Here is a 45,969-nt window from a genome sequence, read left to right as displayed (position 1 = left end):
CTGAACGAAAGACGTTCCAAAGTGAGAAGGTCCTTCGCTGCGCGGACGCCAGATGAAGATGACACGCGCTATAAATGCATTACAGGGGCTGCTCGTGGTTCACGGGCAGGTCGGTGCTCACCGGCAACTCGGCCTGTTGCTGCTGCAACTCGAGCAGGCGCCGCTCGTGGCGCTCGTCGCGGCGCAGGCCGTTGGCGCCGCTTTGCTGGGCCTGGCGCACCATTTCGTCGTTGTCATACTTGTCGTAGGCCTCCACGATTTCCTTCACCAGGCGGTGGCGCACCACGTCTTCCGACGTCATCTCGACGTAGCCGATGCCGGGCACGTTTTTCAGGATGTCGAGCGCCTGCATCAGGCCCGACTTCTGCCGAGTAGGCAAGTCAATCTGGCTGCGGTCGCCGTTCACCATCACGCGGGCCGTGGGGCCCATGCGGGTCAGGAACATCTTCAGCTGCGAGGGCGTGGTGTTCTGGGCTTCGTCGAGCAGCACGAAGGCGTTGTTCAGCGTCCGGCCCCGCATGTAAGCCAGCGGGGCTATTTCGATGATTTTGTTTTCCTGGTAGAATTTCAGCTTTTCAGCCGGAATCATGTCTTCCAAGGCGTCGTAAATCGGGCGCAGGTAGGGGTCCACCTTCTCCTTCATGTCGCCGGGCAGGAAACCCAGGCTTTCGCCGGCCTCCACTACGGGACGCGAGATGATAATTTTCTTGACCTCCTTATTCTTCAGGGCCCGCACGGCCAGCGCCACCGAAATGTAGGTTTTGCCGGTGCCAGCCGGGCCCAGGGTGAAGGTGAGGTCGTGCGACATCACGGTATCGACCAGCCGTTGTTGGTTGGGGGTTTTGGCTTTGATGACGCCGCCTTTGGCCCCGAAAAGGAGCACGTCGGGCGAAGCAGCCAGTACGCGGCCTTCAGCCTCCTCGCTGGTAGCGGAGAGGTATTGGTTCACGGTTTTGTCCGTGATTTGGCCGTACTGGTGGTAGTGCTCGATGAGCGAGGAGAGCAAATCGTTGATGCGGGCAATGACTTCCGTCTGGCCCTGGATTTTTATTTCGTTGCCGCGGCTGATGATTTTGGAGCCAGGAAAAGCCGCGGCTAACTGGCGGATATTCTGGTTGTCGGGGCCGAGGAAATCGACCAAAGACATGTTTTCGAGGGTGATGATTTTTTCGACCAAGTGGGAAGAGAGGGGGAATAAAGGCGAAAGAAATGCCAAAAGAAACGGTCCTTTCCGCCCAAACCGGCTACTTTTGCCCCGGTTCGAGCGGACTAACAATACTACGAAAAACTACCGAACGCGGGCATGGCCTTGATAACGTTGCTAACCGATTTTGGCTACCGCGACCATTACGTGGCGGCGCTGAAAGCGCGGCTTCTGCAACTGGCCCCGGCGACGCCGGTCGTAGACATTAGCCACGGCGTCGAGCCCTTTAACATCGCGCACGCCGTTCACGTTCTCCAAGCTGTATTTCGGGATTTCCCGCCCGGCACGGTGCACCTCGTCGGCGTCGACGACCACGGCGCAGGCCCCGAGCCCGGCTGGCACGCCGCCCGCTTCGAGGGGCATTATTTTGTGGCCGGCGACAACGGCATCCTGGCCCTGCTCTGCAACGGCGAACCAGAGGAGCTGGTGGCCTTGCCGGCCGCCATCACGCCCTCGCCCAGCCGCGACGTGCTGCTGCCGGCCGCCGTGGCCCTGGCCCAGGGCGAACCCCTGACCAGCCTCGGCCCCGTCATCACCGAATTTCACCGGCTCAACAACCGCCAGGTGCGGCTGCAGGACCACCGCATCACGGGGCACGTGGCCCACGTGGACCACTACGGCAACCTGATAACCAACATTTCGCGCACAGCTGTCGACGCCGTGGGCCACGGCCGGGGCTTTGCTGTGCACTTTGGCCGTGAAGTGGTGCGCGAGCTTCACCCCCACTTCTCTGCTGCGCCTCCCGGCGAGGCCGTGGTGGTCTTCAACAGCCAGGGTTGCCTGTGCGTGGGCATTTGCCAAGGCAATGCATCGGAGCTGCTGGGCCTTAACTTCGATTCGCAGATTGACGTGCGTTTCCCGACGGAATAACAAAAAGCCCCTCCTAAATCAGGAGGGGCTTTTTGTTACGATTTAAATAAGTGCTTTGGTAGCTACTTACTGAGGTGCCGTGCCGGTGCTGTCGGCAGCCGGGGCAGTGGTGGCGGCGCTATCCGACGTTTCGGTCATGTCGCTCGACACCACGGTGGCGGTTTTATCGGTTTCGGTAGCGGTAGGCTGGCTGTTGCAGCTGCTCAGCAGCAGGCCACAGGCGAGGGCCGGAGCCAACAACCAAGCTTTGGTGGTAGGCTGGAAAGGAAGGAATTTCATTGGAAAGAAGCTTTGGTAAAGTGTGAAGACAGGAAGGAGTATCGGTAGTGCTTACGACCAGTCCAGCGTCGAGGTTGGCTTTATGTTGCTTATTCTCAGCAATACCCATCCAAGCAACTCCAGCCTGAACCGCTCCAAGTCCGCCCGCGCGCTTCGTTTTTCCCCCAAAACAAAAAAGCTTCCTGCCCTACTACTAGGCGGAAGCTTCTTGGGTAGCGTCACCGTGCCAAACGCTGTTTAAGCGCGCCTTTTAGGTCATCGGCAGCCACGGTTTGGGCTTCCTGTGCTTGAGGAACCACGGCGGCCATGCCGAATAATTCGTGCGTGGTGCCGTCGTACTTCTTGTAATTGACTTTTATGCCGGGTGCTTCCAGCTTGTCAGCCAGCGCTTTCTTGTCAGCCAGCGCTTTGCCTTCGCTGGTGAGCGGGTCATACCCGGCGGCGATGACGGTGGTGGGCGGCAGGCCTTTCAAGTTGGCCGCCAGCAGGTTGACGCGCCGGTCTTGCCCATCGGCCGGGGTGCGCAGGTAGTTCTTGAAAAACCACTCCATTCCGGCCTTGTTCAGCGGCATGGTTTCGGTGTTGGCTTGGTAGGAAGGCGTGGTGGTGGCAGACCTTTACGTCCGGCTTAAGTCAACAATTTGGAATAGTACATTTTTCAATTAGAATAGTTTACACCTTACTCCCTTTCTCCCATGCTCATTCGCGTAGTTCGCATGTCTTTCCGGCCCGCCGAAGTGCCGGCTTTTCTTGAACTGTTTCACGCCACCAAAAACCGAATTCGCCAGCAGCCGGGCTGCCAGCACTTGGAACTTTGGCAAGACGCCGACCTCCCCGACACGTACTGCACCTACAGCCACTGGGCCGATGTGGCCGCCCTCAACGCCTACCGAAAATCTGCCCTCTTCGGCGAAGTGTGGCCGGCCACCAAGCGGCTGTTTGCGGCACCGCCCGTGGCCTTTTCGGTAAATCCGGTGTTGTAGCCGTATAGTCCTTTTTGAACTTGCTTCTGCTTATGTCACCCGATTATTTCGCCTTCTACGGCCTCCCCGAGTCTTTCTTGCCCGACGAGGCCGCTCTCAAGCGGCTCTACTACGCCAAAAGCCGCGAAACCCACCCCGACTTCCACGCCACCTCGGCGCCCGAAAACCAGGCCGAGATGCTGCGCCAGGCCACCCTCAACACCGACGCCTACCGCACCCTCTCCGACCCCGACCTGCGCATGGCCTACCTCCTGCGCCAGCACGGCTTGCTGGAAGAAGGCAAACAAGAACAGCTGCCGCCCGATTTTTTAATGGACATGATGGACCTCAACGAGCAGTTGATGGACCTGGAAACCTCGCCCGACGCCGCCGTGCAAGCCCAAGTAGCCGCCGAAGCCCAGGCCATTGCCGACACGCTCGACGCTGGCATTCAGCCGGTATTGGCTGGCTATGAGCAACTCCCCGCCGACCACCGGCCGGCCGCGCTGCAACAAATCCGCACCTACTATCTAAAAAAGCGGTATTTGTTGCGCATCCAGCAGCAAGTTGCTACCTTTGCAGCCCGCTCCTGATACCGGCAGAGCGGAATTGTTCTGAATGAAGTTCATCCTGCCCGGATGGCGGAACCGGTAGACGCGTTGGTCTCAAACACCAATACCGCAAGGTGTGCCGGTTCGACTCCGGCTCCGGGTACTTTTTTACAGCAAACGCCAGAAATGAGCCATACAACCCCCGGGTTGGGCCTCGTTTCTGGCGTTTTTGCTTACAAATGTTTACAAACTGCTTACAAATGCCGCATGGGCAACTCAGCTAAGATTCGGGTGCGGCCCCCTGCGCGGGCCGACGGCACCACCCAGGTGCGCATGCAGGTGGTCCTCGACCGGGAGGTAATTCCTATTGCATTGGGCATCACGTGGCCGGCCGCGCTGGTCGACGAGGAGAACGGCGAGTGCTTAACGAAGCGCCCGAAAGCCGACCAGGGCCCGGAATATGCCGCGGCGCTGGTCGCGGTGCGAAAAGTTTTTGGCGCCGAATGGGAAAAGCAGGCCGTGGCCTACACCTTGCTCATCGGCCAGGCCCTGGGCCGCGCGAACAAGGTCTTCACCGACGGGCACCTAGCCGGCGTCACGCTCGACAAAGACAAGTTTCTACTCGAATACAAGACCGGTGGCAGCAAGGTGGACTTCCTCACCTACCTGAGCAGCCGCATCAACGCGCGCTACGAAACCGGCGAAATCACCAAAACCACGTGGAAGAACCACCGCTCGACGTTTAACAAGCTGGCCGAATTCCGCAAGAAGATTCCGTTCAATTCCCTCACTGACCGGTTTGGCGAGGAGTTCGAGGCCTGGCTAAAGCGGAAAGGCTACGGCGACGTGAACACCCGCTGGAGCCGACACAAGGATGTGAAAACGTACCTAGCCCTGGCGAAGCGCGAGAAGATTCCCTTCGTGGACCCCTACGAACACTTCTCGGTGCGCGAGGGCGAAAGCAGCTGGAAGCCGCTGCAGCCGGCCGAATTCGACAAGCTGGAGGCTTATTATAAACTGTGCGCGCCCGGGCACGCCCACCGGCGCATTCTGCAGAAGTTTCTCTTTAGCTGTACCAGCTCGCTGCGATTGGGCGACCTCAACGCCATCGGCCAGGCCAAGCTGCAGGACCGGCAAATGCGCATCAAAACGCAGAAGGGCCGGCACTCGGTGGGCAAGGAGTTGCTGCTGCCGCTTACCCGCAAGGCCTTGCGCTACTTGCAAGAAGCCCAGGACGAAAACGGCACCGAGGGATTTTTCAATTACTCGGACCAATACACCAACCGGCAACTACAGGAAATGGCCGCGGTGCTCGGCATCCAGACGCACCTGCACTACCCGTGGGCTGGGAAACCTTCGCCACCAACTTCATCCGGTTCGGGGGCAACGTGGCCGTGCTGCAAAAGCTGATGGGCCACTCCAAGCTGAGCACCACCATGAAATACGTGCACGTGGACGAGAGCATGAAGCAGGCCGAAATTGACCGAATGGATGCCCTTGATGTATAGTGCTTTGTTTGAATTAATCGTTTTATGAGTAGACCTAAAATTCCTGAACGCATTCAAAAAGCGGTAAAGGCAAAGCATTTTCTCGAATGCGCCTGGGACGGCACTCGACTTACCGACCAGCACCATATCGAACATTGGTATTTAGGGGGCCAACATACCGCGGAAAATCTGATTCTTCTTTGCCCCAACTGCCACCGCCAGGTACATCAGGGCAGCATAACCGACGCTGAACTTCGAGCCCGCCAAGCAACCCACCAGAAAGGAGACAGGCAAAGCTTTTCCTTCCCTTTCGGAGCCCGGGTACCCGCTGTACGGTTGGGAGGCAACACTTTCGTTGAGACGCCAATTCTCATTCAGGTGGGAGATGATTCCATCCTCTCCTATAAGGTTGCGTCCGACGGGGAAGTGCTTTTTTCTGCCCGATTATATGACGAAGATGGAAATCTGTTTCTGTGGATGTCCGACAACCGCATATGCACGCCCGCCGGATTCAGGCTCATTTCTGATGACGGAAGGATTGACATTGTGGACAAAAGTGACCCCAACCATTCCTTTAGTATTTGGCAGGAGGACGGCATACTAAATGTTTTGAGCAGAAGCTACTTGGCTGGCCGGGAATTGTTAATCCATCCAGCACTTCTTTCCTGGGGTGGCATGAAAATTCGCACCACAACTGTTTCGCGCTGTGAGGTAGGATTTCACATTCCCCTTCCGAAGCTCCCGCCCACTCTGCCTGATTGCAGCATTACCGTTCAAGGACTCACGAAAGGAGGGTGGCCTCACGAAAAGCCCCGGCTGCTTCAGCGTTTTCATGCGCCGGAAGAGGAACGGGAAATTACGGTATGGACAACTCCTGAAGGTCAGCTCAGTGTTCAGGTTCAAATCCGCGGCACACGGTGGCGATTTATGTCCCAACGCTTGAACATTGCCCCTGCCTCCCGTTATTTTTTATTCATTGAAACATTTTCAATAGGTGGCATCAAAGCGGCATTAAATGGATACATACTAGAAGTAGATAATTCCTTTCCTCCTACCCGGCCTGTTCACTCGGTCAGTTCGCTAACGGCCGAAGAGGTTCACCCATTCTTGTGGTTCCGCCACTGGTTACGGCAATACGCCTTTTACCACATTGATGATTGGAAAGGCCTCGCAGAATATCCGTTATAAGTGAAAAGCCCCGCTTCACATTTGAAACAGGGCTTTTCTAAAGGATAGTTTTTATAAGCCACTAGGCTAACACAATCCAGCGGCTTTTGCCATACTTCACGCGGCGCGGCCGGGCCGAATCGCTGAAGTGGCGACCGCCGCCGAAACTCATGGCATTGACCTGTGCCCGGGCCTGGCTGTTGCGGCTAGTGGCCTGGGGCGAGTCCTGCTTTGGAGTGCGTGAGGTTGAGTCGGCCGACTGGGCGGTTTGCTCGCTGCTCACTGGGGCCGTGGTGGCCGCGGATTGGGTAGCACCGCCGGCCAGCAATAAGGCCGAAGCCATGCCGAGGATGCTGTAAAGGGTCTTCTTCATAAAAAGAGGGGGAATGAGTTGGGCACTGAGCCATTTGAATCAGGCCCCGAAACTCACTTCCCTCCTGCTCGATGCGAAGGACAGAAAAACTACCCGGCTGCCGGCAGCTTGTACTTGCCCACCACGCCTTTGCTAATGCCCAGCTGGTCGGCAATCTTCCGCTCACTCTGGCCGGCTTGGCTGAGCAGCTCAATCTGCTCGATGATTTTGGGGTCGACGGCTTTGCGGCCGAGGACGGTGCCCTTCGCCTTGGTGCGGGCCAGCCCGGCTTTGGGCCCGCGGTGCATCGCCTCGACGCCGCGCGCCTCTTTCGCTTGGTGTTGGAACGCGGGGTGGCGGGCTCCCGGTATCACGGCAGCGCCGAGGAAGGCGTGCCGGTTCGCGATATTGCCGAGGTCATTGGCCGGCACCTGAACCTGCCGGTCGTGTCGGTAGCGCCCGAGCAAGCTGCCGGGCATTTCGGTTGGCTGGCCTATTTCCTCGGCCTCAACAGCCCGGCTTCCAGTGTGCTCACGCAGCAGCAGCTTGGCTGGCACCCTGCTCAGCCCACCCTGCTAGCCGACCTCAACCAAGGAAGTTACTTCAATGGCTAAGAAGCAGTTTGAGTTAGCTCGCACGAGGTAGAGACGCAACATCTTGCGTCTCGTCGTCTGCGCCGGTAGCATGTAGTTAGAACGTCATCGTTCAACGACGAGACGCAACATGTTGCGTCTCTACCGCAAAAAGCGTAGTTGTTGCTAATGCAAACAGCTGCTAAGTTGTTGGTGGCCGCAACCAAACGAACAGGCGGTTTTATTCAAGCCAGTCCGTCTTCAATGGGCCTTATGTAATCGGTATTTCTACAACATTGGTTTAAAGCCGCACCCAATTGCCTCTGAACTTGATTTCGGCTACGGAATCGGATTCAGAGGCTTTTTGCTTGTTTGGCCCTATCAATCCCTGGAATTTTGCACCTTTGGGGCTCATCCTTTACTGAAAAGATTGATGGCCCACGCTGCCCCCTGCCGCCTATTGCTGCCTGCCTGCGGAATAGGTTTGGTTTTAATCACCTTGTTGACCAGTTGCACCCGTCCCGTGAGTAGTCAAAAAGAGCGAGATTCTTTGGTGTATGTCGGCACCAACGTGGGCGGCGACGCCCAGGAAAGCACCATCTTTCTGTACCGGCTTTCGGCCGCTACCGGCGCCCTGACGCGCGTCAGCGCCCAACGCGGGGGGCCGAACCCGACGTATTTGGCCATGCCGGCGAGCCGGCGCTTCCTGTACGCGGTAAACGAGACCCAGACTTTTCAGGGCGCTGCCAGCGGGGGCGTTAGCGCGTTTGCGGTGGACCCACGCACCGGCGATTTGAAACTCCTGAACCAGCAACCTTCGACGGGCGCTTCGCCTTGCTACATCAGCCTCGACCGGGCTGGGAAAGCGGCAATGGTTGCCAATTACATGGGCGGCAACGTGGCCCTGCTGCCCGTGGCGGCCGATGGCAAGCTGGCGCCGCCCAGCGCCACCAACCAACACCAGGGCACGGGCCCGCACAAAAACCAAAACGGCCCGCACGCCCACTGCCTCCTCCCCGACCCGGCCAACAAATATGCCTTTGCCGTGGACCTCGGTACGGACAAGGTGTACGGCTACCAGCTGGCCGCCGGCCAAGGCCAACTCAAGGCCATGGCCGAGCCAGCCTTTGTGACGAAGCCGGGCGCTGGGCCCCGCCACCTCACTTTTCACCCCAACGGCCGGGTGGCTTATCTGATTAATGAGCTCAACTCGACCGTGACGGCGCTGGCGTATGACGCCGCGGCCGGTCGGTTTAAGGAGCTGCAAACGGTGTCGGCCCTGCCCACCGGGTTCGAGGGCGCCAACTCGTGCGCCGACATCCACGTGTCGCCCGACGGCTTGTTTCTCTACGCCTCCAACCGGGGACACAACAGCATTGCGGTGTACGCCATTGACACGTCCAATGGCACGCTGGCGCCCCTGCAGCACATGAGCACGCAGGGAAACACGCCCCGCAATTTTGCCCTTACGCCTTCGGGCAAACTGCTCTTGGTGGCCAATCAGAATTCCAACAACGTGGTGGTGTTTCGGGTAGACCAGCAAACGGGCTTGCTTACGGCGGCCCAGCAAACCACGGAAGTGCCGTCGCCCATGTTCTTACAGGTGGTGGACGACTTTACCAAGTAGCCCAGCCGATACTCAAGCCACAGCAGCCACAGCAATCGCAGCTACTTTGGGTCGCTGAATAGGTCCCGCACCACCACCACGGCTTCGTCGGCGCTGGCGGCCCAGGCGTCGGCGCCGGTGCGCTCCCACAAGTCGGCGTCGTAGACGAAAGGCCGCCCGCCCACCACCACCCGCACGTGCTTGGTGGCCGGGTCGCGGCGAAGGGCGGCCACCAGTTCGCGCAGCAGCGGGACGTGGTGGGGCATGGAAGCCGCCGTCAGCAGCAATTCGACGCCGTGGTCGGCTATCATGCGGCGGATGCTGTCGAGGGGCGTGCTGGCGCCGAGGTAGCTCACGTCCCAGCCCTCGTACTCCAGAAAGTCGGCCACCATTTGCAGGCCGATGGTGTGGAGGTCGCCGGCCACGCAGGCGGCCAGCAAGCGCCGCCCGTTGCGCGGCGTGCGCTGGAAATACGGCTGCAGTTGGGCCATGACGCCCGCCGTGGCCGCGGTGCAATAATGCTCTTCGGCCACGCTGATTTCGCCGTTGTGCCAGCGGTTGCCCACTTCGCGCTGGGCGGGCTGCAGCACGTGCAGGTAGAGGTCGCGCACGTCGGTGCCGGCTTCGGCTTCGGCCAGCAGTAGGCGCTGGGCCGCGGTGCGGTCGGAAGCCAACAGCAACTCCAGGTATTCGGTGAACAGGGCCGCAAACCGCTCGGCTTCGGGCGACGCGGCCTCTGCCGCCGGAATGGCGGAGGCCGGCACCGGGGCTGCTAGGGCGTTGATGCCGGAGCTGATGATGCTGCCCGTCACGACGTACTCCCCCACGCTCATTCGCAGCAGCAGCGCCTGGCGCAAGGCCCCCAGCTGCTCGAGGGCGCTCTCGGAGCCAATCTGCTGGCTCTGCTGCAGGGCGTAGGCCTCGAACAGGGCCGGGCTGTTCATGAGCACGGCATTGGACAGGGCCAGCAGGTGCTGTTGAAGGTGGTCGATTGGGTCGAATGGCGGGCCGTCATCGACTGGCACGCCCAAGGTTGAGCTTAGTTGCTTGGCTGCGGCCTCCGACAAAGCTCCCAAATCCTGGTAGAGCCGTTGGGCAATCTGCTCGCGCAGCGTATTCGTAATGGACAAAGCAAAAGGTGCGGCCGCGGAACAGCCGCCAATTATGTGTTACCGCCCCATAACGGGGAATGAACCGGGTTTGATTCGTTGCCAGACCCGGTCAACACAAAAAATCCTTTGCCTAATTATACAACGCCGCTCACGCGGGCGGCTAAGCCGGGGCCGTTTGCTGCTTACTTACCGGGCCACGGCCTTATCTGACGGCGACTTGCAACAGCCAGGCCGCCGCTTCCTCAAGGTCAGCAAACCGCTTGAAGACGAACGCGGCGGGCGCCACCGAAACGATGGATTGAGTGGAAAGGCGATGCAAGGGATTGGCCCCTTCCACAATGGCGCAGTGATGGGTCCGGGCTTTCGCCATGGCCCGCGGAATCCAGTTTTCGGTGAGCCATTGCTGCGCCGGCCCCGACAGGGGGGCGCGTTGGCCGTGCTCCGACAATATTTTACGAGAGCCCGAATTGAGCAGCAGGGCCAGCACCTGCTCGTAAAACGCCTGAATGGTTTCGAGCGGGAGTCGCTCGGCGCTCCAGGCCAGGCGCACGTAGCCGGCCGGATGGTGGTAGAGCTTGCCAGCGGCGCTCTGAAAATAGAGCGTTTCCTGGGGACGGGGCAGCGAATTCATGGAGAAACGAGAAATGCAGAACGACTGCCGCACACAAAATTACGCGCCACTCCCGCACGTTGGTGCCAAAGGCCGCGCTGTTTCGGACTGCGCAACCGGCCAACCTGGCCCGTGGCTCGCGAGCACCGCTTGAGGGCAAGCGGCATTGGCGCCCAGCGCTGTCTTACGTTGTTAGTACCACTTTTTATTGGGTTACTTCGGCAACCACGGCCGTACTGCCCCCCGCGTCGTCGTCGGTGACGAGCAGCAGCTCCCAGTGCCCCGCGCTCAGGGTGCGGCGCACGGCCAGGCCCTCCACTTTGCCGTGGTACGCCCGGCCATCGGCCCAGGCCAGCCGGGCAAACGTGGCGGTTTGGGCGGCCAGGTTCACCAGCCCGACGTAGGAGCCCAGCACCGCGCCGTCGAGCACGGCATCGGCCGTGTCCTCCACCGAAGCCGTGACAAACAATTGCCCTTCGACGAACGCAGCCCCCGAAAAGCCCGCCGGCCGCCCTTCCAGCTGGGGAAGTGAAAACGGCTGGGCCTTGGGCGACGTTGGCGCCGCGCCGCGACCGGTCAGGAACTGCAGCGTCGCCACCAGGGGCAGCCGGAACAGCACGGCCCCGTTCGCAACCCCCACCGTGCGCTGAAAGAGCAGCAGCTCCGTGGCGGTGGTGGCCGCCGCCTCGACGTTGAATCCGGCCCCCTGCGGCAGCAAAGGGCGCAGCAGCGCGTACAGCGGCCCCAGCGCTACCTCCTGCGGCGCCCCACCCGAGATGGGCAAAAACCACCCCCGCTCCCGAGCCGGCGTGCTCCCCGACCCCAGCGCCAGCACCCCCGCCTGGCCGGTTGGCCAGGTAAGGGCCGTGAGGGCTTCGATGTCGGGCTTGGAGGTTTTGGGAATGCGGCCGGTTCCGAACTCGGCGGTTTCGAACAGCCGCACCTGCGCCAGGGCCGCCAGCGTGGTGGCGTCGAGCAGGTACACAAACGGCGCGTCGTCGCTGATGACGTAGGCCACCGGCCCGATTATTTCAATTCCCGACGCCGAGGGCAGGGCCGGCAACGCGGTTTCCGAGCGGATGGTAGCAATCATATGAAGTAAGGCGCGCGAAGGCAACTGGTGGCGGCTGCAGCCCGGCCGCAAAGGTCGATACGAATGATTACACCGGTCGGCGGTCGTCCGTGAGCCTTTACGAGCATTCTTCGCCTGAAGCGGAGCGGCGGACTTTCACGCTACACTACACCATTCAAGTCATAGTTATTAGAGTAGAGGTCGGAGGCTCCCCATCGGGTCCTGCAACGGAAAGGGCCGTGGCCGCCTCGCGCATTGCGAAGCCACCACGGCCCTTTCGGTTGGGAATCATCCCGGGAGCGTTACGGCACGTTGTTGCCGGAGAGCTGGAACGGTTTGCCGGACACTTTGTACACCCCGCCGCACTCGAACTCGGCCCGGCCATCGGCACCCATATCGTAGCGAGCGCCTCCGTTGGTGTGGAAAATGATGGGCCCGTAGCGGTAGTTTATAACTTGCTTGCCCGCGTAGTCCGACACGGTCACGATGGAAGCCTCGGTGCCGTGGGCGTCGTTGTCCTCAATCCACACTGGGTCGACCATGCGAGAATCGCGCAGGGTTTTGAACACGCTGGCCGAGTTTCCTCGCAGCTGCACCCACTTCACGGCGCGCTCGCCCCGCACAGCCACCATCAACTGGTTGCCGATGGTGCTGGGATTGCCCCAGCTTTTGTCTTTCACGTAGGCAATGCTGGTAGGGTTGTTGCCCACGTTCACGCTGCCTACCTCGGCAATGGCCGAAGGCGTACCGCCGGCAGCGGTGCCGTAACCGCCCACGCTAAACAAGCGCAGCGTGCCGTCTTCGGTGGCCACATAGGCTTGGTTGACTCCTTGCTCCAAGCTGGTGCGCACGGCCGTAGGGGCGTCGTTCAAGGTAACGGTTTTGGCTACTACCGGCGCCGCGTTCGGCGTCACAGAGAAGGCGAAGGGCCACTGGCCGGGCTGCTGGCCCAGGTTCTGGGTTTGGTCGAAGTTGCTGCGCGTAGTGAAATACATAGTGCGCACCTGGTCGAACAAGGGTTTCAGGTCCAGGAACACCGCCTTCTTTTCGGCTTTGCTGATGATGACAGCAAAGCCTGACTTGGAATACCGGTCTTTGTTGGAGCCGTTAACGAAGCTTTGGCGGTTGGTTTCGTTGGTCAGCACCAACTGTTCTTTGGTGTAACGACCGTTGCGGCCGTCCGGCGACATCATCCAGCCCTGGAAGGCATCCATGGAGGCGGAGAAGTCGGTAGAAGCCGAAATCTCGGTGGGCTGGGTTACGCCGGGCAGGTCTACGTAGCCCAGCAACTTCATGAAGGTGAACAGGCCATAGTTGCGCAAGCCGGGATACACCGCCGACCAGTCGCCCCAGAAGCGGTTGCCGGTACCGAGCGCAATCACGGCCACCTGGCCTTTGAGCGCGTCGGTGTCCCACACCGTCACCAACGCAAATTCGTTGTTGCTCGTAACGGCCACAGCGGTTGGCACTTTGTTGGAGGGCAATTTCAGCGACACGTCGCCCATGCTGGTGTTGGTGCCGAAAGCCGCAATCAGGCCGTTTTGGAACGCCACCAAGTCATTGGAAGCCCACTGGAAATAACCGTAGCCGCGGCCAATGGCCGTGGGCTGCTTCAGGGGGCCACCGTTTGCCAAGGCGTGCCGGGGCGCGTCCACGTCGGGGCTGCCGCCACCGTAGTACACCCAGGGCAGTTGCGGGCTTTCGCTGTAGGTTCCCTCGCCCATCAATACCTGCTGAATTACGTCAACACCTACCCCGCCAACGTTGTCGGCCACGTACAGCACCTGCGCCTGGTTGGTGGCATAGTCGTTTTTCGTGCGGTCTTGCGTGCCAAGCTGATAATCCCAGCCATTGCCGTTGCCATGGTTGTCGAAACGGCGGCTCGGCGGCATGTATTGGGTCGGTATACCGCCGTTGCCCGCCGTGCTCGGATTGCCGTAGCGGTAGGTCATGCCGGGAGCCAGCGAATAGTTCTGGGCCAACTGGCGGTAAGCCGCCAGGTCCAACGTAGGGGCCGGAGTTGGGGCCGGGGCGGGAGCCGGCGTGGGCGCAGGAGCAGGAGCAGGAGTTGGCGCGGGAGCAGGAGCAGGAGTTGGCGCTGGAGTCGGAGCGGGTACTGGCGCCGGCGCGGGGGCCGGGGCCGCTCCTACTTCCTCAATTCGCCAGCCTTGCGAGCAAGCGTCAGCAACGGTTGCCGACGCTGAAACGGTCTTGGGAGTGACCGCGCTGCCCAGGGCAGACGTGGTGGGGGCGCCGGTGGCCGTGCCCTCGCGAGAAACCAGCATACGCTGGCGGAGTTGCTTGGCGCCCTGGCCCACGGCCACGGTGTAGGTGCCAGCGGGCAGCTTTTTTACGTCCAAGCGGCCGGCTGCATCGAGGGGCTGATGGGGCACTACGCGGCCCAAGCCGTCGTACAGTACCACCGCTTCGGTGGGGCGAGTGCCGTTGGGCAGCAGCACGGTGACGTAATCACTGGCCGGGTTGGGGTAGGTGGTCAACCGCGCAACTTCGGGCGCTGCGGTGCCTTGGCTGGCAGCCATGCGGGCTGCACTGGAAGCCTGGGCACTGGAGGCTTGAGCCGTGCTGGCGCAGGCCTGAGGAAAGCCCTGCTGTACTAGGGCACCGTTGGCCGTTGAGCCATTGGCTACCTGCAGCAGCAACCCGCTGTGCTTGGCCGCGATGGTGTAGCCGCCGCCGGGCAACGCTTTGATGAGCCAACGCTGGTTATCGCCGCCGTGGCTGGGCCACTGCAGTACCTGCGCGTTGTTTTGGGTGGAGGCACCGCCCACGTCCAGCAACTGGCCGCTGTGGCGTGCGGCGAGGGTAACGTACCCGTTGCCCGCGTCTACAATTCGCCACTGCTGGTTCGTCTGACCAAAATAATCCCATTGCAACGCCACCTCTCCGGCTTGGGTCGAAGCACCATTGATGTCAAGACATTTACCGCTTGATTGGGAAACTATGCGGTAATACGCATTAGGATTAAACTGTCCCCATACCGGTCCAGAGGCCAGTAGCATTCCCGCAGCGGCAAAACGCCCGGCATGTGTGAATAGGTTTATCATAATATTGAAAAAAATTGTATTCTTGAAGACGTGTCAACTGACGAGTTTTTTGTGTTTTATCGTCCAGCCTTCTTTCACAAACTTAGCGACGACCTTTGATATTTCACAATCACCCCAAAAATTAATTAACGGGGCATTGTGGGCCACCTGGCAGAATAACCTCTAAAAACGCGCTCAAAACGGTTTAAAACGCGTTTAAAAGGTTGCGTTTTGAGAAAAATTAATTTTCGCTAATGACAAAATTTTACACATCATAAAAATAATCATACTTCTGCAATCGTTTTAGAAATAGTTTATTCCATTACCATAATATGTGTATTACCGGAACAACGTTCCCATTACCCGTTTTTTTTATTGTACTTTTCCAATTCATCTCCCGCTCATCTTCTTCCCAACATAACTGCCTCGCATTGCCAAAATCTCCCCTGACAGGCCCATAGTCCAGTTTTTGGAACACAACTCGCCTATTCACGTTATTTCCTTTTATTGAGATGACATTTTGCCACATAATCACAGTAGAATAGCACCGCTTGGCGGGCCGGTAAACCGTCAGACCGGCGTAGTCTATCAAAAATGTGGATTTAACCCATTAGAATATACATAATTCTATAACTTAATATTAAATGATATTAATTTTTGTCTTCACGGCCACTCTTAGCGGCGCTGTTATTAGCCGTTACTCATAGGTCCCGTGCCACTTTGAGCGTGTGACTTTCGGCTAGCGTTCAATGGTGCACAGCTTGGCGGACCATAGAAGCTGTGCGCGCGCCAACAGCCCCCGCTTAGAGACGCAGTAAACACTGCCTCGCGGGCTCGGTCAAAAGGAACGGAGCCCATACTCGCACGCAAGTTGCCGCTACCAACCCTCCTGGAAATCCTGGTAAAACTATCGGGGCGTACGAAGCCGCCGGTTGGCGACTGCCGGGACCTACTTCACAATTACTAGCTCAACCCGGCGGTTCAGGCGGCGCGTTTCCTCGCGCTCGTTGGAGAACTTGGGTTTGGAACCGCCAAAGCCCACCGTGGTGATGCGGTTTTCGTTGACGCCGCGCCCCACGAGGTAACGCTTCACTTCGGCTACCCGGTCTTCGGAGAGTTGTTGGTTTTTGTCGGCGGGGCCCACGTTGTCGGTGTGGCCTTCGAGGCGGATTTCCGTGCTCGGGCTGGCTTGTAGGGCAATGGCCAGGCGGTTGAGCTCGGTGTAGGACGACCCCAGCAGGCCAGCTTTGCCCTGCGCGAAGATGATGGTGGGCAGGTCGAGCTTGGCGCCAACCGCGGCGGGCAGCAGCAGCAGGTCGCGGCGGGGCGAGCCGGCCGCCACCAGGGTATCCCCTATCGTGAGAAAGCCGCCGCCGTTTGCCGTGAGGTAGTATTTGCCGGGCAGCAGCGACAGTTGGTAGCCGCCGGTATTGTCGGCCTTGCTGGTGGCGTTGAACTGCACGCCCGCGGCGTTAGCCAGCAGGTTGGCTTTTACGATGGCACCGGGCACGGGCTGCTTGGTGCGGGCGTCGAGCACGCGCCCGCTCACAAAAGCCCGCACCGAAGGGTCGAAGGCGGCTACTGCCGGCGCGGGGAGCGAGTCGGCGGGCACAGCGCGACCCGTGCGGTACAGGTCTTTGGTGCCGTTGGGCGTGGACGAAGACGAGAAATAGGCCGTTTTGCCGTCCGGCGCCAACGAAAGAAATGCGTTAAAGCCGGGCCCATTCAGGGCCGGGCCCAGGTTGCGCGGCACGCTCCACCGGGTCCAACTCTCGTCGAGGCGCTGGCTCACGAAGATGTCGGCCGAACCATAGCCCATGTGGCCGTAGGAAGCAAAATACAGCGTTTTGCCATCTGCAGCGAGCCAGGGAGAAAAGTCGAAGCCGGGCGAGTTCAGCACCGGGCCCAGGCTTTTGGGCTCGGTGAAGCCGCCGCTGCCGTCGGGGCGGCTCAGGTAAATGTCGTTGCCACCCTCGGCGTCGCCGCGTTCCAGGGAGAGCAGCAGGATTTTGCCGTCGTTGCTTAGGAAATAACCGGCGCCCGGCACGGCGGTATAGAAGTTGCTCACGCGCACCGGCTCGGGCTTCACTCCTTTGACCGAGCCGCTGGTACCGGCCGCCTGCGTGACTCGGCTGATGCTCTCGTCGCGGAAGCCTTGTGCATCGTAGGTGCCGCGTATATATAAGGTACCGCCGTCTTGGCCCACGGCTGCTATCACTTCGTTGTTCTGGCCCGTGTTGATGGCATCGAGGCGCGTGGGGGGACCCCAGGTCTGGCCTTTGTCGGCGCTCCGGCTTATCCACGCGTCGCCCGACTCGGTGTTGCCCTCGGTGTTGCCCGCAAATTTGGTGCGTGCGAAGTACAGGGAGTTGCCGTCGGGGCTGATGAGGGGATGCAATTCATTGCCGGCAGTATTGACAGAGCCGCCCAGCACCTGCGGCGGGCCGAAGGGCGACGGGCCTTCCAGCACGTTCAGCCGCAACGGGAACAGGCGCCACTGCTGGCTGGCGCGGCCGTTGTTTTTCTGGGCCAGCACGGGCGTACCGTTGAATTTGTCGGCGCTGGCCAGGGCGGCGCAACGGGCTTCGCTTTTGTTTTCGAGCTGGTAGCTGCCGAGCGGGCCGGCCGGCACGAGCTTCCACTGCTGCTCGGCACCGCCCTGGAAGGGGCGCTGCACCAAGGCCATGTTCTCACCGGCTTTGCTCACGGTGAGGCACTGCCCGCTGTGGCGCGCCTCGATGCGGTAGTACTCGCTGCCGGCGCGCAGCGGCACAAAGCGCCACTGCTGGCTATTGGCGTGGGTGAACTCCCACTGCACGGCCGGCGCGCCGCTGGCCGTGCTGGCACCGGCCACGTCGAGGCAGCGCCCACTGCCGCGGTCTATCAATCCATAATAGGCGCGCTCATCCGGCACGAACGGTGATTGTGCCAAGGAAAACAGCGGAAGCAGTACTAGCAGCAGTAATCGAAACATTAGCGGGGGCGCGCCGCCAAGCGGCGCGCATGGGTGAACGACGCAAAAGAACGGCGGGAAACACAAAGTGGGTTTACTGCCCGGCCCGGCGCAAAGCCAAGCCACCGGGCTTATTGGGCCGGCGGCCCTGACACTCAGCCCAATGGTTGCCCGGCCTCGGCCTTCGCCCCTACGACCTGCCTACAGGCCATATTTGCCGCGGAATTTTTTCTCCAGATAGGTCTGCTTGCTTTCCAGCGAAATGCTGCGGCCATCAATGAAGGCCCGCGACACGGCGTTGGTGCGCATGTCGAGCAAGTCGCCTTTGCTGAGCACCAGCGTGGCGCTCTTGCCGGCTTCCAGGGTGCCATAGTCTTTGTCGATGCCCATAATTTGGGCTGTGGTAAGCGTCACGGCGGTCAGGGCTTGCTCCTTGGTGAGGCCAAAGGCCACCGCCGTACCGGCTACAAAGGCGAGGTTGCGCGAGCCCGCCGTTTCCTGGTCACCTTGGTAATCCAAGCAGAAGCGGACGCCGGCGGCCTGCAGCTGCGCGGGCAGCTTGTAGGGCTGGTCGTAGTCGTCGGCGTCGCGCCGGGGCAGGGCGTGAATGCGGGACACCACCACGCTCACGTCGTTTTGCTTCAGGAAATCCAGCGCCATCCAGGCGTCTCGGGCACCCACCACGGCCAGCTTTTGCACACCCATGCGGCGGGCAAAGCGCACGGCTTCGATGATTTCCTTGCCGTAGTCGGCGTGCAGGTACAACGTTTTGCTGCCGTCGAAAATGCCGGCCAGGGAAGTCAGGCGCAGGTTTTCGCTGCGGCCTGCGGGCAGCTTGCGGTAGGCGCTGGCTTCGCCGAATAGCTGCTCCAGGTCGCGCAGTTGGGCTTCGCGGGCTTTTTGGCGACGGTCGAGGGCCGCGGCGTCTTCGTTGGGGTTCACCCGAAACACCATTGGGGGCCAGGTGAGGTGCTGGCCTTCGTCGGCGCGCACCACGGCGTCCTGCCAGTTCCAGGCGTCGAGCTGCACCACGCTGCTTTGGCCCGACAGCAAGCCGCCGCGCGGCGTGGGTTGGGCCAGCAGCACGCCGTTGGTGCGCACGGTGGGCAAGATGTCGGAGTCGGTATTGTAGGCAATGAGGGCGCGCACGTTGGGGTTCAGCGGGCCCACCTCCTGCTCGTCCACCGTGGCCCGAATGGACTCTACTTCGGTGAGGCCCAGGGTAGTGTTGGGCACTATCAGGCCGGGGTACAGGTGCTGCCCCGCGGCATCGATGGCCTCAAAACCGGCGCGGTCCTGCGTGAAACCGGACGCGGGGCCGGCGTAGGTCAGCCGGCCTTTGTCGAAAGCAACGGTGGCATTGGGCACTACCGTGCCGTTGCCCACGTGCAGCGTGGCGCCGGTAATGAGCACCGGTTTAGCTTGGGCCGGGGCCGGCGTGGGCACCTGGGCCAGGGCGGCGCAGGGCAACAGGCCAACTAATAAAAGGAATTTAAAGCTCATGGTGCTGGTCGGTGTATTGCTACGGTGCAGCGCGACCTTTCAGTCCGCGCGTGGGTGGGTGGCTCGCGGACTAAAAGTCCGCGCTACTCGGCTAGTTCTTTTTCTTGGCCAAGGGTGTCGCAGTGCCACAAGCCTTGTGGCTTGCTGGGGGCCGACTGCGTGGGCGCGCCGCCTTTTTTGGCCAGCAGCATGGCTTGCACCAGCCGCTGCCGCTCCTTCTGGATGTCGGCCCGCAACTTGGCGTCGGCGGCGAGGCTGAACATCTCGCGGCCGTCCACGAAGGTGTACTCCGGCTTGGCATAGATGCTGAGCGGGTTGTCGTTCCAGAGCACCACGTCGGCGTCCTTACCTTCTTTAATGGAACCCATGCGCGCGTCGAGGTGCAGCATCTTGGCCGGGTTGATGGTGATTAGGCGCATGGCTTCTTCCTCGGTCAGGCCGCCGTACTTCACGGTTTTGGCTGCTTCTTGGTTGAGGCGGCGGCTCATTTCGGCATCGTCGGAGTTGATGGCTACGTTCAAGCCGGCCCGCGTCATGATGGCGGCATTATAAGGTATCGCGTCGCGCACCTCATTCTTGTAGGCCCACCAGTCCGAGAACGTGCTGGCGTTGGCGCCGTGGGCTTTCATCTTGTCCGACACCTTGTAGCCTTCCAGAATGTGGGTGAAGGTGTTCACCTTGAAGCCCAGCCGGTCGGCCACGTTCAGCAGCATGTTGATTTCGCTTTGCACGTAGCTGTGGCAGGTGATGTAGCGCTGGCGGTTCAGGATTTCGACCAAGGCATCCAGCTCCAGGTCGCGGCGCGGGCCTTCAGTTTTGCTCCGTTTGCCTTTGCCGAGCTTGTTGTAGCCTGCCATCTGCTTTTCATATTCCTTGGCGCGGGTGAAAGCATCCACAAACACTTGCTCGGTGCCCATGCGCGTCTGCGGAAAACGCAGCACGTTCAACTCGCCCCAGTTGCTCTGCTTCACGTTTTCGCCTAGCGCAAACTTGATAAAGCCCGGCGCGCCCGCAATTTGCATGGCCTCGGGCGTGGCGCCCCAGCGCATTTTTATCAGCGCCGACTGCCCCCCGATGGGGTTGGCCGAGCCGTGCAGCAGCTGCGCGGCCACCACCCCACCGGCCAGGTCCCGGTAAATGCCCACGTCTTCGTTGTCCACCACGTCGCCCACGCGCACCTCGCTGGTCACGGCCTGGGTGCCTTCGTTCACGCCCCCCGCCACGGCAATGTGCGAATGCTCGTCAATGATGCCCGGCGACAGGTGCTTGCCCGTCCCGTCGATGGTGCGGCCGCCCTTTGGCTGGGCCAAGTTCTTGCCAATTTTCGAAATTTTTCCGTTTACCAGCAGCACGTCGGTGTTCTCGAGCTTGCCGGCGGCTTCGCTGGTCCACACGGTGGTATTTTTGATAAGGGTGGGCAGTTGGTCCGGCATAGCTGCTCGGCCATAGGCTGCAAACGGGAACGTCACGGCGCCCAGCACCGGCGGTGGCGTGGCTTTGGCTGAGTCGCGCTTGGCGGCCTGTGTGGCCTGCTCCTGACGCGCCGCGCGCCATTTCACCGGCGTGCCATCGGCCAGCAGTCCATCGCCTTGAAACACGCGGCCTTCTTGGGTATAGTAGCCGCTCAAGCGAACCGAGCCATCGGGGCCGGTAGCGGGCTGGCCAGCGCTGGCCGCGTTTTTGCCGCGCGACTTCTGCTTGTCTTTGGGGTTGAAAATGAGTGTGGCCAGGTCGCTCGACACCGTCACGTTGCCGCGGATGGTGTCGCCGGGCGTGGGCACAATTTTCAGCTCCGGGGCCTCGGGCTTGCCCTGAATGAGCAGGCTGCCCTCCGGCTGCTGGCCCAGTTTGAAGCTGTACACGCCACGGTAGTCGGCCGGAACGGTGCTGAGTTGGTACCGCTCGCCCTGCACCCAGTTGTCGAGTAGCACGTTGTCTTCGGCCAGAAAGCGGGCCGAGCACACGATGAAATTGGCCTCCATGCCCGGCCGTAACGCCCCTACCCGGTCTTGGGCGCGCAGCATGCGGGCGGGCGTTTCGGTGAGGGCGCGCAGGGCGGCGGTTTCGCTCAGGCCGTATTGCATGGCCTTGCGCAGGTTGGGCACAAACTTCTTTTTGTCCTTCAAGTCGGCCGCCGTGAGGGCAAACGGCACGCCGGCTTGGCTCAGCTTGGCGGGGTTGGCCGGGGCCAGTTCCCAATGCTTCAGGTCTTCGATGGGGATGCGCAGGGCGTCGTACACGTCCTCCACATCATAGGCATCGGGGTAGTTGAGGGGCAGCACAAACGTAGCGCCCGTCTTTTTCAGGTCGTCGAGGCGCTGGTATTCGTCGCCGCGCCCCTTGATGATGTACTGCTGCCCAGCCTCGTCGCCTAGCTTGTCAGCCCGCAGCGCTGAGAGCTTGTCGCTGACCTGGAAGATGGCGGGCAGGGCCTTTTGCTGGGTTAGGGCCTGCAGCGAGAGGTTGCGCTCGCGGCGCGGGTTGCGCTGGCTCCACTGCGCGTCGAGGTAGGTTTGGCGCAGCAGCGCAATGCTGCCCATCAGCGAGCCGGGATAATCCTGCGTGCTGGTGCCTTTGTCGAAGGAGAGGCCCGTGGCCGCTTGCTCGAGCAGCACCACCTCGCTTTCGCGCCGGTTGGTGTTGAGGCTGACCAGGGCCGCCGTGCCGCGCATGATGCCATCGGCCTGCTGCGTGAGCACCGCCCCGAAGCCGAGGGCCCGGTAGGCCGTGGCTTGGTCGTTGTTGATTTTGAACTGCTCGGCCGCGTTCACTTCGGGGTGAATGGCCTGGTTCCAGTTGTAAGCGCCGGTTTTCTGGCTTTCGAACTGCGGTGGCACGCGGCGAAACTGGCGCTCGGCCGCCTTGGTTTCGGGCACGCCGTAGCTGGTGTACACGTCCACAAAACCGGGGTAGATGAACTTGCCGCGCACGTCCTGCACCACCGCGCCGGCCGGGATTTTTACGGCAGACGCCGGCCCCGCGGCCACCACTTTCCCGTCCCGAATCAGCAGCGTGCCGTCGTTGATTTGGGTTTTATAATCGGTGAAAAGCGTGGCGTGGGTGAACGCAAAAACGCCCGGGCGCTGGTCATTCACGCCGTTGCGCGGAAACGTACCCGACTGCGCGTGCGCTGCCACGGCCCCCAGTCCCATCAACGCCACCAGCGGCACCCTCAAGTAAAGTTTCTCCATAATGAAGCAAGGAGTTGAGCCGTGAATCCAATGGGATTGCGCTACTTATTCCTGTTTTTTTATCAAATGTAGGCGCCGCGCATCCCGCCCGGCAACGGTTCAGCCCGATTGGAAGTAATAATCCTGCGGCGCGTTGTTCAGATTGCTTATTCTTCCACTTACTCATTCAAATTCCCATGCGCAAAGGCACCAAAGTCACCTGGAAATACGGCACCGGCACGGCCACCGGCAAGATTGAGTCCGTGCACAAAGAAGCCATTTCCCGCACCATCAAAGGCTCCGAGATTCACCGCAACGGCTCGGCCGAAGACCCCGCCCTCGTCATCGTGCAAGAGAACGGCGACAAGGTGCTCAAGCTACAGAGCGAAGTGAAAGCGGCGAAGTAGCCGTGTCTTGGCGCCTGTAGTGGCAGCGCTGCTTTCTTGCTTCAAAATTCTTAGTTAGCGGCGCAACGTGGTTACTGCCGCGCTGCCTTCGGCGATTACCGGGTTGCCATTGAGCACGAAGCGCCGCCGCTTCTGCTAAATCGCCCAAAGGGTCAAAAACCCCGCTAGTTGTCATTGAGCACGAAGCGCCGCCGCTTGTTGAAGGGGCAGGCACAACAGCCGTCGCCGACCCCAGTGGTTACCTCCAGATTGCTGATGTCGTAAGTCCGGCTGGCGCTGGGCAACAAAACGCGGTAGTTATAGTCGACTAACTTGCCCGTAGCGGCAGGCGGTGTCATCGGTCTGGTGCTCCAGTTCAGCAGTTGCAAACTCACGTAGCTGCTGTAGCCATTGCTGCTGGCCAGCAACGAGCGGGCCGTATCCAAAGGGGCCGAAAAGTCGGGGCGGGCGTAGCGCACGATGTAAGCACCTTTGATTTCGGCGGTACGAAAGCCGCTTTGCAGGCTGTCCCGGTCGAACGCTACAACGACATCACCGGCCGAGGTCACATCACAATCGCAGTTGATGCTGCCGCAACAGCCCGCCAGGCCGGCACTGAGCGCAACCACCAGCCAAAGCCCGCGAAATACTCCCCGTTTACGCTTCTTCTTCATGGTAGTAGTTGCCGGGTTGCTGCCTCTAAATGTACCTCATAAAAAAGGCCCTCCGGTGTTTACCGCAGGGCCTTTTTATGAACCAGCAAGGCCAACAGGCCCGCTTAGTCTACAGGTTGTCTTTGTCCGGCGTGATGAACGCGGCTTCCTCCATCTCGGTGGGCACCACCACGATGCCTTGCTGCAGCTTGGAGTTGCTGCGGCCGTAGATGAAGTACACGATGAAGCCGAGCAGCATCCAGCCCATGGCCACTTGCAGGGTGAAGGCGTCGAGGCCCACAATCAGCAGTGTGCACACCACGGCGCCCATGATGGGCACGAGTGGGAAGCTGGGCGACGAGAGCGGCGCGCGGAACGGCCGGGGCTGGGCGGGGTCAGACTTGCGCATCACCCACACGCCGATGCTCACCAGCACAAAGGCCAGCAGCGTACCAAACGAGGTGAGGTCGCCGGCCAACGAGCCGGGCACGAAGGCCGCAAACAGGCCCACGAACACCATCAGCATCAGGTTGGACTTGTAGGGCGTGTTGAAGCGCGGGTGCAACTCGGAGAAGGCATTGGGCATGAGGCCGTCTTTGGCCATGGAGAAGAACACCCGGCTCTGGCCCATGAGCATCACCACAATCACCGACGTGAAGCCGAGCAGGATGCCCACCGTCACGCCCGTGGCCAGCCACTCGTAGCCGGGCATGTGCGCCCGGATGGCGTAAGCCACCGAGGCCTCGCCGCCTTTGGCCGGGTCGGCAAACTCCTGCCAGTTGGCCACGCCCGTCAGCACGTGCCCAAACAGGATGTAGAGCACCGTACAAATGGCCAGCGAGCCGAGGATGCCAATAGGCATGTCGCGCTTGGGGTTTTTAGCTTCCTGCGCGGCGGTGCTCACGGCGTCGAAGCCGATGAAGGCGAAGAACACAATGCCCGCCCCGCCGATGATGCCGCCCCAGCCGTGCTTGAAAAAGCCTTCGTAGGTGCGCACCACTTCGCCTGCGCTGTTTTTCACCACGGCGTCGGCCGGAATGAGATAGGGCGTGTGGTTGGCCGGGTTAATGAACTGCCAGCCCACAGCGATGAACACCACCACAATCAGGGTTTTGAGCACCACAATCACGGCGTTGAACAGGGCCGATTCCTGCGTGCCTTTCACCAGCAACAAACTCAGCATCACGATGATGAGCAGGGCCGGCAGATTGATGAGGCCGTGCTGCTCCACCCCGTTGATAACGGCGTGCTCGAAGGGCGAATGGCTGAGATTATACGGTATACTCGTCCCAAAAACCTCCAGCAGCTTATTCAAATACTCGCTCCAGGCAATGCTCACGGTGGCCGCGCCCAGGGCATATTCCATAATCAGGGCCCAGCCGATAATCCAAGCCACAAACTCGCCCATCGTGGTGTAGGCGTACGTGTAGGCCGAGCCGGCAATCGGAATCATGGCCGCAAACTCGGCGTAACAAAGCCCGGCGAACACGCAACCAAACGCGGCCAGGATGAAGGCCAGCGTGACGCCCGGCCCCGATGCCTGGGCCGCAGCCGCGGCCGTGCGCACAAACAGGCCCGCGCCGATGATGGCGCCCACGCCCAGGGCCACGAGGTTGCCGGCGCCCAGCGTGCGCTTCAGCGCGCCGTGCCCGGAGGAGTTGGCCTCGCCCAAGAGCACGGCCAGGGGTTTTTTGGCGAAAATACTTGCCATGTGTTAGGTGTAAAGAAGGAAGAAGTGTGAAATAAAAGGGACGGTTAACCAACCCCAACTTGCGCAATGAGGGTGAAAAATACGCACTACGGCAGCGACGGGCCCGAAATATAGGCAGCAAATTCGCCCCGATGCGGTTTTCGGGCCTGTGCGACAGGCGGTGCCCCCAGCGCACGGTTGCCCTGGCCCGGTTAAACCTCCACGGTTTGGCCGCATCCAAGCCCGTGTTTTCCCTCACTTTATTGCTGCAACATGAAAACCGTTCTCTTCCTCCTCGCCGCACTGGCCACCACCGCCAGCACCGGCTTTGCCCAAGCCCCGGCCAGCGCCGGCCCGGCCGCCACCGCGCAGAAGTCGCCCGACCAGCAGGCCGCGCGCCGCGCCCAGTACCTGACCAAAGAACTCGGCCTCACCGCCGACCAGCAGGCCAAGCTGGAGCCCATCTTGCTGGCCCAACGCCAGGACATGCAGGCCCTGCGCGACAAGGCTCAGGCCGGCGGCCGTCAGGGTCTGGGCCAGGAGCTGAAAGCCAGCCAAGCCAAGTACACTGAGCAAATCCGGGCCGTGCTCACGCCCGAGCAATTCACCAAATTCGACCAACTGAAAGACGACCAGCGCGACAAGCTGCGCGAGCGCCGCGCCAACGGCCAGGGCATACGGGCCCGGAATTAATCCGGGCCGTTCGTCTGCAGAAAGCGCCCGCTCATCAATGCCTGCCCCCTTCGCGCGCTTCCATCCAACACTTGGCACAGGGCTTGCAAATGCGTTGGCAAGCGTGCAAAACCACCCGTACCCTTCCTTGCTTCACTTCCCTTTATTTTCTTCCTATATCCTAGAATCATGAAAAAGACCCTGATGCTGCTCGCTGCCTTGTCCTTTGCCACTGCCGGCACCAGCTTTGCCCAAACCGCACCCGCCGCCAGCACCACCATGAAGGCCCAAAAAGGCAAGGGCGACCGCAAAACTCCCGCCCAGAAAGCCGACCACAAAGCCGCCAAGATGGCCAAGGAACTCGGCCTCACCGCCGACCAGGAAGCCAAAGTAGAGCAGTTGATGCTGGCCCGCCAGCAGGAAACGGCCGCCTTCAAAGCCAAGTACGGCACCGACAAAAACGCCGGCCGTAACGAGATGAAAGCGTCGCACGAGAAGTACAACGCGCAGCTCAAGCAAATCCTGACGCCTGAACAATACGCCAAAATGGGCCAACTGAAAGCCGAGCACCGCGGCCACGCCAAAGGCGGCAAAATGAAGGCCAAAACCAAAGCGTAGTTCTTCGGCCAAGCCCCAACTACCCAAAGCCCCCGCCCACCCGGCGGGGGCTTTTTTGCGTCCTCCGCTCAACCTCAACGATTCGACGCGTGACGGCCTTTGCTTATATTTGGCCAAGCCACCCGGCTGTTTTGGTCCTAATTCTTCCCCCATGCCTCCCCTCCCCAGTAGCACGGCCTCGGCCGTGCAAATCCAGCAGTTTTACGACAAGGGCCTGGCCCACGCGAGCTACGCCGTACGCTGCGGCCGCCAAGTCGTCATCATCGACCCGGGCCGCGACCCCCAGCCGTATTACGATTTTGCCGACGAGCACGAGGCCGACGTCATTGCCGTGATTGAGACGCACCCGCACGCCGATTTTGTGTCGTCGCACCTGGAAATTGCCGAAGAAACCGAGGCCACCATCTACTGCAGCAGGCTGGTCGGGGCCAAATACCCCCACAAAGCCTTCGACGACGGCGACCGCATCAAACTGGGCAGCGTGGAGCTGCACGCCATCAACACACCCGGCCACTCGCCCGACAGCATCAGCATCCTGCTGCTGGACGAATTGGCGCAGAGCCGCGCCGTGTTTACCGGCGACACCCTGTTTGTGGGCGACGTGGGCCGGCCCGACCTCCGCGAGGAAGAAGCCGTGGGCGGCCACAAGCGCGAGGAGCTCGCCGCCCAGCTCTACCACAGCACCCGCAACAAGCTCATGACCCTGCCCGGCACCACCCGCGTGTACCCCGCGCACGGCCCCGGCAGCCTCTGCGGCAAAACCACCAGCCCCGACCTCGACAGCACCATTGCCAAGGAGCTGAAGACCAACTATGCCCTGCAGCCCATGTCGGAGGGTGAATTCATCAGGGTGTTGCTCGAAGACCAGCCCTTCGTGCCGAAGTACTTCGGCCATGACGTGAAGCTGAACAAACTGGGCGCCCCCAGCTTCGAAGACAGCATCCGGGCCGTGCCGCACTTGAGCAGCACCGCCACCCTGGAGCCCGGCTTCCTCATCATCGACTCGCGCCCGGCGGCCAAGTTCCGCGCGGGCCACCTGCCCGGCGCCATCAACCTGCAGGACGGCGGCAAATTCGAAACCTGGCTGGGCTCGGTAGTTAGCCCCGACGAGAAGTTCTACCTGCTGGCTGACACAAATATTGCGCTGGACACGGTGGTGCGCAAAACCGCCAATATCGGCTACGAGGGCACCATCAAAGGCGCGCTGCTGGCCCCCACGGCCCTGCCAGCTACCTCCCCTGTCGTCGATGTGGCTCAGGTGCGCGAGCATCCCGAGGCTTTCACCATCGTCGACATTCGCAACCGCGCCGAGGCCAAAGTGCCCATCTTTGAAAATGCCCTGCTCATTCCGCTGCCCGAGCTGCGCGAGCGCGCCCACGAAATCCCGACCGACAAGCCCGTGCTCATCCACTGCGCAGGGGGCTACCGCTCGGCGGCCGGGGCCAGCATCGTGCAGCAAGCGCTGCCCGGCGTGGAGGTGCTGGATTTAGGCGAGGCCATTACCGAGTTTCAGAAGCAGGCGGTACACTAGTGGCCACAGGCATTGTGCATCAGTGCACTCAAATCAAATGCGGGTGTAACGAGGCTTTGTAAGTCTAAACTAAATCTTCTACTTCATTTCAATTGGTGCTAAAGTCCCGGCGAAGTTTTATCAAGTATGGCTTAGCCATATCAGCCGGGACGGTTGCAGCAGACGCGTTTTGGGCCGAGAAGCATTTCTTCGAAATCAATGAGTTTTATTTCCACGCTTCTAATGCAAGCACCCGCAACATAAAGCTTATTCAACTCTCAGACCTACACCTGCAATCCATAGACTCCCAAATAATTCGCTTAACCAAAAAGATTAACGAGCTGCGCCCTGACCTTCTTTTAATAACGGGCGATGCCGTAGACGAAGCGGATAAAACATTATTGCTTAGTGATTTTCTGAAACTGATTAACCAAGATATTCAGAAGGTGGCTATTCTGGGAAATTGGGAGTATTGGGGTAAAATTGACTTAACTCAGTTGACAACTATTTACGAGCAACACAACTGCACATTACTAATTAATAAAACCAAGCAGTACGCCTTTTTCGGCAAAACAATATCCATCATCGGGATAGACGATTACATAGGGGGCAACTCCAACTTCGAACTAGCAATAGAGAACTTCCAATCGAGCGACTACCATGTAGTGCTGAATCATTGCCCCGAATACAGCACCCGCGTTGCATCATTGGCCCACAAGGGCTTACCTATTGACTGCATTTTGTCAGGCCACACGCATGGGGGGCAAATAACGCTGTTGGGCTACGCGCCTTTCCGGCCACCAGGAAGCGGGAGATACTTGAAAGGTTGGTATGAGCTTGACACATGCCGACTCTATGTTTCAAAAGGAATAGGGACCAGCACGATACCTGCCCGATTCGGAGCCCGAGCGGAAATAGCCGTTTTCAATTTCCCTGTTTAACCGCCTATTTTCCCAGCTATATTCTTATTTTTTCGATTCTTCTCTTTCCTCGCCGCCTAGGTATCTTTGAGATTATCCTAACCCCATGCGCGTCCTTCACACCGCCGACTGGCACCTTGGCCAGCACTTCCTCACGGGCCAAGAACGCACCACCGAACAGCAGGCTTTCCTGGAATGGCTGCTGCTGACGGTGAAGGCGGAAGGCATTGAGGTGCTGGTGATAGCCGGCGACATTTTCGACACCCAAACGCCGTCGTACACGGCGCAGGAGCTGTACTATACCTTCTTGGTGAAGATGCAGGCCACCGGCTGCCGCGACATTGTGGTGGTGGGCGGCAACCACGACTCCCCCACCATGCTCAACGCCTCGCGGCAACTGTTGCGCCAGCTCCGCATTCACGTGGTGGGCGGCGTACCCGCCGACCCCGCCGAGCAGGTGCTGCACCTCAACGGGGCCGATGGCCGGCCGGGGCTGGTGGTATGCGCCGTGCCCTTCTTGCGCGACCGCGACATTCGCCTGGCCGTGGCCGGTGAGACGCTGGACGACCGCCAGATTCGCATTCGCCAGAGCATTGCCGGGCACTATGCGGCCCTGGCTGAGTGCGAAGCGGTGATGCGCCAGCGCGAGCAGGACGTGCCCGTGCTGGCCACCGGCCACTTGTACGCCGCCGGCGGCGAAGCCCGCGAAGGCGCCGAGCGCGACGTGCACATCGGCGGCTTGGGCTTGATTGGCGCCGAGCATTTCCCGGCGGCGTTCGACTACGTGGCCCTGGGCCACCTGCACCGCCCGCAAGTGGTGGGCGGCCGCGCGCACATTCGCTACTCGGGCTCGCCGGTGCCGCTCTCGTTCACCGAAGCCGACGATAAGCAGCAAGTGCTTTTGCTCGAGTTCAGAGGAGCCGGCGCCCCCACCATTACGTCCCTGCCAGTGCCGGTTACGCGCCGCTTGCAGCGCTTCCACGGCACGCTGGAAGAGGTGGAGGCCGACATCCTGGCCTACGACAATTCCGCGTTTCAACTGGTGGCCTGGGCCGATGTGCTGGTGCGGTCCGACGAAGCGCCCGCCGAAGTGCAGCGCCGCGTGCAAGCCGTGTTGCAGTTGCAGAAAGCCCAAGTACTGGCCCCCAAAGGCGTGCGCCACCAGCGCGCCACCGAAGTGCCCGACTTGGCCGACGCGACGGTGCCGCTGGCGCTGCTGCACGAGCTGACCGTGGACGAAGTATTCGGCCGGCGCGTGGCGGGCCTGCCGCCCGAGCGCGCCGCGGCCCTCACCGCCACGTTTGGCGAGCTGCGCCAGCTCTTGGCAGAAAGCGACCCGCTGGCCTGGGGCGGTACTTCCGACTGAGCTGACCAATCTTATTTCCGTTGCTTTACCTCCTTATTTATCACTCCTTTTATTGCATTCCTTGAAAAAATCCCTACTTCCTATCATTGCGTTGGCTACCCTTTTGGGCACCACTACCCAGGCCTGGGCCCAGGCCAATTTGGTGCACGGCATCAGCGCGGGCATTGGCTTGGCACGCGCCGCTGGCCGCAACAACGACGCCAAGTCCGACTTGCCGGTGGCTACCACCTCCACCTACCGGGGCCACTCGTTTGCCATGCTGCGCACCCCGGCCGACCAGCTGCCCAAGAAAGGCGCCGCGGAAGTGACGGAGGTGGAAACCCAGCTCGACCGCTTCCACACCGCCATGCTCGCCGACTCGACCAGCTCCTTCTGCACGCCCGAGCAGCGCAAAGCCATTCAAACGGCACTGGTCAGCCTGGGCCGGGCGCAATCACGCTGGGACATGCAGCCCTATCAGCAAGAAGCCACTTTTTACCTAGCCGAAGACGCCCGCCGCCAGCAGAAAGCCCTTGCTGCTCCGGCAAAGTAAGGCGGCACGGTTTATCCCCGAAATTGTTCTTACGCCCGCGCCACCAGCAAGCATCTGGTGTCCGCGGGCGTAATTTTATGTTATGAAGATTATCAGCGTCCGCTTCGCTAACCTTAATTCGCTGCCCGGTCCGTTTCTGATTCGCTTCGATGAAACGCCCTTGGCAGACACGGGGCTCTTCGCCATCACGGGCCCCACGGGCGCGGGCAAAAGCACGCTGCTCGACGCCATTTCGGTGGGCCTCTACGGCCGCGTGCCGCGCCACGACCGCCAAGTGGGCGAGATGGTGAGCCGCCACGCCAAGGACGCTTTTTCGGAAGTGGAGTTTGAAGTGCACGAAACCAACCCCGACACCGGCCAGGTGGACCGGGTGCGCTACCGCTCGCGCTGGGAAGTGAAGCGTAAAGTGCGCGGCGAAGACAAAGGCAGCCTGAACGCCGACGCCATGACGCTGGTAATGAGCCCGTCCAACGTTGCCGTGGTGAGCGGCAAGGAGGCCGTGCCGCGGCGGGTGGGCGAAGTGTCGGGCCTCGACTTCGGGCAGTTTGAGCAATCGGTGCTGCTGAGCCAGGGCAAGTTTGCGCGCTTCCTGCACGCGCCGGAAAAAGAGCGCAGCGCCCTGCTCGAGAAGATGACCAATGTGGGCATTTACTCGCGGCTGTCGGTGGCGGCGTTTGAAAAAGCCAAGGAAGAAGAGCTGAAAACCCGGCTGCTGCGCGCCAAGCTGGACGCCACCCGGCTGCTGTCGGAAGAAGAGCGCGCCGAGCTGGAAGCGCAATTGGAGGTGCTGCACCAGCAGGCCGAGCAGCACTACGAGGAGCAGCAGGAGCTAAACGTGTGCCTGACTTGGCGTACTATTCTGGACCAGCTCGACCGGCAACTGCGCGACACGGCCCGCGAGGTGGAAAAACTCCGTGCCGACGACGAAGCCCTGCAGCCCGATTTTGCCCGGCTCGACGGCCACACCCGCGCGGCGGCCCTGGCGAAGCCGCTGGCCCTGGTGGCGGCCGCCCAGCGCGAGATGGACAACGACACCGCGCAGCTGCGCGAGTTGGAGCAGTCGCTGCCCGTGCTGGCGGAGGCCACCACGGCCGCCGAGGCCGCGCACGGCGTCGCCACGGCGGCGCACGCCCTGGCCCTGGTGGAGGAAAACCGCCTCCGGCCCGTGCTCAGAAAAGCTCAGCAGCAGGACGCCGAGATTGCGGCGGCGCAGCGGCAGCTTACGCTGAAGCGCCAGGAATTTGACAACACTCAGCACACCAACCAAGAAGCCGAAGCAGCCCTGGGCAAGCAGGCGGCCGAAATCGAAGCCCTGCAAAGCCAGGACGCCCTACTGAAAAGCTGGCTCATCGACCACAGCGCCGAGGTAGAGTTGAAAAACCAAGTGCTGGCCCTGGACCGGGAAATAATTGACTTGCAGGGCGCCCAGCGGGAAATTGCTACCCGCGAGGCGCGCCGGGCCGAGCTGCGCAAAAACCAACGCGAAGTAGCCGCCGACCTGCTTCGGCAACAAGGCCTGGAAACGGACGCGCTGGCCCGCCAGCAGGCCATCAAGGACGAAGGCCAGCCCTGCCGCACCGAGCGCGACGCCCTGCTGCACGGCACCACCGCGGCGGCCCTGGCCCAGCGCGCCGACGACCTCACCACGCAGCTCCAGCAATTGCAACTGCTTCTGCCCAAAGCCGAAGCGGTGCAGGAGCAACAGGCCCGAGTGGAGCAGCTGGATGCCCAGATTGAGCAGGAAGCCCCTGCCCTGGCGGCGGCCGAAACGGCCGTAGCGCACCTGGAAACCCGCCGGGCCGACGGCCAGCAGCTGCTGGAAAGCTACCGCCGCGAACTCCGCACCCAGCAAGCCCTGGCCGACCTCAACGCCCACCGCCAGCACCTGCAGCCCGGCCAGCCATGCCCACTGTGCGGGGCTTCGGAGCACGCCTTTGCGGCCGATTTTGCGGCGGAATTTGACGAGCAGGAACAGCGCGTAACTCGCCAGCAGCAGGCCCTGACTGCCTTGGAGGAGGAACTGCGCCGCGCCTCTTCCGCCTGCACGCGCCACCAAACCGAGCGGCGCCAACGCCAGCAGTTGCGCCAAGACGCGGCAGTGGCGGCCGAAGCGGCTCGTCGGCAAGTGTTTTCGCTGGCGGCGGCTCTGGTGCCAGCCCCCGCCCAGCCCACCGACCCCGCCTCGCTCCGGGCTCTGCTGAACGCTGCCACTGCCCAACAGGCCGCCGCCGTGGCCGACCGCCGCTGCCTAGCCGTGCTCGATGAAAAGCTGACCGAATTGCGGGAGAAATACTCGCAAGCCGGCGAAGCGGCCGGGGCCGCTCAGCGCGAGATTCCGCGCTTGCTAGAGCGTAAGTCTACCATCGAGCAGGAGCTGGCCAAGCTGGAGGAGGAGCTGCTGGAATGGCAGGAGCAGGCCGAAATATTCCAGAGCACCGTGCAGGATTTTTTGCGTCCGCACCAGCTTACTTTGCCCGCTCGGCCACCTTACGACGGCATTTTGGCCACCCTGCGGGAACGCGCCGACGAGTACGAAGCCCAGGTAAACACCCTCACCCAGCTGGGCAAAACGCTGCTGGAGAAAACCAGCGAGCACAAAGCCCGCGCCGAGGAGCTGGAGCGTAATAAAGTACAGCTGGCCGCCGCCGCCGCCGTGCTTGAAGCCGACCACCTGGCCCTTGAGCAGCAGCAGGCCGCCCGCCGCGCCTACTACACCGGCTCCGACCCCAGCGCCGAAGCCGAGCAGCTGCGCCAAGCCACGCAAAAACTGGCCGATGCCTCGACAGCGGCGCAAAGCCAGCTGGCCCGCCAGCAGCAGGAACTGGCCATCAAGCAAAACGCCCATGCCTCGCTGCAAACCCAGCTGGTGCAGCACCGCACAGCCCACGCCGACCGCCAGGCCGAACTAGCCGCGGCCCTTGCGGCGGCGGGCCTGGCCACTGCGGCCGAGGCCCAGGCGCTGTTGCTGCCCGAGACCGAAGCCGAACGCCTGCACCGCCGCCGCCAAGAACACCTCACGGCCCAAGCCGCCGCCGCGCGCCGCCTATCCGACCTCACCACCGAGCAACATCGCCACGCCGAGGCCGGCCTCACTCCCCACTCGACTGCCGAACTAACGGCCCAGCTCAACGCGCTTTCGGCGGCCGACGACACGCTGCAGCAAAAGCTGGGCGCCGTGAGCAACCAGCTCAGCCAAGACGATGCGGCCCGCCAAATCCAGGCCGACGGCTTGCGCGAACTGCAGCAGCGCCAGCTGGAAGAACAGCGGTGGCAGGACTTGAGCGAGCAGATTGGCTCGGCCCGGGGCGACAAGTTTAGCCAGTTTGCGCAGGGGCTCACGCTCACGCACCTGGCCCGACTGGCCAACTTGCGCCTGCGCCAGCTTACCGGGCGCTACACCATTCTCAAAACGCCCCACCGCAACCTGGAGCTACAAATCGTGGACCACGACCAGGCCGATACGGTGCGCCCCATGGCCTCGCTCTCGGGTGGCGAAAGCTTCCTGGTGAGCTTAGCCTTGGCGCTGGGCCTGAGCGAGTTGGCCGGCCACAAGGCCCGCATCGAGTCGCTGTTCATCGACGAGGGCTTTGGCACGCTCGACCCCGATGCGCTGAACACTGCCCTCGACGCGCTGGAGCGGCTGCAGCACTCGGGCAAGATGATTGGCATCATTTCCCACGTTTCTGGCCTCAAGGACCGCATCAGTACCCAAATTCGGGTGCGGCCCGGCGCGGGCGGCAACAGCTCCGTTCACGTGGTGGACGTAATGGGCGATGAGACCAGCTGCGCGGTTCGGTAACGGGTATTAGGCTGTGAGGAGAGTAGGCATGAAACCGTAAAGCCGGTCATGCTAAGCGCAGCCGAAGCATCTCTACCGCAGCACTAACTCTGATAAGTTGCGCGGTAAAGATAAAGATGCTTCGGCTGCGCTCAGCATAACCGCCTTTATTCCAACTGTCTCCAGAGTCTAGCTGGGGCTGAGTTGTTAGCTGGCGGCTTTCATCTCGGGCCAGGTCCAGTATTTTCGGGCCTTCACGCCGGCATAACCTGCTTGAAAAAAAGCTACCACTTCCTGTTCCATCGTCTCTGGCGAAATGGAGGAGGTGTAAATAGGCCGGCCATCGGGGTCGGCGTAGCGCTCGGCTTTGGTCAGCTTCTTGCCGGCCAGCCGCAGCAGCGGGCCGGTGTCGGTGATGCCGTCGGCGGCCCAGGTCCGGCCGCTGGTTTCGAGTTCGTTTAGCCGCTGCACCAAGGGGGCCAGCGCCAGACGCGGCAAGGTGGCCCGGCTTTCCAGGTCGACCCACGTCGTGTACTTGTATTCCAGCTCGTAGCGGTTGCCGTTGTACAGACTCAGTACGATGTCGAACCCGGCCGTTGGCCCAAACAGCGCATAGTACGGCAGCGGCTCCTGTGCTTCGATAGCAACCAAGCTAATTGCGGGATAGCTGCGACGCGGAGCCAGTTGCTTTTCCAGGGTTGCCACGGCCGTTTTTATCCGTTCGTACTCCGGCTGCCACGCTGCGCTGGCGTCATCGGGGTTTTGCAAAACGGCCGCAAAACGCGGCAGAAACCACGCAAACTTTTCAGCAGAAGCCTCGTCCTCGCGCCGGCGCCGGGCCGGCGCGCCGAACGGCTCGTAGAAGCGCGCCTTTTCCTCCGCATTCAGCCAACAAACCAGCTTCATGGCATCGTCGGCCAGCGGGTGCGCCCAGTTGACTTCCCGGAAATCGCCCAACACGGCCACCATTCGCAGCAACTCCTCGTGCTGCAAGGCCAGCTCCGGGTGCAGCAGGCTCCAAACCCCGACGAATCCGTCGACGTCAAAATGGTTGGCGGTTACGGCCTGGGCTGCTAGGCCCGGTGTTTCGGGGCGGTGCAAAGCCCGCAGGGCGGCCCCGGCGCTGGTGTCGTCGCGCAGCGCGGGTGGCGTGGCGGCGCCGCGCCAGTGGGCCAGCGTGAGGGCAGCCCCCAGCCCCACGCTGTCGACGACGATGGTGGGCTGCTGCCGAAGCTCGGCGAAAGGCACGAAATAGCGGTTCATGCGGCAAAGCTGCGTCGAAATTGCCTTTCCCGAACGCTGGAGCTCTTTGCCAGCGGCCGACTAGCGGCGGCCGCGCCGGTTGCTGATGCGCTCCACCCGCTGCTTCCGAATCCAGTGCAGGTAGGTTTGCAGCTCGTCGGCCTGGCGCAGGGATTCGACGGACGGGTAGCGCCGCGCCAGGTCGCGGTTGCTCAGAAAGCGGTGCACGCTGCTGTGGCAGGGTTGGCACAGGTCCACGGTGGGGCCGTAGCGGCCGCCCTCCTCGCGGGGCACCAGGTGGTGGCGCGAGGTGGCTTGCACCTCCCGCTCGCAAAGGCCGCAGTGCGGCGTGGCAACAGTGGTGGCGCTGGCCTCCGGCCAAGTAGATATGTGGGCACGCTTTCTCGCCATGGGCCGCAGAACAGGGGACGTAACGGTTGCTTTGGTGCTTCAATAAACACCACTTGGCTAGTGCAAGTTGCGCATTCAATTTCAGCACCCTATCTTGGCCTGTAGTGTGCTGACTCACGCTGTTTTATTAATTCCTTATTCTCATTATTTCTTCACCCCCTCTTCACCCATTTTCTTCTGTGATGATAACTGTACCCACATTATTTCCCACACAGCAGCCTTCTTGGGCGGCTCGGGTGGGCGGCGCACTGGTGGCGCTGTTGCTATTTGGCGCGGCTCCCTCGGCCCAGGCCCAAACCTGGATGGTGAGCACCACGGCCCAAATCAAACTCGGCATCTTAGATAAATACGGCCAGTTGGGCCCTTACACCGCCACTTTTGTGGTGCACAGCGAGAAAACCGGCAAAGACTACCTCTTGGTTAAGGAGCTGAAGCAGGGCCAAACCGGAATTGACGTGCTGTTTCCCACCGACCCTTCCGACCCGGACTATTTCAAGAGCGAAACCGGCGAAGCGGCCCAGGCCGCGCCTGGGCGTTACACCTGGGAGTGCCAGGTGAAGGGCGTGAAAGCCGTTGGCGGCCGGTTCGTCTTCCCCGAAGTGGGCAACGACGTCACCATCGTGAACAAGTAAGGCGGCACCCACCGCTTTTTACCGTCGAATTCAAGCAGAGCCCGGCCACGTGCCGGGCTTTTTTCGTTTAGGTAGCACGCCCGCTGCCGCTGGGCGCCCGTTGTGCTCACTTATTTTTCGTGTTCGTCGTGCCTCGTAAGTCCTTTCCCGAACTCATCAACAGCCCGGGCATGCCCGTCCTGGTCGATTTTTATGCTACCTGGTGCGGGCCCTGCAAAACCATGGCCCCCATTCTGGAGCAAGTGGCCGCCCAGCACGGCGGCAAGCTCCGCGTCATCAAAATCGACGTGGACCGCAACCAGGCCGTGGCCCAGCAATACCGCGTGCAAAGCATCCCCACGCTCATCCTGTTCCACCAGGGCAAGCCGGTGTGGCGGCAGGCGGGCGTGGTGCCCGCCGCCCAAATTGCGCAGGCCTTGCAGCCTTTTGTGGGCAAGCCGTAGTCATTGGGGTATCCGCCCGCGCGGAGCCCCGGGCAGGCAGCAAACTATCCGAAGAGGTAAGGCGTTGGGCATGACCGTACCTTTGCGCATCATCCGTTTGCTACCCTATGGTTTTTAGTACTTCTGCGCGTTACTTTTTATTGGTTTTATTCGTCGGGCTGGGTTGGCCCAGTGGGGCCTGGGCCCAGGATGCGGCCCGATTCACACTAAGCGGCACGGTGCGGGGCGCCCGGGGCGAAACCCTACCCGGTGCCAGTGTGGCCGTGCCCGCGCTGAACACCGGCACGGCGGCCGACTCCCTCGGGCGCTTTTCGCTGCTCCTGCCCGCCGGGCGCCACAGCATTGTGGTGGCTTTTGTGGGCTACCAGCAGCTCACCCGCGAGGTAAACCTAAACCGCAACCAACGCCTGTCCTTCACGCTGGAGGAAAGCGGCAACGAGCTGGGCGAAGTGGTGGTGGAAGGCTCCGTGACGCTGGAAGAGAAGCTCAAATCCACCCAAATGGGCGTCGAGCGCGTGAGCATTCGGGAGGCCAAGCTGCTGCCCGCTTTGTTTGGCGAAGTCGACATTCTGAAAACCCTGCAGCTCAAGCCCGGCGTGCAAAGTGGCGGCGAAGGCACCAGTGGCCTGTTTGTGCGCGGCGGCTCTTCCGACCAAAACCTGGTGCTGCTCGACAACGCGCTGGTCTACAACCCCAACCACCTGTTCGGCCTGTTTTCGGTGTTCAACTCCGATGCCGTGCAAAGCGTGGACCTCTACAAGTCGGGATTTCCGGCCGAGTTTGGCGGGCGCCTGTCGTCGGTGGTGGACGTGAAGCTGCGCGAGGGCGACCGGCAGCACTACGTGGCCACCGGCGGCGTGGGCCTGATTTCGTCGCGCCTCACCTACGAGGGGCCCATCAACAAGGGCAAGGGCTCGTTCATTGTGTCGGGCCGGCGCACGTATTTCGACATCTTCACCCGGGCGCTCAACAAGGCCAACGAAGGCAATGCCGAATACGACCCCATCCCCGACTACCATTTCTACGACCTCAATTTCAAAGCTAACTACCCGCTGGGCGAGAAGGACCAGGTGTTTCTGACTGGCTACCTGGGGCGCGACGTGTTCGGGTTCAACAGCCCGGGCGGGTTCGATTTTAACTTCAACTGGGGCAATACCGTGGGCGCATTGCGCTGGAACCACGTGTTTTCGCCCAAGCTGTTCGTCAATACCACTGTATCAGCGTCGGACTACCAGTACGACCTCACCAATCGGCTCGACCAGTTCAGCTTCGGGCTGGGCTCGCGCATCACCGACTACAGCGCCCGCACCGATTTCGAGTACAAACCCGACGACCGCCACGTGCTCAAGGCCGGCGCGCAGTTCACGCACCACAAGTTTGGCGTGGGCCGCTTGGATGCCAACTCCGGCGATGGCCGCGTGAACTTCGGCTCAGACATCAATTACTACGGGCTGGACGGGGCGGTATACGCCTCCGACAATTTCAAAGCCACCGACAAGCTGCAGCTGGAAGGCGGCCTGCGCCTGACCGGCTTTGGCAGCGGCAGCAACCAGTATTTCGGCCTGGAGCCCCGCGGCTCGGCCCGCTACTCGCTCTCCGACAACACGTCGCTGAAGGGCAGCTACGCCATGATGTACCAGTACGTGCACCTGGTGACGAACTCGGGCGCCTCGCTGCCCACGGACATCTGGTATCCCTCGCGCCTGTCGGTGAAGCCGCAGCGCTCGCAGCAAGTGAGTGGCGGCGTCAGCTTTCTGCTGGGCCAGGGCAAGTACTTGCTCACCAACGAGGTGTACTACAAGTGGGGCCAGAACCAGGTGGACTTCCGCGACGGCGCCCAGCTGTTTGTGAACCCGGAGTTGGACGCTGAATTCATCTTCGGCAAAAGCTGGAGCTACGGCAACGAGCTCTACCTGGAGAAGAAAACCGGCAAAACCACCGGCTGGATAGGCTACACCCTGGCCTGGAGCTGGCGCAACTTCCAGCCCCAACGCGGCACCACGGGCGTAAACTTCGGCCGGGATTTCCACCCGAACTACGACCGCCGCCACAACCTGACGGTGGTGCTGCTGCACAAGCTCAACGCCCGCATTGACCTCACGGGCAGCTTTATCTACACTTCGGGCAACCTGACGACGCTGCCGCTCGGCCGCTTTGGCGTGCAGGACATTCCGGGCTCCCGCACCGGCATCGACCCGCGCCCGGTGCCCATTTACCCCGACCGCAACTCCTACCGCCTCATCCCCTACCACCGCCTCGACCTGGGCGTGGTGTACAAAATTGGCTCGCGGCGCAACCAGGACCTGACCTTGAGCATTTACAACGCCTACAACCGCCGCAACGCCTATTTCGTGTTCTTCGAAACCCAGGAGGACCCCGTTACCGACGTCATTACCGGTTTCAAGGCCAAGCAGGTGTCGCTGTTCCCCGTCATTCCGTCGCTGACTTACAATTTCAAATTCTAAGCGTTGATGCCTGCTCCAAAACCGTCATGCTGAGCTTGTCGAAGCATCTCTACCGGGTAAGTAATCATTTACTCTCGCGGGCAAGATGCTTCGACAAGCTCAGCATGGCGTTCAAACTTTGATTTTATCGTGCTAATGCCAACCTTCACAAAAGCTTTTGCGGCCCTGTTGCCTCTTCTGGCCCTGGCCGGCTGCGGAGCGCTGCAAAACGACATCGACGTGCCGCTGCCCTCCTACACCAACGAGCTGGTGGTGGAGTGCTACCTGGAGCCAGGCAAAGTGCCGGCCCTCACCGTCACCTCGTCGGTGCCGTACCTGAACCCCGCCATTCCGCAGCTTCCCACCGACGTTACGGTTACGCTCACCATGCCCAATGGCACGGCTGTGCCCCTGCGTTTCGACCCCAACTACCAGGTGCTCACGGACACTGTCAGCGGCGAGAAGTTTCACACCCACATTGCCCGCGACCCGCTCGTGGCCCGCCCCGGCGACACGTTTACCCTGGAAGTGCGCGACACCAAAGGCCGCCGCGCCACCAGCACCACCACCATGCTGGCCCCCATTCCCATCGATTCGGTGGAGTATAAATTCAACGACAAAACCGGCTCGGAGCGCAAGGCCTACTTCCTCACCACGTTCCAGGACCCGCCCACGCCCGACGACTGCTACCGCCTGCAGCTGCACAAGGGTGACCCCGCCAAGAAGGCCCTGCTTCAGGAACCTGAGGTAGATAATTCTTTAAAAGACCGGCTGCTCAACGGCAAACCCTTCACGGTGGGCACCAGCTACCGCTTCGCTGCCGGCGACACCGTCACGAGCACGCTCTACCACACCGACGTGGCGTTTTACCGCTTTCGGCAGTCGGTGCGCGACGCCCGCAACGCCAACGGCAACCCCTTTGCCCAGCCGTCGGCCATCTACGGCAACGTGCAGGGCGGCATCGGCATTTTCTCGGTGCTGAGCCGCACGCGCATGACCAAGGTGGTGCGGTGATTTTTCCATACCTTGTGCAATGCTTACATCCCTGCGCGGCATATATGCGAACGGAACGGTTCACCTAACTGAGCCAGCTCCTCCTACCTCGGCTCCGGTAGAAGTGGTGGTGGTTTTTTTGGAATCAGATGAGCGGCGAGATTTTATTGTGCCGGCCAACGCGGCCGCTGATTTGGCTCAAACCCCTCCTCGCAGCGAACAAATGCTCCGCCTGCAGTCGTCGTGGCAGCGCGCACGGGAACTGGCGGCCGGCATGACAGGCCCCACCCTGAGCGAAGAAGTGCTGGCCGACCGCCAGGAGGGCAATTGAGGTGCGCGCGTTCCTAGACACTTCCGCCCTAGTGAAATTGTACGACCCCAACGAATCGGGAGTAGCGGCGCTGGAAAATAATTTAATTCCGGTGACTCGCATCGTACTCTCGCAGTTGGCGCGGGTAGAATTTGTCAGTGCCTTCCAACGCAAAGTGCAGCTTGGTGACCTACAGCCTCAGCAAGCTGCGGCCGTAGTAGCGGCTTTTTCTCAGGTGCAAGCTGAGTACGACTGGGTAGCGTTATCGGAACCAATACTTGCTCACGCAGCACATCTGTTGGTGGTGCATTCCAGTCTCCGTTTGCGCAGTCTCGACGCCATTCAGTTGGCCTGCGCGCTGGCTCCCGACAGTTCGACAAGCATATTCTTCTCCCACGACCAACGGTTAGTCAGCGCAGCGCAAGCCAGCGGCCTGCGCACGGGCTGACCGGTTGTGCTGCTATAGCCCCGCCACCACGGCCTTGACAAGCGCCGTGAGCCGGGGTTCAGCCACCGCGGCGGCGGCAAAAATATCGGCCAGCACCACCGGCTTGAGGTGGCCGGGCGCGCACAGGTCGGTGATAACCGACACAGCCAACACGGGCAGGCCCAGGTGGCGCGCGGCAATGACTTCGGGCACGGTGCTCATGCCCACGGCGTCGGCCCCGATGGTGCGCAGGTAGCGGTACTCGGCGGGGGTTTCGAGCATGGGGCCGGGCACACTGGCGTACACGCCGCGGCGCGTGGTGCCCGCTTGGCCCAGGGCGTGGGCGGCGGCTTCGGCCCGGGCCAGCAGGTCGGCGTCGTAGGGCGCAAACATGTCGGGGAAGCGCGGGCCCAGCTCGTCCAGGTTGGCGCCGATGAGCGGGTTGCCCGGCTGCAGGTTGATGTGGTCGTCAATCAACATGAGGTCGGCAATGTTGAAGTCGGGGTTCAGGCCGCCCGCGGCGTTGCTCACCAGCAGCCGCGCGATGCCCAGCAGCTTCAGCACGCGCACGGGCATGGCCACCTGTTGCATGGTGTAGCCCTCATAGTAGTGAAAGCGGCCTTGCAACACCGCTACTTTTTTGCCGCCCATGCGGCCCAGCAGCAGCCGGCCGGCGTGGCTTTCCACGGTGCTCAGCGGAAAATGCGGGATGTCGGCGTAGTTGATTTCGTGCTCAACCTCTACTTCGTTGGCCAGCGCGCCCAAGCCCGTGCCGAGGATGATGCCCATTTCAGGCTGGAAATGTTGGGAGTGAGCCTGGATGTAGGCAGCGGCTTCGCGGAGTTGTTGTAGCATCTTGATTAAAAATTCGCACGGAGTTAAAGGAGGGAAGAGGAGTTGCACAGGAGTTTATTCTCTCCGTGCAACTCCTCTTCCCTCCTTTAACTCCGTGCGAAATAAATTATTTAATGTCCAGCACGTAGGGCAGTTTCGCCTGCACGCCGCGCATTTGCATAAGCTGCTGGTATTGGGCGTAGGCCGGGTACAACGGACCTAACTCGGCTTTCATCGCCTTGGTTTTGGCTTCGTCGTCGTCGCTGCCGCCGAACATAGAAAGAATGTTCTCAAACTCCGATTTTTGACGCGGCAGGCGCTGCACGCGGTAATCATCGGCTTTGAGACCGGCACGGGCGGCGGCGAGTTGCAGGGCGTCGTTGTAGTCGCCCAGCACGTCCACCAGGCCGTTGTTTTTGGCCTCTATGCCGCTCCACACGCGGCCGGAGGCAATGCGGCGCAGGCGGTCCACGGGCATGCGGCGACCTAGCGCGGCTTTGGTGGTAAAGTCAGCGTAGATGCGGTCGACTTCGCCCTGCAGGGTGCGCTTCTCAAAATCGGTGAGGGCGCGCGTGATGGTGGGCAGGTCCGAGAACTTGCCGGTGCTCACCCGGTCCACCGTGATGCCCAGCTTATCGGCCAGCAGCGGCTGGATGTTGGGCAGCACGCCAAACACGCCGATGGAGCCCGTGATGCTGTTCGGGTGGGCCACGATGGTGTCGCAAGCCATGGCAATGTAGTACCCGCCGGAAGCCGCCACGTCCGACATGCTGGCAATGATTGGCTTCACTTTTTTGGTGAGCAGCACTTCGCGGTAGATGATATCGGAAGCGAGCGACGAGCCGCCCGGCGAGTTGATGCGCAGCACCACGGCCTTCACCTTGTCGTCGAGCCGGGCCTTGCGGATGGCCTCGGCGAACTTGGTGCTGCCGATGTTGTCGTCCGAGCCCCGGCCCGTCACGATGTCGCCCTCGGCGTAAATCACGGCAATACGGTTGCCGCTGGTGCTGCCTTCTTTTTCGTCTTCGCGCTCGCTCTCCGTGTATTCGCTCAGGCTCACCACGCTGGGCTTCTTGTTTTTGGCAATGCCTAGTTTGCCGCGCATGTAGTCCTGCACCTGGTCGAAGTAGCCGAGTTTGGTCACCAACTTAAGGCGCAGGGCGTCGGGGGCGTTGTGCACCAGCATCGAGTCGCTGATGACCTTGAGCCGCTCCGGCGCAATGCCTCTGGACTTCGCCACTTGGCTAATCAGGTGGCCGTTGATGGAATTCAGGAACGAAACGGTCTGGTATCGGGCCGAATCGGAGAAGTTTTCGCGGAAAAACGGTTCCACGGCGCTTTTGAACGAGCCTACCCGAAAGATGTAGGGCTGAATGCCGGCCTTATCAAACAGGCGCTTGTAGAACATCACCTCCGTGCTCAGGCCGTTGAACTCCAGCGTGCCCTGCGGGTGCAGGTAAATCTGGTTGGCGACGGATGAGAGGTAGAAGCTTTTCTCGGAGCACACTTCGTGGTAGGCCACCACAAACTTGCCCGACTTCTTGAAGTCCAGCAGCGCGTCGCGCACCTCCTCCAGCGAGGCCATGCCGCCCTGCACAATGTCAAGGTTCAGCAAAATGCCCTTGATGTCGTCGTCACCTTTGGCCCGGCCAATGGCTTCTTTCAGGTTGATGAGGCCGGTCGAAGCGTTGTTGCCGCCGAAGTTGAATTTACTGTCCCGCCCGCGCTCGGTTAGCGGCTCGTTCAGCTTCAGCTCCAACACCGAATTGGCCGCTACTTCCTTGGTATCGTCGGCACTAGCAGCGGCCCCGATAATGCCAACCAGCAGCAAAAAACCCAGAAAAGAAAAGGCCAGCAACCCCACAATGGTTGCGAGCACATATTTAAAAAATTGACCCATGGATGCAGAAGGTGATTTTACTTGGTAAATGTAGGCCGATGCCTTTTAAAACAGACGGTTTGGTCGTTGAGTTGCTTCATTCATCGTCTGCCGTACGTGAACATTACAGTTGGCAGCGTCCGCGCTATACAGCTAACAGGTGATTGGGTAAAAAGCCGTCATGCTGAGCGCAGCCGAAGCATCTCACCCGCAGAAGTAAGCAATACTAGTGTAGCAGTAGAGATGCTTCGGCTGCGCTCAGCATGACGTTCAAAAGTCTGACAACTTACTTATTACCTAGTACCGGCCGCCTAATACCCATACTTTTCGCCCCACCAGCCCCGCAGCCGCTCTTGTATCTTTTGCTCACTGAGGTTCTGGCCCGGGTCGTAGAAACGGGTGCCGCTAAGGGCTTCGGGCAGAAATTCTTGCTCTTCAAAGTTGCCTTCGCCGTTGTGCGAGTAGGCGTATTCCTTGCCATAGCCAAGCTGTTTCATGAGGCGCGTGGGGGCGTTGCGCAACGGCACGGGCACAGGGTAGACGCCGTTGGCCTTTACCTCAGCCTGCGCTGCCCTAATGGCCATGTAAGAAGCGTTGCTCTTGACCGAAGTGGCCAAGTACACCACGGTTTGGGCCAGAATGAGGTCCGATTCGGGCAAACCAATGACGGTGCAGGCCTGAAAGCAACTGGTGGCCAGCATCAGCGCGTTGGGGTTGGCGTTGCCGATGTCCTCGCTGGCCAGAATGAGCATGCGGCGGGCAATGAATTTCACGTCCTCCCCGCCTTCGAGCATCACGGCCAGGTAGTAAAGGGCCGCGTTGGGGTCGGAGCCGCGCATGCTTTTGATGAAGGCCGAAATGACGTCGTAGTGCATCTCGCCGCCTTTGTCGTACTTGGCCAGCGGGCGCTGGGCCACCTGCTGCACCACGGCATCAGTGACCTGGACCACGCCCTTTTTGTCGGGCGGCGTGCTTTGCACCACGATTTCCAGGAGGTTGAGCAGTTTGCGGGCGTCGCCGCCGCTGAGGGCCAGCAGGGCGTGGTCTTCTTTTAGAACAACCTTTTTCTGCTTCAGCGCCTCGTCTTCGGTCAGGGCTTTGTTCACCAGCCCGCGCAGGGTTTCGGCACTCAGCGGTTCCAGCACGTACACCTGGCAGCGCGAGAGCAACGCAGGAATCACCTCAAACGACGGGTTCTCGGTGGTGGCCCCAATCAGGGTGACGGTTCCGTTCTCCACCGCGCCAAGCAGGGCGTCCTGCTGCGCCTTGCTGAAGCGGTGAATTTCATCAATAAAGAGCACCGTGCCCCGCTGCCGCTTGGCTTTGTCGATGACGTCGCGCACGTCCTTCACGCCCGCATTAATGGCGCTCAGGGCCGAAAACGGCTGTTTTAGCTCGCTGGCCAGCAAGTGCGCCAGGGTGGTTTTGCCCACGCCAGGCGGGCCCCACAGAATGAGGCTGGGCAAGCGGCCGGCGTTGAGGTATCGGCGCAATACACCGGTTTCGCCCACCAGGTGTTGCTGGCCGGCGTAGTCGGCCAGGCGGCGCGGGCGCTGCCGCTCGGCCAGGGGCGCGTCGGGGCCAGGCGCGGGCATCGGGGTGAAAGCGGCGGGTTCGTCGTCGGGAAAGAGAGAAGCCATAAGTAGCGCGAACTTTGTAGCTCGCGTCCCCGCGCCGATTCAACGGTTGCGAACGGCGCGGGGACGCGAGCTACA

At 61.2% G+C, this 45,969-nt stretch carries 40 protein-coding genes, 1 tRNA gene and 1 pseudogene; 23 read left to right on the top strand and 19 right to left on the bottom strand.

Translation table 11 applies throughout. From position 1 onward, the window contains the following. Positions 1–79: 79 nt before the first annotated feature. Positions 80–1,177: a PhoH family protein gene (locus VF629_RS21545; protein WP_331060572.1), complete on the bottom strand. Its 1,098-nt coding sequence runs from the start codon at positions 1,175–1,177 to the stop codon at positions 80–82. Positions 1,178–1,303: 126 nt separating this feature from the next. On the opposite strand from VF629_RS21545, the gene VF629_RS21540 reads away from it, so the two are divergent. Beyond that, entirely contained in the window at positions 1,304–2,074 is a 771-nt protein-coding gene (locus VF629_RS21540) for an SAM-dependent chlorinase/fluorinase (RefSeq protein WP_331060571.1), read from the top strand. A gap of 66 nt (positions 2,075–2,140) precedes the next feature. Here the strand turns inward: VF629_RS21540 and VF629_RS21535 are convergent, their stop codons facing one another. Together VF629_RS21535 and VF629_RS21530 are read right to left on the bottom strand one after the other, a co-directional pair. Continuing rightward, positions 2,141–2,353, bottom strand: coding sequence for a hypothetical protein (locus VF629_RS21535; RefSeq protein WP_331060570.1), 213 nt, complete (start codon positions 2,351–2,353; stop codon positions 2,141–2,143). Positions 2,354–2,571: 218 nt separating this feature from the next. Beyond that, positions 2,572–2,949 (bottom strand): annotated as a pseudogene (locus tag VF629_RS21530) (alpha/beta hydrolase fold domain-containing protein); the annotation flags it as partial. Between the two features lie 99 nt (positions 2,950–3,048). On the opposite strand from VF629_RS21530, the gene VF629_RS21525 reads away from it, so the two are divergent. From VF629_RS21525 to VF629_RS21500, 6 genes are all read left to right on the top strand, one after another. Next, entirely contained in the window at positions 3,049–3,336 is a 288-nt protein-coding gene (locus VF629_RS21525; RefSeq protein WP_331060569.1) for a putative quinol monooxygenase, read from the top strand. 32 nt (positions 3,337–3,368) lie between these two features. Further along, positions 3,369–3,908, top strand: coding sequence for an iron-sulfur cluster co-chaperone HscB C-terminal domain-containing protein (locus tag VF629_RS21520; RefSeq protein ID WP_331060568.1), 540 nt, complete (start codon positions 3,369–3,371; stop codon positions 3,906–3,908). A 39-nt stretch (positions 3,909–3,947) separates the two neighbouring features. Next, a tRNA-Leu gene (locus VF629_RS21515) sits at positions 3,948–4,029 on the top strand. A gap of 104 nt (positions 4,030–4,133) precedes the next feature. Beyond that, entirely contained in the window at positions 4,134–5,276 is a 1,143-nt protein-coding gene (locus VF629_RS21510) for a site-specific integrase (RefSeq protein WP_331060567.1), read from the top strand. After that, positions 5,207–5,374: a tyrosine-type recombinase/integrase gene (locus VF629_RS21505; protein WP_331060566.1), complete on the top strand. Its 168-nt coding sequence runs from the start codon at positions 5,207–5,209 to the stop codon at positions 5,372–5,374. Before VF629_RS21510 ends, VF629_RS21505 begins: the two co-directional genes overlap by 70 nt. Positions 5,375–5,398: 24 nt before the next feature. Further along, positions 5,399–6,541: an HNH endonuclease signature motif containing protein gene (locus VF629_RS21500; RefSeq protein WP_331060565.1), complete on the top strand. Its 1,143-nt coding sequence runs from the start codon at positions 5,399–5,401 to the stop codon at positions 6,539–6,541. A 61-nt stretch (positions 6,542–6,602) separates the two neighbouring features. Here the strand turns inward: VF629_RS21500 and VF629_RS21495 are convergent, their stop codons facing one another. Further along, positions 6,603–6,893: a hypothetical protein gene (locus VF629_RS21495; protein ID WP_331060564.1), complete on the bottom strand. Its 291-nt coding sequence runs from the start codon at positions 6,891–6,893 to the stop codon at positions 6,603–6,605. Between the two features lie 89 nt (positions 6,894–6,982). Further along, on the bottom strand, positions 6,983–7,180 hold the full coding sequence (locus VF629_RS21490) for a hypothetical protein (protein WP_331060563.1): 198 nt from the start codon (positions 7,178–7,180) through the stop codon (positions 6,983–6,985). On the opposite strand from VF629_RS21490, the gene VF629_RS21485 reads away from it, so the two are divergent. Together VF629_RS21485 and VF629_RS21480 are read left to right on the top strand one after the other, a co-directional pair. After that, positions 7,175–7,486: a hypothetical protein gene (locus tag VF629_RS21485; protein WP_331060562.1), complete on the top strand. Its 312-nt coding sequence runs from the start codon at positions 7,175–7,177 to the stop codon at positions 7,484–7,486. The genes VF629_RS21490 and VF629_RS21485 overlap by 6 nt on opposite strands. Positions 7,487–7,967: 481 nt before the next feature. Then, positions 7,968–9,071, top strand: a complete 1,104-nt coding sequence (locus VF629_RS21480; RefSeq protein ID WP_331060561.1) for a lactonase family protein — start codon at positions 7,968–7,970, stop codon at positions 9,069–9,071. A 41-nt stretch (positions 9,072–9,112) separates the two neighbouring features. On the opposite strand, the gene VF629_RS21475 is transcribed toward VF629_RS21480, so the two are convergent. The 7 genes from VF629_RS21475 to VF629_RS21445 form a co-directional block, all read right to left on the bottom strand. Further along, complete coding sequence (locus tag VF629_RS21475; RefSeq protein ID WP_331060560.1) at positions 9,113–10,180, bottom strand: cobalamin B12-binding domain-containing protein; 1,068 nt, start codon at positions 10,178–10,180, stop codon at positions 9,113–9,115. A gap of 184 nt (positions 10,181–10,364) precedes the next feature. After that, positions 10,365–10,793, bottom strand: a complete 429-nt coding sequence (locus VF629_RS21470) for a hypothetical protein (protein ID WP_331060559.1) — start codon at positions 10,791–10,793, stop codon at positions 10,365–10,367. A 184-nt stretch (positions 10,794–10,977) separates the two neighbouring features. After that, positions 10,978–11,865: a DUF6929 family protein gene (locus VF629_RS21465; RefSeq protein WP_331060558.1), complete on the bottom strand. Its 888-nt coding sequence runs from the start codon at positions 11,863–11,865 to the stop codon at positions 10,978–10,980. A 281-nt stretch (positions 11,866–12,146) separates the two neighbouring features. Beyond that, on the bottom strand, positions 12,147–14,864 hold the full coding sequence (locus tag VF629_RS21460; RefSeq protein ID WP_331060575.1) for an RICIN domain-containing protein: 2,718 nt from the start codon (positions 14,862–14,864) through the stop codon (positions 12,147–12,149). A 973-nt stretch (positions 14,865–15,837) separates the two neighbouring features. Beyond that, a complete protein-coding gene (locus tag VF629_RS21455) occupies positions 15,838–17,820 on the bottom strand; it encodes an RICIN domain-containing protein (protein ID WP_331060557.1) in 1,983 nt (660 codons plus the stop codon). 222 nt (positions 17,821–18,042) lie between these two features. Then, positions 18,043–19,344: an amidohydrolase family protein gene (locus tag VF629_RS21450; protein WP_331060556.1), complete on the bottom strand. Its 1,302-nt coding sequence runs from the start codon at positions 19,342–19,344 to the stop codon at positions 18,043–18,045. Positions 19,345–19,427: 83 nt separating this feature from the next. Next, the gene (locus VF629_RS21445; RefSeq protein ID WP_331060555.1) at positions 19,428–22,535 is read right to left on the bottom strand and encodes an amidohydrolase family protein; all 3,108 of its coding nucleotides are present in this window, start codon (positions 22,533–22,535) and stop codon (positions 19,428–19,430) included. A gap of 176 nt (positions 22,536–22,711) precedes the next feature. Between VF629_RS21445 and VF629_RS21440 the strand changes: the two genes are divergently transcribed. Further along, positions 22,712–22,921, top strand: a complete 210-nt coding sequence (locus tag VF629_RS21440) for a DUF2945 domain-containing protein (RefSeq protein WP_331060554.1) — start codon at positions 22,712–22,714, stop codon at positions 22,919–22,921. Between the two features lie 164 nt (positions 22,922–23,085). On the opposite strand, the gene VF629_RS21435 is transcribed toward VF629_RS21440, so the two are convergent. Together VF629_RS21435 and VF629_RS21430 are read right to left on the bottom strand one after the other, a co-directional pair. Further along, on the bottom strand, positions 23,086–23,574 hold the full coding sequence (locus tag VF629_RS21435) for a hypothetical protein (RefSeq protein ID WP_331060553.1): 489 nt from the start codon (positions 23,572–23,574) through the stop codon (positions 23,086–23,088). A gap of 109 nt (positions 23,575–23,683) precedes the next feature. Beyond that, a complete protein-coding gene (locus VF629_RS21430) occupies positions 23,684–25,264 on the bottom strand; it encodes an amino acid permease (protein WP_331060552.1) in 1,581 nt (526 codons plus the stop codon). A 252-nt stretch (positions 25,265–25,516) separates the two neighbouring features. Between VF629_RS21430 and VF629_RS21425 the strand changes: the two genes are divergently transcribed. The 7 genes from VF629_RS21425 (at position 25,517) to VF629_RS21395 (ending at position 34,660) form a co-directional block, all read left to right on the top strand. Beyond that, positions 25,517–25,936 (top strand): hypothetical protein, encoded by a 420-nt coding sequence (locus VF629_RS21425; protein WP_331060551.1) that lies wholly within the window; start codon positions 25,517–25,519, stop codon positions 25,934–25,936. 168 nt (positions 25,937–26,104) lie between these two features. After that, positions 26,105–26,533 carry a hypothetical protein gene (locus VF629_RS21420; protein ID WP_331060550.1) on the top strand — a complete coding sequence of 143 codons (429 nt, stop codon included), beginning with the start codon at positions 26,105–26,107 and terminating at the stop codon, positions 26,531–26,533. 151 nt (positions 26,534–26,684) lie between these two features. Then, positions 26,685–28,064, top strand: a complete 1,380-nt coding sequence (locus VF629_RS21415; RefSeq protein WP_331060549.1) for an MBL fold metallo-hydrolase — start codon at positions 26,685–26,687, stop codon at positions 28,062–28,064. Between the two features lie 95 nt (positions 28,065–28,159). Next, positions 28,160–28,984, top strand: a complete 825-nt coding sequence (locus tag VF629_RS21410) for a metallophosphoesterase (protein ID WP_331060574.1) — start codon at positions 28,160–28,162, stop codon at positions 28,982–28,984. An 85-nt stretch (positions 28,985–29,069) separates the two neighbouring features. Beyond that, positions 29,070–30,329 carry an exonuclease subunit SbcD gene (gene sbcD, locus VF629_RS21405; protein WP_331060548.1) on the top strand — a complete coding sequence of 420 codons (1,260 nt, stop codon included), beginning with the start codon at positions 29,070–29,072 and terminating at the stop codon, positions 30,327–30,329. 61 nt (positions 30,330–30,390) lie between these two features. Further along, the gene (locus tag VF629_RS21400; protein ID WP_331060547.1) at positions 30,391–30,861 is read left to right on the top strand and encodes a hypothetical protein; all 471 of its coding nucleotides are present in this window, start codon (positions 30,391–30,393) and stop codon (positions 30,859–30,861) included. Positions 30,862–30,943: 82 nt separating this feature from the next. Continuing rightward, the gene (locus VF629_RS21395; RefSeq protein ID WP_331060546.1) at positions 30,944–34,660 is read left to right on the top strand and encodes an AAA family ATPase; all 3,717 of its coding nucleotides are present in this window, start codon (positions 30,944–30,946) and stop codon (positions 34,658–34,660) included. 186 nt (positions 34,661–34,846) lie between these two features. Here VF629_RS21395 and VF629_RS21390 read toward each other — a convergent pair whose 3' ends face one another. Next, positions 34,847–35,902: a DUF6687 family protein gene (locus tag VF629_RS21390; RefSeq protein ID WP_331060545.1), complete on the bottom strand. Its 1,056-nt coding sequence runs from the start codon at positions 35,900–35,902 to the stop codon at positions 34,847–34,849. A gap of 60 nt (positions 35,903–35,962) precedes the next feature. After that, positions 35,963–36,292 carry an HNH endonuclease gene (locus tag VF629_RS21385; protein WP_331060544.1) on the bottom strand — a complete coding sequence of 110 codons (330 nt, stop codon included), beginning with the start codon at positions 36,290–36,292 and terminating at the stop codon, positions 35,963–35,965. 182 nt (positions 36,293–36,474) lie between these two features. Between VF629_RS21385 and VF629_RS21380 the strand changes: the two genes are divergently transcribed. The 6 genes from VF629_RS21380 (at position 36,475) to VF629_RS21355 (ending at position 41,562) form a co-directional block, all read left to right on the top strand. Then, positions 36,475–36,924, top strand: a complete 450-nt coding sequence (locus VF629_RS21380) for a hypothetical protein (protein WP_331060543.1) — start codon at positions 36,475–36,477, stop codon at positions 36,922–36,924. A 128-nt stretch (positions 36,925–37,052) separates the two neighbouring features. Next, entirely contained in the window at positions 37,053–37,367 is a 315-nt protein-coding gene (gene trxA, locus VF629_RS21375) for a thioredoxin (protein ID WP_331060542.1), read from the top strand. A 140-nt stretch (positions 37,368–37,507) separates the two neighbouring features. After that, positions 37,508–39,832: a TonB-dependent receptor gene (locus VF629_RS21370; protein WP_331060541.1), complete on the top strand. Its 2,325-nt coding sequence runs from the start codon at positions 37,508–37,510 to the stop codon at positions 39,830–39,832. Positions 39,833–39,967: 135 nt separating this feature from the next. Next, complete coding sequence (locus VF629_RS21365; RefSeq protein WP_331060540.1) at positions 39,968–40,825, top strand: DUF4249 domain-containing protein; 858 nt, start codon at positions 39,968–39,970, stop codon at positions 40,823–40,825. A gap of 19 nt (positions 40,826–40,844) precedes the next feature. Next, a complete protein-coding gene (locus VF629_RS21360; RefSeq protein ID WP_331060539.1) occupies positions 40,845–41,135 on the top strand; it encodes a hypothetical protein in 291 nt (96 codons plus the stop codon). A 1-nt stretch (position 41,136) separates the two neighbouring features. Then, complete coding sequence (locus VF629_RS21355; RefSeq protein ID WP_331060538.1) at positions 41,137–41,562, top strand: type II toxin-antitoxin system VapC family toxin; 426 nt, start codon at positions 41,137–41,139, stop codon at positions 41,560–41,562. Positions 41,563–41,574: 12 nt separating this feature from the next. Here VF629_RS21355 and VF629_RS21350 read toward each other — a convergent pair whose 3' ends face one another. From VF629_RS21350 to VF629_RS21340, 3 genes are all read right to left on the bottom strand, one after another. After that, positions 41,575–42,396: a purine-nucleoside phosphorylase gene (locus VF629_RS21350; protein WP_331060537.1), complete on the bottom strand. Its 822-nt coding sequence runs from the start codon at positions 42,394–42,396 to the stop codon at positions 41,575–41,577. Between the two features lie 106 nt (positions 42,397–42,502). Beyond that, complete coding sequence (sppA, locus tag VF629_RS21345; RefSeq protein WP_331060536.1) at positions 42,503–44,275, bottom strand: signal peptide peptidase SppA; 1,773 nt, start codon at positions 44,273–44,275, stop codon at positions 42,503–42,505. 290 nt (positions 44,276–44,565) lie between these two features. Continuing rightward, positions 44,566–45,849 carry a replication-associated recombination protein A gene (locus VF629_RS21340; protein ID WP_331060573.1) on the bottom strand — a complete coding sequence of 428 codons (1,284 nt, stop codon included), beginning with the start codon at positions 45,847–45,849 and terminating at the stop codon, positions 44,566–44,568. Positions 45,850–45,969 lie beyond the last annotated feature (120 nt).

Source organism: Hymenobacter sp., from assembly GCF_036388155.1.
Taxonomy (GTDB): Bacteria; Bacteroidota; Bacteroidia; order Cytophagales; family Hymenobacteraceae; genus Hymenobacter.
This window is presented reverse-complemented; position numbering and strand designations above follow the sequence as displayed.

Bases quoted from the DNA above. Each gene is read 5' to 3' on its own strand.
- VF629_RS21540 (WP_331060571.1), top strand. From the start codon at position 1,304: ATGGCCTTGATAACGTTGCTAACCGATTTTGGCTACCGCGACCATTAC.
- VF629_RS21535 (WP_331060570.1), bottom strand. From the start codon at position 2,353: ATGAAATTCCTTCCTTTCCAGCCTACCACCAAAGCTTGGTTGTTGGCT.
- VF629_RS21525 (WP_331060569.1), top strand. From the start codon at position 3,049: ATGCTCATTCGCGTAGTTCGCATGTCTTTCCGGCCCGCCGAAGTGCCG.
- VF629_RS21520 (WP_331060568.1), top strand. From the start codon at position 3,369: ATGTCACCCGATTATTTCGCCTTCTACGGCCTCCCCGAGTCTTTCTTG.
- VF629_RS21510 (WP_331060567.1), top strand. From the start codon at position 4,134: ATGGGCAACTCAGCTAAGATTCGGGTGCGGCCCCCTGCGCGGGCCGAC.
- VF629_RS21500 (WP_331060565.1), top strand. From the start codon at position 5,399: ATGAGTAGACCTAAAATTCCTGAACGCATTCAAAAAGCGGTAAAGGCA.
- VF629_RS21495 (WP_331060564.1), bottom strand. From the start codon at position 6,893: ATGAAGAAGACCCTTTACAGCATCCTCGGCATGGCTTCGGCCTTATTG.
- VF629_RS21490 (WP_331060563.1), bottom strand. From the start codon at position 7,180: ATGCACCGCGGGCCCAAAGCCGGGCTGGCCCGCACCAAGGCGAAGGGC.
- VF629_RS21470 (WP_331060559.1), bottom strand. From the start codon at position 10,793: ATGAATTCGCTGCCCCGTCCCCAGGAAACGCTCTATTTTCAGAGCGCC.
- VF629_RS21465 (WP_331060558.1), bottom strand. From the start codon at position 11,865: ATGATTGCTACCATCCGCTCGGAAACCGCGTTGCCGGCCCTGCCCTCG.
- VF629_RS21460 (WP_331060575.1), bottom strand. From the start codon at position 14,864: ATGCTACTGGCCTCTGGACCGGTATGGGGACAGTTTAATCCTAATGCG.
- VF629_RS21450 (WP_331060556.1), bottom strand. From the start codon at position 19,344: ATGAGCTTTAAATTCCTTTTATTAGTTGGCCTGTTGCCCTGCGCCGCC.
- VF629_RS21445 (WP_331060555.1), bottom strand. From the start codon at position 22,535: ATGGAGAAACTTTACTTGAGGGTGCCGCTGGTGGCGTTGATGGGACTG.
- VF629_RS21440 (WP_331060554.1), top strand. From the start codon at position 22,712: ATGCGCAAAGGCACCAAAGTCACCTGGAAATACGGCACCGGCACGGCC.
- VF629_RS21435 (WP_331060553.1), bottom strand. From the start codon at position 23,574: ATGAAGAAGAAGCGTAAACGGGGAGTATTTCGCGGGCTTTGGCTGGTG.
- VF629_RS21430 (WP_331060552.1), bottom strand. From the start codon at position 25,264: ATGGCAAGTATTTTCGCCAAAAAACCCCTGGCCGTGCTCTTGGGCGAG.
- VF629_RS21425 (WP_331060551.1), top strand. From the start codon at position 25,517: ATGAAAACCGTTCTCTTCCTCCTCGCCGCACTGGCCACCACCGCCAGC.
- VF629_RS21420 (WP_331060550.1), top strand. From the start codon at position 26,105: ATGAAAAAGACCCTGATGCTGCTCGCTGCCTTGTCCTTTGCCACTGCC.
- VF629_RS21415 (WP_331060549.1), top strand. From the start codon at position 26,685: ATGCCTCCCCTCCCCAGTAGCACGGCCTCGGCCGTGCAAATCCAGCAG.
- sbcD (WP_331060548.1), top strand. From the start codon at position 29,070: ATGCGCGTCCTTCACACCGCCGACTGGCACCTTGGCCAGCACTTCCTC.
- VF629_RS21395 (WP_331060546.1), top strand. From the start codon at position 30,944: ATGAAGATTATCAGCGTCCGCTTCGCTAACCTTAATTCGCTGCCCGGT.
- VF629_RS21390 (WP_331060545.1), bottom strand. From the start codon at position 35,902: ATGAACCGCTATTTCGTGCCTTTCGCCGAGCTTCGGCAGCAGCCCACC.
- VF629_RS21385 (WP_331060544.1), bottom strand. From the start codon at position 36,292: ATGGCGAGAAAGCGTGCCCACATATCTACTTGGCCGGAGGCCAGCGCC.
- VF629_RS21380 (WP_331060543.1), top strand. From the start codon at position 36,475: ATGATAACTGTACCCACATTATTTCCCACACAGCAGCCTTCTTGGGCG.
- VF629_RS21365 (WP_331060540.1), top strand. From the start codon at position 39,968: ATGCCAACCTTCACAAAAGCTTTTGCGGCCCTGTTGCCTCTTCTGGCC.
- VF629_RS21360 (WP_331060539.1), top strand. From the start codon at position 40,845: ATGCTTACATCCCTGCGCGGCATATATGCGAACGGAACGGTTCACCTA.
- VF629_RS21350 (WP_331060537.1), bottom strand. From the start codon at position 42,396: ATGCTACAACAACTCCGCGAAGCCGCTGCCTACATCCAGGCTCACTCC.
- sppA (WP_331060536.1), bottom strand. From the start codon at position 44,275: ATGGGTCAATTTTTTAAATATGTGCTCGCAACCATTGTGGGGTTGCTG.
- VF629_RS21340 (WP_331060573.1), bottom strand. From the start codon at position 45,849: ATGCCCGCGCCTGGCCCCGACGCGCCCCTGGCCGAGCGGCAGCGCCCG.